This is a genomic window from Streptomyces sp. NPDC058231, from assembly GCF_042882275.1.
Classification (GTDB): domain Bacteria; phylum Actinomycetota; class Actinomycetes; order Streptomycetales; family Streptomycetaceae; genus Streptomyces.
In genome coordinates, this window is record NZ_JBHVWN010000056.1 from 1 (window position 1) to 48857 (window position 48857).

The window sequence follows — 48857 nt, forward strand, 5'->3', positions numbered from 1 at the left end:
GAGCGTAGAGAACTCCATGATCACTCAGGCCCGTGCCTGTACTCATGCCCAGAGTGACCGGCCGTCAGGCAGCGCCACCATTTGCCGGTCGGTCTAAGCCATCCTGCCGTGTGGGCGCTCAGTCAACGATCGCGAGGTGGTCGGCGGCGCCTCCGCGCCACTCGATCATGAAGAGGGTGGCGTCGTCGCTGGTGCGCCCGTTCCGTTCCCTCTTCAGCGTGTGGGATAGCCGGCACAGATCCGCGCGCAGCCCCTGCGCCGGCTCCTCCCCCAGGTGGTTCACGCAGCGGATGAGGCGTCTCTCGCCGAACTGCTCCCCGCCGTCGACATGTTCCTCGATGATGCCGTCGGTGTAGCACAGCACCCGGTCGCCTTGCCGGAGCGCGTGCTCTCTGATCCGGGGCTCCTCACCGCCGAAGCCGACGGGCAGCGTCGTCGCGCTCTCCAGCTGCTGCACGACCCGGCCGTCGCGGATCAGCAGCGGCGCGGGGTGACCGGCGTTGACCAGCTGCATCTCACCGGTGGCGATGTTCACATGCATCAGCTGCGCCGTGACGAAATGGTCGGGTCCGAACTGCCGCGAGATGGCATCGTCCATGATCGCGTACTTCTCGGCCAGGCTGATGCACACGCGCCGGGCATGCCGGTAGGCGCCGATGGCCACGGTCGCCATCGTGGCAGCGTCCAGGCCGTGGCCCATCGCGTCGATCACGGCCGCGTGCAGAATGTTGTCATTGAGGGCGTAGTCGAAGCTGTCGCCGGCGATGCGGTAGGCGGGCTCCAGGATGCCGGCCACCTCGACCTGCGGCACGGACATCGATGTCGGCGGCAACAGGCTCCACTGGATCTCCGCGGACACGCTCATCGGCTCACGGCGCCGGGCCTGGACGAACTGGTCGGTGTAGGCGTTCTTGGTGACCAGCAGGTCGGCGACCAGGCTGGAGAGCCGACTCAGCAGCCGCCGGTCGTCGCCGCCGACGGCGTCCAGGGTGAGGGCCATCACGCCCACCGTGTCGCTGCCGTCCAGCAGCGGCAGGTACATCCGGACGCCCGACGGGCTCTGCGGTACCTCGACGACGCCCCCGCGCAGGAACGCCCGGCCGGCGGGGGAATCAATGATGGACTCGGGCTGGCTGACGTGCAGTTTCCTGCTCGGCAGCGGCACCAGCAGCTCCTGTGCGTAGTCCTGGAGCAGGATGGAGACGTCACGTCCTCCGATTCTGGCCACCCCTTCCGCGACCAGCGGGGCGATCAGTTGTGGCGGCAGGAGCCGCGCCTTGTCCAGCAGCAGACCGAGCAGCCGCTCACCAAAGCCCTCCGACCGATCCACGTCCTCCTCGCCCATGGCCGGTATGCATCTCCTTCCTGCCACCGCCGCGGTCACCGCCTCCGCACAACGTGACCGGATACGCCCGCCTGATCGGCTCATTACGCCAAGCGCGGCGTGTCGGCCCATGTCGTCGGCGGTCCGCGGTTCACTCGGAGCTATGAGCGAGGCTGGGCAACCCCGAGGCTCCCGCACCAGGTAGGCGGCTGAGGGGGAAGCGCCATTGGTGCTTACCCCTCAGCTGTTCATCAACCGATGGTTTCCGGCGAGTCGCGTGCGCGGTCGGAGACATGAGCAGGGGTGTAACCAGGGCGGCGGCCAGGCGACGGTAGAGGCGAACACAGTGGGGGTAGCGGACCGCCGGTCACGGAGGACACGAGCGGTGTTCCATCCAGGTGTGGTGAACGAGAGGTTCCGGCATGTCGTTCGATTCGTCGGGGGTAGCTCGTATCCGCTCGTATCCGCAGGGCTACCGCACTCCGCCCGTTCAGGAAGGAAATTGCACGCCAGCGGAGCAGATCCTCATAAGCGTGGGCATCACCCCCGCATCATCGAGTTGATGCGGACATGGAAGCGGCCCCGTTGGTCTCGCCACCGGAGCCGGCCCTTCCAGGGCGCCACACGTGAGAGTGTGCGTCCTTGCTTCTATGATACACCGCAAATCGTTCTAAAGCGGATTCGCTCCCTGCCTATTCCGTACTGCCGTGCACTACCTGCCCTCCCCCCAGCAACCGCCCCCTCCGGCAGCGTCCCTCCGCCCGCGGAGTTACCGGCATGACTGTCGCCGACCGATTTCGCTGGGCACGGAACAGAAGGTGCACCTGACCGATCGATCCGTGCCTGACAGGGCGGGGAACCACGGTCAATCACGCAGCCAAGACGGGCCCAGGCACGCACCGCTGTCATGCGAGAACGGAACCTTGGAGACTCCTATGACCCGCTACGCGCCCGTGATCGCCGTCCCCGAGGCCGAGCTGAACGAGCTGCGCTCACGGCTGCTCAACACACGCTGGCCGACCCCCTGGCCCGCCACCGGCTGGGAGACCGGCACCGACTCCGGCGAACTACGACGCCTCGTCACCTACTGGGCCTCCGACTACGACTGGCGTACCCACGAAGCCACCATCAACGCCCTGCCGTCTCACCTGGCAGACCTCGACGGAACCCCCGTCCACTACCTGCGCTTCGACGGCGAACACCCCGGCTCCCTACCGATCGTCCTGACCAACGGGTGGCCCAGTTCCTTCCTCGAACTGACCGCCCTCGCCCGCCGGCTGGCCACGCCTTCACGGTACGGGGGTGACGCCGCCGACGCGTTCACCGTCATCGTCCCCTCGCTGCCCGGATTCGCCTTCTCACCTCAGCGGCCCTCGCTCGCGAAGCAGCCGCAGACACATGAGATCTGGCACCGGCTCATGCACGACGAACTCGGCTTCGCCCGCTACGCCGCGCACGGGGGCGACCTGGGCGCCGGCATCACCTCCCGGCTCGGCGAGGCTCACCCCGAGGCCGTGGTTGGCATCCATCTGATGGCGATCGCCAGTCCGGTCGCCTACGACGCGGCCGGTGTCACCCCAGAGGAGCAGGAGTACCTCGATTCCGTCGCTGGGTGGTCCGCGGAAGAAGGCGGGTACCTGCACGAACAGAGCACCCGCCCTCTCACGCTGAGCTATGGTCTGGCCGACTCGCCGACCGGGCTGCTTGCCTGGATCGTCGAGAAATACCGTGCATGGAGCGATTGCGGTGGTGACCTGTCGTCCCGGTTCAGCGACGACTTCCTCCTCACGCAGGCGTCGCTCTACTGGTTCACCCACACCATCTCGACCTCCTTCCGGCCCTACTACGAATACGCCCAGCGGCTGACGAGGCGGGTGGAGCGGGTAAACGTGCCCACGGCCCTCGCCCTGTTCCCGGCCGACCTCACCCAGCCGCCCCGCAGCTGGGCCGAGCGCACGTACAACATCACGAGGTACGTCCGCATGCCCCGTGGCGGACACTTCGCCGCCCACGAGGAACCCGAGCTCCTCGCGCACGACGTCACCGAGTTCTTCCGGGCACACCGATGAACACCGAAACCCGTGAGAGTTCTTGAGCCTCAGGTCCAACTCTGTTTTCACACACTGACGTTGGATGCCCTCGTCCCATACGCGCAGCCGATCCCTTGGAATCGATGACCTAAGTCCACGGTCGTAGGGGCTCCGGGCCGAATGGCATGGGCCCGCGACCGATGCTGCAAGAACGCCTCGTACCTACGCTGACCGAAACGGTCCGCCACGGAAGATGCCGTGACCATTGGCACGCCACCAAACGTGCCATTACGAAGGGGAAGCCCATGCCCGCCAACGGTCAGAGCCACATCCGCGTCGCCCGCCCGTCGCGCGACCTCGTTGCGGCGGAGGAATTCTGGATCCGGGGTCTCGGGCTGAGCGTGCTGTACCGGGCCGAGGGCAGCGACGCGCCCGGAGAGCACGACCTGCTGATGGTCGGCTGGCCCGACGCCTCCTGGCATCTCGAACTCGTCCACGAGGTGGCCGGGCTCGTCGAACCGCAGCCCACCGCGGAGGACCTGCTCGTGATCTATCTCGACGAGCAGGTACCCGAGGAACTGGTAACCCGCCTCGAGGCACACGGCGGCAAGCGCGTCCTGTCCCCCAACCCGTACTGGAACGCGTGGGGCATCACCGTCGAGGACCCGGACGGATACCGGCTCGTGCTCTGCACGCGCGCGTGGTCCAACGCCTGATCCGCACGCGGTCAGTCCGTCCTACGCTCGCTGACCGCTTGCGACCACTGAACCCCTTGGAATCGATCGTCTAGTGCCGGTGCCAGACCAGCGTGTAGCGCCAAAACTGTCGTCGGTGCAGTCGTGCACCGGGTAGCGCCTGGTGGGCGTCGCGAACGATGTCTGCAAAGGTCATAGTCGCCGGTCGGATCGGGGCGGTCATTGAGGCTGGTCGCGGCGCCTTGCGGCCCTTGTTCTTGATCCAGGCCATGGCGATGTTCGCCGGAATGGCCACGGCGTCGATCAGGTAGTCGCTCCGAGACTGCGGGCGATAGACGCCGACGACGACCAGGGTTCCACCGGGCGCCAGGTGCTGGCGGAAACAGGTGAGGGCGTCGCTGAACGGCATGTGGTGGATGGCGGCGACACATGTGATGACGTCGTAGAGGCCAGACGGCACCTCCTTCAATGCGTCTCCGACAGCGAAGGTCACCGGGGCGGCGGGGTCTGTGAGCTCCCGCGCGCGATCGACGATCGTGGGATCGACGTCGATACCGTGCACTGCTCCGGCCTGTGAGGCCAGGAGTCTGGCGAGGTCGCCGCTACCTGATCCGACGTCCAGAGCCCTGTTGATACGTCTGGGGAGCTGACGCAGGATCCATCGGCCTACGGTGGCGGGATCGGCGGAGTCGAGCACCACAGCGACTCCAGCGAGGCGTACTACGCCCACACCCCGGGGCTGAAGGTCGTCACCCCGGCGACCGTCGAGGACGCCTACTGGCTGCTGCGGGATGCGGTCCGGGATCCGGACCCGGTCGTGTTCCTGGAGCCCAAGAAGCTGTACTGGTCCAGGGCGGACGCCGATCCTGAGCGGCGGGACGCGGCGGAGTTCGGCCGTGCGGTGGTGCGGCGCGCGGGGCGCGACGCCACGCTGGTCGCCTACGGCCCCTCGGTCCCGATCGCCCTGGAGGCGGCGGCCGAGGCGGCGCGGGAGGGACTCGACCTGGAGGTCGTGGACCTGCGCACGCTCGTACCGTTCGACGACGAGACGGTGACCGCGTCGGTGCGGCGCACCGGCCGCTGCGTGGTCGTGCAGGAGGCGCAGGGGTTCGCGGGCGTCGGGGCCGAGATCGTCGCGCGGGTACAGGAGCGCTGCTTCCACTCGCTGGCCGCTCCTGTGCTGCGCGTCGCCGGCTTCGACATCCCGTACCCGCCACCCAAGTTGGAGCACGCCTATCTACCCGGGGTGGACCGGGTGCTGGACGCGGTGCACCGACTGCAGTACTCCGACGAGCCGGACACCCGCTTCCTCACCCGGGGGGCCGCATGACCACCGCGCCGGAGAGCCGGGTCTTCGCTCTGCCCGACCTCGGCGAGGGCCTCACCGAGGCGGAGGTCGTCGAGTGGCGGGTCGGTGTGGGTTCCACCGTGGAGATCGACCAGGTGGTGGTGGAGGTCGAGACGGTGAAGGCGGCCGTCGAAGTGCCCGTGCCGTACGCGGGGGCCGTGCTGGAGCTGCACGCCGAGGTGGGGGCGGTGGTCGCGGTGGGGCCCCATTGATCTCCGTCGCGGGCGGCGGGACGGGAACGGAGCCGGCGGCTGGGGAGCGTGGCGGTGCGCATTCCCCCGGTGGAAGCGGCCGTGTCCTCGTCGGCTACGGGACGGACCATGCGCCGGCCGGCCGTCGCCGACGCGGCCGGGGTGGCGCCGTCCCGTCCGGGGCGGCCGACGGTGCCGGCCCGGCAGCCCTACCCCTGGTCATCTCCCCGCTGGTCCGCTCGCTCGCACGCGAGCACGGTGTGGACGTCGCCCGGCTCTCGCCCAGCGGGCCGCACGGAGTCGTCCTGCGCCGCGACGTCGAGCAAGCGATGAGCCGGAACACCGCGGCGCGGGAGGCGATGTCCCGGGAGGCTGTGGCACAGGAGGCCCGGCCCGACACGGTACCCGCTCCCACTGCACCGGCGTCCGACGACATGCGGCGCATCCCCTTGCGAGGCCGGCTGCGGACGGCGGCCGAGAAGCTCTCCAGGAGTGGTGCGGTCCCCAGTGCCACCACATGGGTGGATGTGGACGCGACCGGGCTGCTGCAGGCACGGGAGGCGCTCCGCTCCACGGAACCCGGCCGCGACATAAGCCTGTTGGCGCTGCTTGCGCGCATCTGTGCGGTGGGACTCGGAAGGTTCCCGGAGCTGAACTCGACGGTGGACGAGGAACAGGGCGAGATCGTGCGCTTCTCCCACGTGCACCTGGGCTTCGCCGCTCAGACCGGAACCGGTCTGGTCGTCCCCGTGGCGCGCGACGCGCAGCGGCTGACGACCGCCGAACTGGCGGCCGAACTCGCCCGCCTGACCGCCCAAGCACGCTCCGGCGCCCTGCACCCCCGGTCTCTCACCGGGGGAACGTTCACACTCAACAACTACGGTGTCTTCGGTGTCGACGGCTCCACCCCGCTCCTCAACCACCCCGAAGCGGCCATGCTCGGCGTCGGCCGCATCACCGACAAGCCCTGGGTGGTCGACGGACAACTCGCCGTCCGCAAGGTGACCCAGCTCTCCCTCACGTTCGACCACCGCGTATGCGACGGAGGCACCGCGGGGGGCTTCCTGCGCTACGTCGCGGACCGCGTGGAGCGCCCGACGCTGCTCCTGGCGGACCTGTGACCTGGCACGGCATCGATGAAATGAACACAGAAGGAGTTGACCGGAGTTGACGAGGAGTGCCACACATCCGTCGGAGCGTTTCCCCCTGGCGCGCACGGCGCATCCGGTGCCCGAGGCCGAACGGGCGGCCATCCTGGCCGCACCGGGCTTCGGCAGACACTTCACCGACCACATGGCCTCGGCCGTCTGGACGCCGGAGGCCGACTGGCACAACCACTCGGTGGCCGCCCTGGAGCCGTTCTCCCTGCACCCGAGTGCGGCCGTACTGCACTACGCGCGCAGGAGATCTTCGAGGGCCTCAAAGCCTATCGGCACGCGGACGGGAGTGTCTGGCTCTTCCGTCCGGAACGCAACGCACGCCGCTTCGCACGCTCCGCGGAACGGATGGGGCTGCCCGCGCTCCCGGAGGACGACTTCCTCGCCGGCATCGAGGCTCTGATCCGTGCGGACGAGCCGTGGGTACCGGTGACCACGGGCGAGGAAAGCCTGTACATCAGGCCGTTCATGTTCGCCGCGGAGTCCTTCCTCGGAGTGCGCCCCGCCGAGCGCATCGTCCACTGCGTGATCGCGTGCCCCGCACAGCCCTACTTCGCGTCGGCGACCAGCGGGGTGACCCTGTGGGTGAGCAGGTCCTACACGCGCGCGGGCAGGGGCGGTACGGGTGCCGCGAAATGCGGAGGCAACTACGGTGCGAGCCTCGCCGCCCAGGTCGAGGCGGAAGCGAACGGCTGCGATCAGGTCCTGTACCTGGACAGCGCGGGTGAGGACGGCTGCGTGGAGGAGTCCGGGGCGATGAACCTGTTCCTGGTCACCTCCCGCGGTGAGCTGATCACCCCTGCGCTCGGCACCATCCTCGAAGGCATCACCCGTGACACGGTCCTGGCACTCGCCCCCGAGTTCGGCCTGACACCGGTCGAGCGGGCCGTCACCTTCAAGGAACTGAGCACCGGCATCACGGACGGCACGGTCACGGAGGTCTTCGCGGCGGGCACGGCGGCCGTGATCACCCCTGTGGCCGGGATCAAGGGCGAGGGGTACGCGCTCACGATCGGTGGCGGTGAGCCGGGTAAGCAGACGGCGGCGCTGCGCGAACGGGTGCTCGACATCCAGTACGGCCGGGTCGAGGACACACACGGCTGGCTGAGGCGCGTGTGCTGATGGTTCGTCATCAATACACGGAACATGAGGACTTCCTCAGGTGTGGCTTGGTCTCCACCGCACTGATCGGCTGATGACGGGAAGGGCGAGCGATCCACTTGACGTCATTCTGCGAGCTTGCGCTGCTCTCCGACGCGTACGACCACCCCGTCGCGGTCATGGCGGGCGGACACCGGCCTCCGGATGTACCCCGGCACCCCGTAGAAGCGGTCACGCTCGTGCTGCTCGGGCTACTGGCCCTGGGCATCGGCTCCCTGTGGGCCGCCGACTTCCGGGCGGTGGCCACCCGCCTGTACCACCGTCAGGTTCGGGAGCGGCAGGGTCTGCCGCCGCGGCTTCGCCGAGTGACGCCTCCCCCGACGCACCCGTCCGTTCAGCGCGGGCTGGGAGCGGTGCTCGCGATGGTCGGATGCGTCTTCGTCGTCGGCGGCGTGTGCGCTCTCATGCCGTGACGTCCACACTCCGCACCCTGAAGGTCGGGAATTCCTACCCCTTACCTCCTGTCTCCCGCCGAGCCCGTCGAAGCCTGCGTCCGCTCATCAAGAACGACGCCAGGCCGGGCGGCGTGATCGGTGTGGACACCACCACGCCGTGCCGTCCCCGCAGGAGACGGACCGACTCGAGTCCAGGTTCCTTCCCGGATCCGAGCACGCCGGCCACCTGTCCGTCATCGGGGCTGGGCCGGGCGGCACGGACCATGAGCACGCCTCCCAGAACTCCACGTGGGAACGGAAAACCCAGTCGCGGTTGGTCAAGGTTCCTGAAACCCTGACCGGCATGACCCCGGACCCCGTTGACCAGGCTCGACGTCTCGTGTGTGACCGTTTCCCCGATGCGCTCGCCGTGATCCTTGCCGGGTCGTCGGCTGCGGGGCGAGTCACTGCCAGCAGTGACCTGGACATCGCGGTGCTCATCGGGGACGGTGGCGAGACCTGCCGGGAGACGATCCGGTTCGAGGGACGTGTCGTGGAGCTCTTCATCCACACACGTGCCGGTCTCGTGGAGCTCTTCGCTGCGGACGTAGCTGCACGTCGCGCGGTCCTGCAGAGCATGTATGCCACCGGTCTCGTCCTGGTCGACACGAATGGTGAGGCCGGACGCGCCCGCGCCCTGGCCGAGGCGGACCTCTGCGCGGGTCCGCCGTCGCTGGCACCGGACACGGTCGAGACAAGGAGGTACGGGCTGACGGACGCTCTGGACGATCTCGCCGATGCGGACGACCACATCGAGCGTCTTGCGGTGGCGGGGTTCGTTCTGAACGCTGCGGCCGATCTGGTCTGCGACTACCAGCGTGCGTGGATCGGCGGCGGGAAATGGTTGCCGCGGCGGCTTCTGGAGGCGGACGCAGAGCTTGGGGCCGCCCTGCTCGAAGCGCATCTGCACCTGTGCAAGTCGGGAGACGCGGGGCCCATGATGGACGCGGCATCAGAGATCCTCGACCTGGTCGGCGGCCCTCTTCGCGAGGGCTATCGCAGGACCTGGCGCGGTGTCATCGAATCGGTTGCTGCCACCTCCGGGCGTTGACGAGCTGAGGCCGGTGACGGCGTCGATGGCCATCGAGTGCGGTCGCCGGGGGCGTAGTGCTCCCAGGTTCCGATACGCCCACCGGCAGTGGGAAACCCTTCCCCCACCCGAAGAGCTTCGTGAGCGCGGCCGCTCGCCGACTCCACTCCCTGCCACGGATCCGGTGCGGATGCTCCGGAGCCTCGCGGCGCCGGCGCCGAGCATGCCCAGCACCGCCCGTCGTCCCACCGATGCGCCCCCGGCCCTCGGCTTCGGCCGGCCTGCCGTGGTCGGTGTGCTCCTTCGCAGTGATCACGACCCCGGAGGTATGTGGTCGCGCGGGAAACGAGGCACCGGCCGGGCTGATGCACACGTGTGTACGCCGCCAAGCCACCACCGTCACCCTTTCAACTGGCGACGTGACATGGGGTTCTTCGACTGCCGACGACGCGCCGGCGACACACGCCTGCGAGGGAACTGAGCGTTCGCCGCGTCGCAGTCACCGCGACGGGCATAGGTGAGCTGCTAAGATGCTGGTGACGTAGATCGTCTATCGAGGAGTCACAGACATGGTGGGTGAAGACGACATCTCCGGATGAGATCCGGATCTGACGGCCACCGGCCCGCACGCACGAGCGCTGCCGCCGTGGTCCGTTCTGTCGCACCCCTTTCCCATGTCTGCCCAGGGCAGCGATCCGTAGTTCTGCCCTCAGTACCTTCGAGGTCACTTCCATGTCCGACGCCGCCATCGTCTGCTCGAACCTCTCCTTCTCCTGGCCCGACGACACCCCTGTCTTCCACGACCTGTCCTTCAGCGTGCCCCCCGGCCGTACCGGCCTGGTCGCCCCCAACGGCTCCGGCAAGAGCACCCTGCTCAAACTGATCGCCGGTGAACTGAAGCCCGCCACCGGCGCGGTGTCCGCCACGGGCACCATCGGCTACCTCCCGCAGAACCTTCCCCTGACCGGGAACCTCACGGTCGCCGAGGTACTCGGTGTCGCCGAGGTGATCCGCGCCCTGGACGCCGTGGAGTCCGGGGACGTAGGCGAAGAGCACTTCACCGTCATCGGCGACGACTGGGACGTGGAGGAGCGCACCCGCGCCCAACTCGACCGTCTGGGACTCGCCGACCTCACACTGGACCGCAGCCTCAGCACGCTCAGCGGCGGCCAGGTCGTGTCGCTCGGCCTCGCCGCCCAGCTGCTCAAGCGCCCCGACGTGCTCCTGCTCGACGAGCCCACCAACAACCTCGACCTGGAGGCCCGACACAAGCTGTACGACGTGCTGTCGGACTTCAACGGCTGTCTGCTTCTGGTCAGCCACGACCGCGCGCTGCTCGACCGTATGGAACGCATCGCCGAACTCGGCAGCGACGAACTGCGCCTGTACGGCGGGAATTTCACGGAGTACGAGGATGCCGTCCGCGCCGAGCAGGAGGTCGCCGAGAAGAACGTCCGCAACGCCGAGCAGGAACTCAAGCGGGAGAAGCGGGAGTTGCAGCAGGCCCGCGAACGCGCCGAGCGCCGCGCGAGCAACGCCGCCCGCAACCTCAAGAACGCCGGCCTGCCGCGCATCTTCGCCGGCAACATGAAGCGGGGCGCCCAGGAGTCCGCGGGCAGGTCCGGGCAGATGCACGCCTCCCGGGTCAGCGAGGCCAAGTCCCGCCTGGACGAGGCCGGGCGGGCGCTGCGCGAGGAACAGCGCCTCACCCTGGAACTGCCCGACACCCAGGTACCCGCCGGGCGCAATCTCTTCCTCGGCGAGGGGATGCAGGCACGTCTCGGGGACAAGACCGTGTTCGCTCCGAGCGGTGTCGACCTGACCGTCCGGGGTCCGGAGCGCATCGCACTGACCGGCCCCAACGGCGCAGGCAAGACCACCCTGATGCGTCTCATCACGGGCGACCTCGCCCCGGACTGCGGGGAGATCAAGCGCAACGACGGCCGGATCGCCTATCTCTCGCAGCGCCTGGACCTGCTGGACCCGGACCGTACGGTGGCGGAGAACTTCGCCGAGTTCGCCCCCGAGCGGCCCGAGGCGGAGCGGATGAACCTGCTCGCCCGCTTCCTCTTCCGGGGCGCGCGAGCGCACCTGCCTGTCAACGTGCTCTCCGGCGGAGAACGGCTGCGTGCCACCCTGGCCTGCGTGCTGTGCGCCGATCCCGCCCCCCATCTACTGCTGCTCGACGAGCCGACGAACAACCTCGACCTGGTCAGCGCGGGCCAGCTGGAGGGCGCGCTCAACTCCTACCAGGGGGCTTTCATGGTGGTCAGCCACGACGAGCGGTTCCTCGCCGCGATCGGGGTCGGCCGCTGGCTGCGGCTGGCCGACGGAGTGCTCACGGAGACAGGAGCCCCCGCGGTGTGACCCGTCGGCGCGTGCGGTGGCCCGCGTCCGAGGCCGAGTGCCCGGCGGGCCGACCACCGACCACACCCGAGGGACACCCATGCCCCAGCCCGCTCTGCTCGCCCACGACGTCGTCCGCTCCCTGGGCGGCCGACGCGTTCTCGACGGCATCAGCCTGACCGCCTCCGCCGGCCATCGCATCGGTCTGATCGGGGAGAACGGCGTCGGCAAGTCCACCCTGCTGCGGGTGCTCGCAGGCGTGGACGAACCCGACGCCGGAAGCGTCACCCGCCCCGGCGACCTCGGTTTCCTCCACCAGGAGATGCCGTTCGACGCAGCCTCGTCCCTGGCCTCGGTGCTGGACGAAGCGCTCCGCGAGGCCCGCGAGGACCTCGCGGAGCTCGACCGGCTCGGCGAGGAGCTGGCCCGACTCCCGGAGGACCACCGCGGCCACCGGGAACTCCTCGACGCCTACGGCAGGCGGCTGGAGCAGGCCCAGGACCGCGAGTCCTGGGACGCCGACCGCCGCGCCGCCCTCGTGCTGGACGGCCTGGGCCTCGGCCCGGTCGGGCACGAGCGCACGCTCGGCTCGCTCTCCGGCGGGCAGCGCGGCCGGCTGGCCCTGGCAGCGCTGCTCGTGCGGCGGCCGTCGGCACTGCTGCTGGACGAACCGACCAACCATCTCGACGACGACGCCGCAGCGTTCCTGGAGGAACAGATCCGCGGCCTGCCCGGGACCGTGGTGCTCGCCAGTCACGACCGGGCGTTCCTCGACGCCGTCTGCACCGACCTGATCGACCTCGACCCGGCAGTGGACGGCCCGGTGCGGTACGGCGGCAACTACAGCGCCTACCTGTCCGAGAAGCGCGCCGAGCGGGAGCGCTGGGAGCAGCGGTACGCCGAGGAGCAGGAGGAACTCGCAGGGCTGCGGCACTCGGCGGGGGTGACCGCACACCGGCTCGCTCCGGACAGGGAGCGGCGCGACAACGAGAAGATGGGGTACGGCCACCGGGCGGGCCGGGTGCAGAACCAGATCTCCCGCCGAGTGCGCAACGCCACCCGGCGGCTCGAGGATCTGGAGCGCACCCGGGTCGCCGAACCGTCTCGGCCGCTGCGGTTCGCAGCCGGGGATCTGGCCGCACAGGCGGAGGAGAGCCCGCAACCGCTGGTGTCCCTGCGGGGCGTTCGAGTACCCGGCCGGTTCGCGCTGGACGGTCTGGAGGTGACGGCAGCCGACCGCCTGCTGGTCACCGGCGGCAACGGGGCGGGCAAGTCGACGCTGCTCGCTGTGCTCGCCGGACGTCTCGCCGCCGACGGCGAAGTGCGAAGGAGGCACCGGCTGACGGTGGGGCTGCTCACCCAGGACACCGTCTTCGAACGGCCCGGACGCACGGTCCGGGACACCTACGAGCTGTCGGTGGGTTCGACGCGGGCCGAGAAGGTGCCGCTCGGCTCGCTCGGCCTGATGCACGAGGCGGACCTGGACAAGCCGGTCGGGCAGCTGTCCGTGGGACAGCGCCGGCGTCTCGCGCTGGCCCTCCTGGTGGCGCGTCCGCCACAACTGTTGCTGCTCGACGAGCCCACGAACCACCTCTCACCGCGCCTGTGCGACGAGCTGGAGGAGGCACTGGGCACCGGACCCGGTGCGATCGTGGTCGCCAGCCATGACCGGTGGCTGCGGCGGCGGTGGCAGGGCCGGGAGATCCGGCTGGTGCAGCTCCCGACGAACGTGACATCGAAGGACCAGAACTCGAAGATGGACCGAGGAACGCAGGCCGGTACCGGGTCGCCCGGACCTGCCAGCCGATACCTGGATCACATTCGACGCCTCGGCTGAGGTCCAGGGCTGACCTGAGCTCTTCGGTGCTGTCGAGCATGAATCGGCAGCACCGAAAACGGACCTCCGCACCAGAAGGCGTTCCGGTGGTGATCTCCCAGGTCGCGGGGGATGGACGACCGATGCGAGCGGTATGCGCGGTGCGGACCAGGCGCTCGGCCAGCGGACAGGTCTACGACTGCATACTCCCGGCGCGCGGGCCCCCGATCGTGATCGAGGGGCCCGCGCGGTCTCCTCCGCCTGCTGTTTACCCCCGACGCAGTGCGGAGCGGCCCGCGAAGCGCGCCGAGTCGCCCAACTCCTCTTCGATCCGGATGAGTTGGTTGTACTTCGCCGTGCGGTCGGAGCGGGAGAGCGAACCGGTCTTGATCTGACCGCAGCCGGTCGCCACAGCCAGATCCGCGATGGTGGTGTCCTCCGTCTCGCCCGAGCGGTGCGACATGACAGCCGTCCAGCCCGCCTGGTGGGCCGTGGCCACCGCGGCCAGCGCCTCGGTCAGGGTGCCGATCTGATTGACCTTGACCAGGACCGAGTTGCCGACGCCGGTGCGGATGCCCTCGCGCAGCAGTGTCTCGTTGGTGCAGAACACGTCGTCGCCGGTGAGCTGACAGCGGTCGCCGACGCGGGCGGTCAGCTCGCGCCAGCCGTCGAGGTCGTTCTCCGCCATCGGGTCCTCGATGGAGACGACCGGGTAGGTGTCGATGAGCTCGGCCAGGTAGTCGGCGTGCTCGGAGGGGGTGCGGCGCACCCCCTCGCCCGCATAGTCGTACACCCCGTCGCGGTAGAACTCCGACGTCGCAGGGTCCATGACCAGGCCGATGTCCGCGCCGGGGCGGTAGCCGGTGCGCTCGATGGCGGCCATCACGAAGTCGAGTGCCTCCTCAGCGGTACGCAGCGCGGGCGCGAAGCCACCCTCGTCGCCGACGCCCGTGGAGTGCCCGGCAGCCAGCAGATCGCGGCGCAGGGTGTGGAAGACCTCGCTGCCCATGCGGACAGCTTCGGCGAAGGTGTCCGCGCCCACCGGCGCGATCATGAACTCCTGGAAATCCAGCGGATTGTCGGCGTGGGCGCCGCCGTTGACGATGTTCATCATCGGTAGCGGCAGGAGGTGGGCGTCGGCGCCGCCGAGGTAGCGGTAGAGAGGCTGGCGGTGGGCCGCCGCGGTTGCCTTGGCTACGGCGAGGGAGACGCCGAGGATCGCGTTGGCGCCGAGCCGAGACTTCGTGGCGGTGCCGTCGAGGGCGACGAGCGCGGCGTCGAGAGCCGCCTGGTCGGCCGCGTCCCGGCCGCGCACGGAGGCCGCGATCTCCCCGTTGACGTGGGCCACCGCGCGGTCGACTCCCTTGCCGTGCCAGCGCGTGGAGTCTCCGTCGCGCAGTTCCACGGCCTCCCGGGCACCGGTGGAGGCGCCGGAGGGGACAGCCGCGCGCCCCAGGGACCCGTCCGCCAGGACGACGTCGACCTCGACCGTGGGGTTGCCCCGACTGTCGATGATGCGGCGGGCGGTGACGGTCTCGATGGCGGCGTTGACGGTTCCGACTGTCTTTGCGGACATCGGAGTTCCTTCCCGTGGTCGTGTGCCGTGGCCCCGGCTGCGACAACGCTGGCGCTGAGCCCGACATCACAAACTGTACAGCAATGCTGCTCAGTTTTGCTGTACAGCAATGCTGATCAGTGTCGCTGTACAGCATTGCTGTGCAGGTCAGGTGCACAGCTTTGCTGCCCAACGGGGTAAAGTGCCCTATGCCCACCTCGGAAGCCGCCGCCATCGCCGCCGAACTGCGCACCGCGATGGGCAAGCTCACCCGACGCGTCAAACACGAGGACCACATCCCGCTGGGTCAGGTCGCCGTGCTCGGTGCACTCGACCGCGACGGCGCCATGACCACCAGCGACCTCGCCGCCGATCAGCGCGTACGCCCCCAGTCGATGGCCCGGGTGGTGGGGCTGCTCATGGACCAGAACCTGATCACGCGCCGGGCACACCCCACGGACGGCCGCAAGTCGCTGGTCGAACTGTCGGATGCGGGCCGGGCCGCGCTCGAAGCGGAGCGCGGCCGCAGGGCGGGTTGGCTCACGCAGGCCATCGAGGCCGAACTCACCGATGAGGAACGGGCATTGCTGGCGCGGAGCGCCGCCCTGCTGAAGCGGCTCGCCTCACGCTAGTGTCCGGAGTCAGCGTCGCCCGCTCGGACACCGCCCGGAACTTCACCGCACCCACGAGCCGGTCCGCCACCCCTACAGCTCCGGAGTCGACGAGGGCCGCACCACCGACGTCAAACTCCAGAAACGCGTCATGGGCGGCCGGGCCGGCGTCCCACTCCTCCGCCACCGAGTCGTACTGATCGCCCACTCATGCCACTGCTCGTTCCTAAGCGACCGTGAGCACGATCTTGCCCTGGATGTGTCCTCGGGCGGCGCGTTCGTGCGCGGCTCGGGCATCCGCGAGCGCAAACGTACTGTCGATCGCAACTCGGACCGTGCCCGCGTCGAGCAGGCGTCCCAGTTCGGCAAGCTGCGCGCCGTTCGAGCGGACCTGGGTGCCCGTGACTGTGACGCCCAGCTTCATGGTCTCTTCTTCGTCGAAATCGCCGAAGAACACGGGGAACTGAGAGCCGCCGCGCTTGAGCGTACGCAGGAATCGCTTGCTGTCGGGGCCGCCGACGGCGTCGAGAACAAGGTCGACGTCGTGCACGAGTTCCTCGGGCCGGCTCTTGGTGTAGTCGATGAACTCGTCGGCGCCAAGCTCACTCAGGAACAATTCATGCGCGCCCGACGCCACCGCGATGACACGTGCACCCTTCCATTTCGCCAGCTGTAGCGCGAAGTGCCCCACGCCGCCCGCGGCGCCGTTGACGAGCACCGTCATGTTGGCGTCGAGTGGCACCGGACGATGCTGCGCCGCCTGGAAGGGCGACGGGTGATCGTGTCCGAGCTCGATCAGGAACTGCCACGCGGTGAGCCCGGCCATAGGCGCCCCGGCGGCATGCACGTGATCGATCCCGGCCGGCTTGAGTGCGAGGTCCGACGCAGGCGCGGCCACGTACTCGGCATATGTGCTGCCATCGAAGCTGGGGAAGCGAAGGAGACCGAAGACTTCATCACCCACGGAGAGGCCGTCGACACCCGGGGCAACGGCCTCGACGACGCCCGACAGGTCTGTCCCCGGAACCACGGGCAGGCTGAACTTCGGCCTCACCTCCGGAGGCAGGTTGGACATCCCGTCGCGCAGGTACCAGTCGGGAGGGTTGACACCGACCGCATGCACGCGGACGAGCACCTCACCCGGCCCCAGCTCGGGAATCGGCACCTCGTCGTAACGCAGGACTTCAGGGCCGCCGTGCTCATGGAGCCGGACCGCCCTCATCGTGTGTGTCGGCATTGTTTTCTCCTGCCCGTACTGCGGGATAGGCTTATTCGGATCAGCGATCCACATAAACGGACCACTGATCCGAATATATGGACCACTGATCCGAATAGTCAAGAGGGACGGATGCGCGCCGACGCCAGGAAGAACCGCGACCACCTACTCGCAGTAGCGAGCACCGCCATCACCGAGCAAGGCGTCGACGTGTCACTGCGCGACATCGCACGCAGGGCCGACGTCGGACTCGCGACGCTGTTGCGTCACTTCCCGACGCGCGAAGCGTTGCTCGACGCCCTGCTCCGCACGAGCTTCGACGAGCTGACCGCCAAGGCAGGCGCCCTCGAAACGTCCAGCTCGCCCGCCGATGCTCTCGTTTCGTGGCTACGCGACTGCGTCGCGTGGACAACCGAGTACCGGGGTGCGATCGTCCTGATGACAGCCGCCATCGAAGACACCGAGTCCGCACTCCACGCTTCGTGCGTCACTCTGCGCGCGGCCGGTGCGCAGCTCCTCACCCGCGCCCAGACCGCGGGCATGGCACGGACCGACATCGATGGCGCCGATTTGTTCGCGCTGGTAGCGGCGCTCGCTTGGCTCGGTGATCAACGCTCGCTCGCGCCACGCGCCGATCACCTCTTCGACGTTGTCGCAAGCGCGATCCTGACCAGCGCAGCCAGCAGCGACGCGGAGGGGGAACGCCCGCCCTCGCGCCCGTAGCCGAAGTCGTCGCACATGCGGGTCCGGTGAACTCGGCGGTGAGCAAGGGTTACCCCGCCGGGGCCTTGGGCTCTGAACGACCTCAGCTTCGAGGCCGGGTCAGGAGAGATCACGCCCCTGGTGAGGCCCTCCGGATGCGGCAAGACCCCGTTGCTGTGCATGACCAACCGCATGGTCGGGCCCGACTCGGCCGGCGCCGCCGAACGGTCGGGAGACCGCCACCATCGCCGCGCACGAATTGCGCCGAGGCATCGGTTCCGTCATCCAGCAGGCAGGGCCGTTCCCGCACAAGACGGTCCCGGACCACATCGCCACGATTCCGCTGCCGACCGGCATTACTTACTGTGCCTCGCTGCTCACACCCGGCGACCCGCACTTCCTCGCCCGGCGCTGTGCGTCGTCGGTCGTCTCAGGAGACTATGGAAGCACCAGAGCAGAAAGGCACGAAAAACATCCCAGCGCTGCAGCTTTAGGGCCTGCGCTGGGGGCACGTCGCCCTGGCAGGTGGAAGGAGCACCTGGGATGAGTGAAGCGGGAACTTTCAGCGCCGACAGCGACTCGTCCGACCTCCGGCTGGAGCTGCCGAGCGGGGTGCTGGATACGCTCGGCGTGGCGGTGGTGGCGCTGGATGCGGCCGGGCGGTTCGTGTTGTGGGGCCCGCAGGCCGAGGAGCTGTTCGGCTACTCCGCGCAGGAAGTACTGGGCCGGCACGCGGCTCAACTGTTGGTCCATGACCCGTACATGGACCTGGTGGCCGGTAAGTGCGAGCAGATGATGGAGACCGGCCAGAGCTGGGCCGGGCTCATTCCCGTCCGGAACAAGGACGGCAGTACGCGGCTGGTGGAATTCCGCTACAACCGTCTGCCGGACAAGCAGGGCGACTTCTACGCTCTGGGCATCGCCACCGATGCGTCGACGCTGCGTAAGGTGGAGCAGGACTTGGCGTTGTCCACGCAGCTGATCGCCCAGTCGCCGGTCGCGCTGGAGGTTCTGGACACCGATCTGCGTTATGTGGCCGTCAATCCGGCGATGGAACGGATACACGGCCTGTCTGCCGAGGACCACCTCGGCCGGGGCTTCCGCGAGGTCCTGCCCTCCGCCAGTGTCGACGCGTCCGAGGCGGCAGTCAGAGAAGTGCTCGAGACCGGCCGCCCTCAGGTTGACAGGTACACCATCGGCCGCACCCCGGCCGACCCTGACAACGATCATGCCTGGTCTGTCTCCGTCTACCGATTGGAGGATCCAGGCGGTCAGGTTCTTGGTGTCGCCACATCGGTGGTGGATGTCACCGATCGGCACGGCGCAATCACAGCGGCGGCCCAGGCCCGGCAGCGCCTGGCCCAGATCGCCGAGGGCTCCGCCCGTATCGGTACCACCTTGGACATGAACCAGACCGCCCGCGAGCTTGCTGACGTCGCAGTCCCCGAGCTCGCCGACATCGCGGTCGTCGACGTACTCGACTCCGCCCTGGACGATCGCCGCCCCGCGACACCCGACAGCGGCCCGGCGCTCTTTCGCACCCTCGCCGTGAAGGCCGCCTACCTCGCCGAGGCGACCGGAGCCGCCGGCACGGCCGACCAACGGGTCAGCTACGACGCCGACCAACTGCCCACCCAGTGCGTACGGACCGGTCAGCCGATCATGGTGACTCGCGTGGACGAGTGGGATCTGGCGCGCATCGCCCGTGACGCCGGAGCCGCCGCTGTCCTGGCCAGTGTCGGCATCCATTCATATCTCGCGATACCGCTGGCCGCCCAGGGCCGGGCACTCGGCGTCCTGGGGCTGATGCGCGGCCGTAATCAGCTGCCCTTCAACGCGGACGACGTCACCCTGGCCGGTGAGCTCGCCGGCCGAACTGCAGTGTCCCTCGACAACGCGCGCCTGTACCAAAGCGTCCGCAACACTGCGGTGACGCTCCAGCGCAGCCTGCTGCCCCAGCCGACGCCACCCGAGAGTCTGGAGGTCGCCACCCGCTACCAACCCGCCGGAACCTCTACCGAGGTCGGTGGCGACTGGTTCGACGTCATCCCCCTCGCGGAGGACAAGACCGCGCTCGTGGTGGGTGACGTGATGGGCAGCGGCATCGATGCGGCCGCCACGATGGGGCGCCTGCGCACCGCCACCGCGACCCTGGCCGACCTCGACCTCCCGCCCGCCCAGGTGCTGCAACGCCTCGACAAGATCACCGCCGGTCTGGACCCCTACATCGCCACCTGCATCTACGCCGAATACGACCCGCACAGCGACCGGTGCCGAATCGCCGTAGCCGGACACCTGCCCCCCGCACTGACGCCTGCAGGTGGTCCCCCCGCACTGCTCGACCTACCATCTGGTGCACCGCTCGGGGTCGGCGGCGTCCCCTTCGAAACGACCACCGTTCCCTTGCACCCCGGCGATCAACTGGTCCTCTACACCGACGGCTTGGTCGAAACACGCCGCGACGCCATAGACGAACGCCTCGGCCTCCTCCTCCGCGTACTCGACGCCCACGACCTTTCCCTGGAGGAAACCTGCGACCGGCTCCTGGAAACGCTGTGTGATCCGGACGACCACGACGACGTGTCCGTACTCATCGCCCGACCGAGACCGCGGCCCTGACTCACTGCGTACGTCGGTCGGCCGGGGACAACACTTGCTGTGCTCCAGCGCTCACTTGACGGCGTGAACCGAACCGTTGCTCGGGTCGGCAGTGTCGCCTCAGATCAACTTCCTTTCCCTCTATCACTGTTCCTCCGGTCTCCTGTCTCCCAGGTCCTCCCGGACCTGGTCCATCTCCCCAGGTGTCACACACCGTCAACGCACCCGCGGCACGCCACCAGCGCGTACACCTGGCCAAGCCCTACCAGGGTGTGCTCGCCCCCGGTATTCAGTCCGCCGACTGGCTCTCGCGGGTCCGAGGGGCAACGAAACTTTCCACAACCCGTGCGTGGCACCCGAGCACTTCCGAGCCACCACGCCCACCACCTGCCGTCGTAGCCCCCGGGCACCGGCACCACTCCCCTGCTCACAAGCACTTCCGCCGGCTGCCCCATGCAGCCACCGTCGCCATGGCGCAGCTTCCTCGGGCGTGTGGCAGCCGGCAGGGGCAGCTCAGCCTGCATCGGGGGTGCGTGTCCCGCGACGTGTGTCACGGCGCGGCCGGACCGGGGTGTCCGTGTCGCTGAAGAGTTCCGGGTGCTGTGCCCGGATGGTCTCCACGTCGGTGAAGACCTGACGCAGATGGCCCCGCAGGGCCTGGTCGGCCCCGTGCGGATCGTGCTGTTCGAGCTGATCAACCACGGCGGTGTGCTGGCTGATCAGTAGGGAGAGTTGCTGAGTGAGCGGCAGGGACAGGCGTCGCGCCCGGTCGAGCTGGGCCTTGGCCTGGCTCACGACCGGCCAAGCCTCGGCGTGTCCGCCGGCGGCCATGAGCCGGGCGTGGAACTGCTCGTCCAGTCGGAAGAACGCCTCAGGGTCCTCTCGCTGCTCGGCCTCGGTCTGGGCGACCAGCAGGGCTCTGAGTTCAGCCACGTCATGCGCGGTCGCCTTGGTCACACCGTCGCGCAGGGCCGCGCATTCGAGTGCCTCGCGAATGAACTGTGCGGAGGCGATGTCGCGTTCGCGGATGCGGGAGACGAAGGTCCCCAGCTGCGGGTAGACGTCGACGAGTCCCTCCTCCCCGAGCAGGATCAGGCTCTCCCGCACGGGGGTCCGGCTGACGCCGAGTTCGGCCGCGAGGTCGTTCTCCGACAGGGCGGCCCCGGGCTCCAGGTCGAGACTGATGATCCGCGAGCGCAGCAGCTCATGGACCAGTTGCCGGGTGTTGCGGCCCCGGGCACGCGCGGCGTGCAGTCCTTGGGCGGATGTCATCCGGGCTCTCCTCTACCTTGACGAGCTCAACTGAAGTACTTGTATGGTAGTCGACACCCAGGGGACTTGGGTAGCGTTTGGACTGCAAGGAGGCAGCCTTATGAGCGGACACGACAGCGCCGCGCCGGTGGCGTCGACACCACCGAAGGAGCTGCGGCGCACCGTCGGAGCATCCGTCGTCGGCACCGTTGCCGAGTACTACGACTTCTTCATCTACGGCACCGCGTCCGCTCTCGCCTTCAACGAGGTCTTCTTTCCGGAGGTCGATTCGGCGGTGGGCACGCTCGCCGCCTTCTCGACCTACGCCGTCGGGTTCTTCGCCCGCCCGCTGGGCGGTCTGGTCTGGGGCCACATCGGCGACCGGATCGGCCGCAAGAAGGCCCTGGTCTTCACCCTGCTGCTCACCGGCCTCGGCACCTTCGCCGTCGGACTTCTGCCGACGTACAACCAGATAGGCATCTGGGCCGCGGTCATCCTGGTGCTGGTGCGCCTCATCCAGGGCTTCGGCGTCGGCGGCGAGCAGGGCGGCGCCGTTCTGCTCACCGCGGAGGCCGCCCCGCCCGCCAGGCGGGGCTTCTACGCCAGCTTCGTCCAGCTCGGCTCCCCGGCGGCCTACCTCATCCCCACAGGGCTGTTCGCCCTGCTCACCACCCGGCTGTCCGACGAGGCGTTCCTGGCGTGGGGCTGGCGGATCCCCTTCCTGCTCAGCGCACTGGTCGTGATCATCGGTCTGATCATCCGCCTGCGGATCAACGAGTCCGACACCTTCAAGGCCGCGAAGGACACGCAGGCGGCCCAGACCGCGCCGGTGAAGCTACTGCTGCGGAACAACCGCCGCGAGGTGTTCGGCGGGCTGTTCACCAAGTTCGTCGAGGCCGCGGTCTTCCCCTTCTACACCGTCTTCCTCGTCGCCTATGCCAAGGACCAGGGCGTCGACTCCGGCATGGTGCTCAATTCGGTCCTGATCGCGGTCGGCGCCGAGCTGGTCATGATCCCGCTGCTCGGCCGGCTCACCGACCGTGTCGGCAGGCGCCCGGTCTACCTGGCCGCAGCCGTGCTCAACCTGCTGCTGGTCGTACCCGCCTTCAAGGCGATCCAGACCGGCAACATGGCCGTGATCGTGCTGCTGCTGACCGCCGGCCTCGCCCTCGGCCATGCGGGCACCTACGCCCCGCAGGCCTCGTACTTCCCCGAACTCTTCCCCTCCGTCGCCCGCTACAGCGGCATCTCGATCGTCTGGCAGTTCGGCTCGATGCTCGCCAGCGGCCCCTTCACGGTGGTGGCCACCGCGCTGCTGCTGGCCGGCGACGGCTCGTTCACCTGGGTCGCCGTGTACGTCGCTGCCCTCATCGCGGTCAGCATCGTGGCCCTGTGCTTCATGCCGGAGACCGCGCCCGGCCGCCGCGGCGGCCAGGAGTACGCGCACTGGCCGATGGCCGCTCACGAAACCACGGCGAGCGAGGCGACCGCGCCGATCGGCGCCGGGCGTCCCTGACCGACAGTTCAGCACCACGCCGCGCCGCCGGCACCCCGCAGGAAGTCGGCGGCGCGGCACAGCAGAGGAGCAGCACCCATGGCCACCATCACCGCGGCAAAGGTCATCATCACCTCGCCGGGCCGCAACTTCGTCACCCTGAAGATCACCACATCGGACGGCGTGACCGGTCTCGGCGACGCCACCTTGAACGGCCGCGAACTCGCCGTCGCCTCATACCTCCAGGACCATCTGGTCCCGCTGCTCATAGGCCGCGATGCCGACCGCATCGAGGACATGTGGCAGTACCTCTACAAGGGGGCTTACTGGCGCCGCGGCCCCGTGACGATGACCGCGATCGCAGCCGTGGACATCGCGCTCTGGGACATCAAGGGCAAAGTTGCCGGTATGCCGGTGTACGACCTGCTGGGGGGTCGCGCTCGTGACGCCGCCATGGTCTACGGCCATGCGAGCGGCGGAAGCGTCGCCGAACTGCTCGATGACGTGGCCCGCTTCCGCGAGCTCGGCTACCAGGCGATCCGGGCGCAGGCCGCCGTCCCCGGCTCCCCGGGCAGCTACGGCGTGCGCCACGGCGCGATCTACGAACCCGCGGCCACCTCCCTGCCCGAGGAACAGCTGTGGTCGACCGAGGCGTACCTCGACTTCGCTCCGGGCTACCTCACCGAGGTTCGGGAGAAGTTCGGCTTCGACTTCCATCTGCTGCACGATGTGCACCACCGGCTGACCCCCACCGAAGCCGGTCGGCTGGGCCGTCGGCTCGAGGACCTTCGGATGTTCTGGATGGAGGATCCGACGCCCGCCGAACTGCAGGAGTCGTTCCGCCAGATCCGCCAGGCCACCACCACACCGATCGCCGTCGGTGAGGTCTTCAACTCCATCTGGGACTGCCAGCAGCTCATCACCGAGCGCCTCATCGACTACATCCGCGTCTCGGTGTCCCATGCCGGTGGCATCACCCACCTGCGGCGCATCTTCAACCTCGCCGAGCTGTACCAGGTGCGCACCGGCTCGCACGGCGCCACCGACCTCTCGCCGGTGAGCCTCTCCGCCGCCGTGCACCTCGACGTGACCGTGCCGAACTTCGGCATCCAGGAGTACATGGAGCACTCCCCGCTCACCCACGAGGTCTTCCACACCTCGTACGAGTTCCACGAGGGTGCCCTCCACCCCTCCCCCGTCCCGGGCCTCGGCGTCGAACTCGACGAGGAGGCGGCCGCCCGCTTCCCGTACAACCCCAAGTACCTGCCGGTGGGCCGCAGGACGGACGGATCGGTGCACGACTGGTGACCAGCCACGAGCGACTCTCCCGCAAGACCCTTGGCGTCCTCCCGCCCAAGGGCCGACCGGCAATCGACCCGGACACACTGCGCCCGCGGATCGTGCACCTGGGCATCGGCGCATTCCACCGCGCCCACCAGGCCGTCTACACCGAAACGGCCGAGGCCCGGCACAGCGCCGGGTGGGGCATCGTCGGAGTCTCGCAGCGCAGCCGCACCGTCGTGGACGCGCTGCGTCCCCAGGACGGGCTCTACTCGCTGACGCTGCGCGAGCCCGACGGCCCGCGGACCCGTGTGGTCGGCTCGGTCACCGGCGTACTCCACGCGACCGACGACGGCGAGCGACTCAAGGGACTGATCGCCTCGCCTGACGTCACCGTCATCACCACCACGGTGACCGAGAAGGGCTACCGGCGGGACCCTGTCGGCGGCGGGCTGGCCCTGACGGACCCCCAGGTGCTCAGCGACCTGGCCGGCGCGCCGGTCCCGGCCACCGTGGTCGGACAGCTGGCCACCGGACTGCGCGCGCGCCGTCACACGGGCACCCCACTCTCCATCGCTCCCTGCGACAACATGGCCGACAACGGCCAGGTCGTACGGCGTCTGGTGCTCGACTTCGTCGCCGCGACCTCGTGGAGCGACCGCGACCGCCTCCTGGAGTGGATCGACTCCTCGATCGCCTTCCCCTCCACCGTCGTCGACCGCATCGTGCCCGCAACCACCGCGGCGGACCTGCACGCCGCCGAAGCCGCGCTCGGCCTGCGGGACGAAGGGGCAGTGGTCGGTGAGCCCTTCACCCAGTGGGTGCTCCAGGACGCCTTCGCCGCCGACCGGCCACGTTGGGAGTCCGCCGGCGCACAGCTGGTCGCCGACGTCGCCCCGTACCAGTTGATGAAGCTCCGGCTACTCAACGGCTCACACTCGCTCCTCGCCTATCTGGGCCTGGCCCAGGGGTGCCGGACCGTGGCCGACGTCATGGACACCCCGTGGGGAGAGCCGATCGTGCGGGCATACGCCACAGAGGTCGCCCAGAGCCTGACCTCGGCAGCGGACCTCGACGTCCCCATGTACGTCGACAGCCTGCTGGTCCGTTTTCGCAACCACGCGATGCACCACCGGACCGAGCAGATCGCGATGGACGGTTCGCTCAAGATCCCGGAGCGATGGCTGGCACCCTTGCGGGACTTGCGGACCGCGGGTCACGACACCCCCGTACTGGCGACGGCCCTCGCCGCGTGGGCCCGATACACCCGGGACGAGCGGATCGATGATCCGGCAGCCGACAGACTGCGGCAGGCCTGGCAGGGCCATCGGGCCGACGCAGTACGCGAGTTGCTCCACATCCTCGGCGCCCCGGAGCTCGCGGACGACACACCGTTGGTGGCGGAGATCGACGCTCGGCTCCACGCCCAGGACCAGGGGAGCGAGGCAGGGCTCAGCTACTGACCCTGGCGCAGTCCACAACCTGAGCGGTCCGGCTGATCCTGCGCCGGCGGCCGGGCCACTCCCCCGCAAGGCCCCGGACGATGAACAACCCCCAGACCACTGGCCTGGGGGTTGTTCAGTAAGGACTGCGTCCGCATTCGCGAGGGAAATTCACCCGGCCGGGCATCGTCCCCGCCCCACTACCGGCAATTACAATGCGCACGCCCGACACTGCAACACGTGGACCTGCAATACGCCTGTGTGGCCCTCAATGGCAGGCCTGTCGTTGTGAGTCGATGCATTCGCCGAGCAATAGTGCAGCAACCGCCTCCGGGGCCTCATGCATTGCGTCGTGGCCGGTCGGGAGGTCGTGGACCTGCCACTCGGGATCGGCCTGGAGTCGGGTGCGGAGTTCAGCGAACGGCGTCCGGTCCTCCCACCCCGAGCAGTAGATGAACTCCCGACGAGGGACCTGGGCGAGCGCGCCGGTGAGCCGGATCTTTTGCAAGAACGAGGCGAGCGGATGGGGGCGGCGGCGGGGATCGCCACCGTCCGGCGGTCGGACGGCGTAGCCGGTGGCCGCAGCGCCAGCAGCAGCCACTTCCCGGAAGTACTCGTTTGTTGACGACCACCACGACTCGCCATCGCGTGGTACGAAGGCGTCGAGATGCACCAGTCGCGAGATCCGGCCGTCAGCGCGATCGGCGGCGGCGGCGATCACCATCCCGGCGTAGCTGTGGCCGACCAGCGTCGCGCTGTTGGTGTGGGTGCGATCGAGGAGCCGCAGTACGTCGTCGGCGTGCGTGTCGAGGTTGGCGGTCGCGACCGTCGCCTTGTCGTCGTCCGGCCGCAGACCGGTCAGGGTCAGGGCCTGAACGGCATGACCGGCACGCTCCAGCAGCGGAACCACCGCCTCATACGACCAGGAGCCCTTCCAACCGCCAGGTACGAGGACGAACGTCTCCATACGCTTCTCCTTCTCTCTCAAGCCGCGGCATCGAGGTACGCCGCCTCGACGACATGTGGTTCGGTCGGGCACTCCGCGCGACTGAAGACCAGTCCACATGGAGGGAGTCTCGCCAGTTCACGGTGCGGCTTGCTACCGCTACGATGCCAACTGATGCCTGCTCGCCGCCAACCTCGCCAGACCACCGGTGTGACCTCACATATGTGGCCGTCCGGCGGGCGCCACCTGTGGCCGTCCGGCGAAACGAGCGCGGTGCAGTCACACGCACGGGGACACCTGGTATACGCGGCCAGCGGCGTCCTGGCAGTTCACACCGAGCGCGGCACGTCGATCGTTCCCGCCAACCGGGTCGCCTGGACCCCCGCCGGGTTCACGCACTACCACCGCGCCCACGGCGACACCGATATGCGGATCGTCTTTCTCGTGCCATCTCTCGCCCGGCTCATGCCGGACCGCCCCGCGGTGTTCCTGGCCTCCGACCTCGCCCGCGAGGTCCTGCTCGCCCTGACCGGTCCCCGCAACTACGATGACGCCGCGCCTGGTTACAGCCGCTCCGCGCGCTCTCGTCTCCTTCGAGTCCTCGTCGATGAACTCCGCGAAGCACGCGAACAGCCACTGCACCTGCCGGAGCCACGGGACGACCGGCTGCAAGCCATTGCCCGGATGCTGTACGAGACACCGGCAGACAGCACCACGCTGGCCGAACTCGGGAAGACGGTCGGAGCCAGCACCCGCACCCTCAGCCGCCTGTTCCGCGACGAACTCGGCATGACCTTCTATGAGTGGCGCACGCAGCTACGCGTCTACCACGCGCTCGTGCTCCTCGCCGACGGCCACGACACCACCCAAACCGCCTACGCCTGCGGATGGGCCAACCCCAGCAGCTTCATCGCAGCATTCACCAACATCATCGGAACGACCCCGGGCCGCTACCGAACCAGTCGCCAGACCACCGCCCACGCATCTCCACTCCCGACAGTGGTCAACTCCTCGGAGTGATTCGTACTCGCACCCGGGCCGATGTGGTCCGCGATCGAACAGGAGATGCCCCCCGCTTGGCTCCCGATTCCCGCACAAATACCGCGGCGGGACCTCAGCGGCTCGGCAGACCACCGCGACGCACAACTGCGCCACACATTGAGCCAGTTGCCGCACTGGGCCACCCGGACCGGCGTGACCGCGATCGCGGTCGCTCGAGATGGGGCGCCGAGGCAACGGGCCTCACTCACGCTCAGTTCTCAGCAATGGGCGAGATGACCCGCGCCGCTGGGATCCGGACGGACTCTCCGCGCGAGGTCCTCCAGGCCGACGTTCCTGTTCACGTTCGCCCGCGACACCGCGGCCAGTGACCTGGTCCCCGAGAAGACGGACTCGCGCTACGGAGCCTCCGCCGTCCCGTTCGCTCTCGCGATCGCCGTGTTCGCAGTGGGCCGCTTAGGGCCTTTCGTTTGGATCAGGCTGGGCTCGCGGGATCTGGCACCGCACCTCGCCGCGTTGTCGTCGGTCGTCAGGGCTCCGCCATGACTCCCTCCTCCGCCTTGCGATGCACGGCACCAGACCCCGCTCCCTGATCCAGCCTGATCCAAACGAAAGGCCCTAGCGCTCGACCTGGATTGCCATGTGAATCTTCTTGGTTGCGTACATCCCTCACCCGTTCGCCGGGCGCCTCGACGGGTGACTGACTCTCCCAACTGACCGGCGACGGCGACGGCCTGGGAACCGGGGTGACCCACCACCCTTGCCCTGGGCATCTGGCCTGCCGGTGACCCGTACGGATGACAGACAGCCGGAACGGACCGCATAACACAGAGCGCGAGTCCGTTCACGCCCTCAGGATGGATTCAGGTCACCGTAGGCAGGGTCGGACACCGACGCGGCCGCCGTACGCGGCCACCCCACCGTCTTCACGGAATGCTCGCCTCCTGGCAAGCACCCCGTGGCATTGCAGGAACAGGAGCGTCCGCACCGTGGAGAAATCCGAACTCCTCACCCGCCTCGAGGTCACCGAGGCCGGGAAAAACCTGGTGAAGAAACTGCCGGAGGTCACCCTGGCCTTCTGGATCACGAAGATCGCGGCGACCACCCTGGGTGAGACAGCGGGTGACCTGTTCGCCCAGACGCTGAAGCTGGGCTACTTCCTCACCACGATCGCGCTGTTCCTGATCTTCGTAGTGACGCTGGTCGTCCAGCTCCGCTCGCGGCGCTACAACCCCTTCTTCTACTGGACCGTCATCCTGTCGACCAGCATGGCCGGCACGACGATGTCCGACTTCATGAACCGTGACGCCAGCGCCAAATTCCTCTCGAACGGCGCCAAATCGCTCGGTTGGGGCCCGCAGGGGCTGGGCCTCGGCTACCCCGAGGGTGCCGCGATCCTCATCTCGATCCTGGTTGCCGTCTTCATCGTGTGGAAGCTGACCGGAATGACCTTCGTGATCCGCGACATCGTCACCTTCCGCGGCGAAGCCCTGTTCTGGTCGGCGATCCTTGTCTCCAACACCCTCGGCACCTCGATGGGCGACTTCCTCTCCGACAGCTCCGGTCTCGGCTACGCAGGCGGCGCCGCCCTCGTGACCGGCGCCCTGTTGGTACTCCTCATCCTCATGCCGGTCCCCGCGGTACCCAACGTGCTGTTGTTCTGGATCGCGTTCGTCCTCACCCGCCCCCTCGGAGCCACCGCCGGTGACTTTCTCACCAAGCCGGTCGCCAAGGGCGGCCTGAACCTGGGCACCGTGGGTTCATCGGGCGTCCTGCTCGCGACCCTGCTCGGGCTGATGGCGTACGCCCACATCCAGGAGAACAAGGAGCGCGCCGCGCTACCCGACCTCGTAGCCGAGCCGAAGCAGATCACCCACCGAGCAGGCTGACCAAGAAGAGAGCACCCCGCCTCTTTTCCAGAACGACGACTGCACCTGGCCCTTCGGGTGGTCACCGAGGTCGACGCAGCCGCCACCGACCCGTCCGACAAGGGCTCCGCCCGGGATCACCGCAGCACAACGGACGAGGACGAGACCCACATCCGGGCCGCCGTGGACCGGCTCCTGTACTGCGAGATCTCGCCCGGCGGCACCTGCAACCCATGGTCATCAGACCAGATCCGTTCGTGGATCCATGACCCAGTGGTTGGTCTTCAGGACCTGGCCGGCGAAGGTCACGCTCGCCTCTGACACGAACCGGAACCCGACCGAGCGACAGATGCCGTTCGACGCTGCGTTGCTCGTTGCCGGAAAGGCATGCACGATGTCCCAACGGTCTTCGTCTCGGGCCTGCTGCAGAAGGGTGCGGACCGCACGTTTGCCCAGCCCCTGCCCTTGGAAGTCAGGCAGAACCATCCAGCCGATCTCAGAGATCGGTCCGTCGTCGGTGTCGTGGGACCAGATGGTCACCGTCCCTGCCACCAGGTCGGGGGTGGCCGGATCCGGAACGATCATTTTCAACCATGCAAGGTCAGCTGCTGCCTGCCGGGCATCCCGCCGGACTTTGTCCGCCATCCCCTCACGCGGCAGCGGTCCGCCGAGGTCGGCCATCATCGCGGGATCGCATCGCATCCGGACATAGGCATCGACATCGCCCGGCGAGACGTTGCGCAGCTGCATCGACTCCTCCTCGTTCCATCGGGGATGGTCCCACGGACCAAGAAGAGGATCACCAGCGTAATGGGGTTGATGGGGCGCTTGGGGGCCGGCTCTGACCGAGGTTCCACGAATCCGCAGGTGGTGAGGGAACTCCGACCTGCGTCCGGGGGCGGCAGGAAGGGGCCGGGCTATGGGCTGCCCCGCAAATGATCTTCAGGGTGTGACGCCTGGTTCAGACGCGCGGCCTCGTCGGGCGTCTGCTCGTGTGCTGCACTGCTTCAGGTCCGGGCGGGGAAGTCAGGGTGGTCGGCGTAGGGCAGAGCAAGGTCACGCAAGTCGTGGCACGGCCAGGGGTCTCGGGCGTGACGTGCCAGAATGCGCCGCTTGGCTTCGATCTCGCGCAGGGCGCGGGCCGGGTCGTGCAGGGCCACATGCAGAGCGATCGTGGGGTGGAAACCGGAGAGGTCCACCTGACAGAAGTCGACCGTGTCCCCGCGGGCAGACCACTCCCCGCATCCGTCACCGTCGCAGCGCCGGGCCAAGTCGGCCTCCTCGCCCAGCCGCGCCTCGAGGAACCTCACTAGTTCTTTCGTCATAGGGGCATTCTCAATGTTGCGCAGGGCACCATGAAACGTTCTTGCGGTGGCTGATGTGATCACGGCGTCGGAACCGTCCCGCATAGCCCCATTCAGCGGGCTGAGCCCGCGTTCCTTCGGGAAGCTGGTGACCGCACTGCGCCGCGAAGGCGCAGACCCGGTTCGCAAGGGTTGCCCGTGGTCACTTCCGCTGGAGGACCGGGTGCTGCTCGTGGTGGCCCACTGGCGAACGAACTTGACGATGCGCCAACTCGCCACGTGAACAAGCGTATCGGGTCGTATCCGCCTGTCCACGTCCCGAGGGACGGGGTTCGAGTTACAGGCTCGGAACGTTCGACGGTTCCATATTCGTCAAGCGCCGACGATGGGAGTGCGATTCTTGTGATCGGCATGTGAGGAGCTATTGGTTGTAGAGGTGGCGTCCGGCAGGTATTTGGCGCCGATGTCGAGGGGGGCGTCGTCTGCGCAGAGGTGGGGGTCGGCATCGAACCTCATGGCCTTCCTGGTGTCGCCGTAGCTGGGCCAGCCCGGAGCGCCGTGGGTTGCGAAATCGACCCAGGCTTCGCGCATCGCATGGGTCAGGGCGTCTGGTGCGGCGTCACCGATGAGAACACGGCAGGCGTCGGTGGTATCGAAGACGAAGGGGATGTCGAGGCCGTGTGCAGCGCCGTGCCGGGGCGCTCGCCATGCGAATTCATAGACGTAGCTGTGGCCCGGGTGGCGCAGCGCGGTGCGACGGCTCGGTGATCGGAACAGCAGGTCCGTGTAGGCGGAGGTGAGGGCCTGCGCGGCGGTGACCGCCGGGTCGTGGAGGCCGTGGCGGTCGAGGAGAGCTTCAGCGTCGGGGTAGGTGGCTGCCAGCTCGGCGACGGCGCGGCAGGCGTCGAAGCCGGCGAACTCGTCGGCACCGAGTCCGAGGTTGGCTTCCTCGCGTGTGGTGCCGATCATCAGGTCGACGCCGTGGGAGTACGTGCTCGGGACTCCGATCGGGTCGGGCAGGACGTCGTCGCCGGTGGTGGGGAGGAACAGCGCGCGGCGGTGTCCCGGGTCAACACCGTTGTCATCGCGTAGATCTGGGCGGGGCTCGTTTCTGAGCAGTGCTGCTTGGGCGCGGAACATCTCGGATTCCGGCTTTGCTCGGAATGCGACTGCTGTGGTGGGAATCGCGAGCCGCTGAGCGAGTGCGTGCGTCAGCTTCTCGGTGAGTGCGAGTGGGCGGGCCATCTCGTCGTGTCCGCTCTGGACGATCGCTCGTCGGAACAGTCCGGCAGCCTTTGGGGAGTGCAGCAGGAATGCGACTGAGGTGCCACCGGCGGATTCTCCGAAGACGGTGACGTTGTCGGGGTTCCCACCGAACCCGGCGATATGGTCGCGAACCCAATGCAGCGCTGCGATCTGATCGCGCAGCCCGATGTTCGTGCCTCCACCGGGCAGGGCGAGGAAGCCCTCCGCCCCGAGTCGGTAGTTGACGGTGACCAGGACGACGCCGTCGCGCGCGAACGCGGTGCCGTCGAGGGCAGGCGCGCTGCCCGAGCCGATCATGAACCCGCCGCCGTGGATGTAGACCATCACCGGCAGCCCGCTGGTGCCCGGGTCGGGTGTCCAGACGTTGAGGTTGAGGTAGTGGCCGTCTCCGGTGACCCACCCGGGCCCGACGAGGGGCGCCAGATGCGTGTGGGCGGGGTGCAATCCCGGTTGTGGCGCGGTGGCGCCGAACTCGGTGGCGTCCCGGGTCCCTTCCCATCGCTCGGCGGGGTCGGGGGGTGTGAATCGGCTGTCGCCCACAGGAGCCGCAGCGTACGGGACTCCGAGGAAGCGGGTGACCCCGTCGGTATGGGCACCGGAGAGTTTCCCTGCGCCGGTGCTGACGGTGTGAACAGTCATCGGGGCCCTTTCGTGTACGCACAGTGCGCAGGACGGTCGGTCCGAGGGCGGTCATGCGAGTCGGTGACTACGCCTGCCTTTTAGCCTCGCGCTGTCACGAGCGGACTCGTCCGGGTCTTGATCAAATAAGTGGAGAGTACCGCTGACCTGCAACGATGTGACTTGCCTAGGGGCCTGTCCGCTGCAAGGAAAGACCTACTCTCCAGGTGAACAAGGGTATCGGGTCGTCTCCGCCTGTCCGCGTCGAGGGGGACGAGGTGCAGTGGGCTCGCAGGCTGAAGGGGTCCTGCTGGTGGAGACCGCCCGCAAGGCCGGTCTGGACACGGCGATGTCGGCGGCGCCGGCACCGTGGCGCAAGCCGGGTGCGGTGCACGATCCGGGCAAGGTCCTGCTGGATCTCGCGTCGGCGGTGACGCTGGGGGCAAGGCAGGCAGCAACGCCGCGGCCGACCCCATCACCACCACGAGGATGGCCCTGGCCCAGTTGCCGAAGCAGTACCGGCGCGGCCGTCGGACCCCTGATCCGCACGGACTCCGCCGGAGGTACCCATGGCTTCCTGAACTAGCTTACCGCACGGGGCAGGTGGCTGTCCTACTCGGTCGGGATAACGATCACCGATGCCGTCCACCACGCCGTCCTGCGGGTCCCGGCGCCGGCCTGGACCCCGGCGGTCGAACCCGGCGTCCCGGTCCGCGACGGCGCCTGGGTGGCCGAACTGGCCGGCGACGTGCCCAACGGCTGGCTGCGGTCGTGCGGTGCGAGGCCCGCGCCGGCCTCGGTCGCGATCTCCGGCGGCTCCGCACGAGGATGTCGAGCAGATCGCCGTCCTGGTCGACGGCCCGCCGCAGGCATTTCCGCTCCCCGTTGGCCTTGATGAACACCTGACTCGCGCCGCATCGCACTACGTTTCGCCCTGCCGCTCACGGCTCGTAGTGTCCGATCGTCAGCGTGCCGATTTCGTCAGATGACGTAGGCGGTCGTGCCGCCCTGGCGCGTACGCTCGGTGAAGGACGGTCGGCGATCAGGAGGTGGGCGGTGCGGCGGATGTATCTGCTGTGGACGATTGCGGCGGCAGGACTCGCTGTGGACCAGATCACGAAGGCGATCGCCGCGGTTGTCGTCGAGGGTCATGAACCCAGGCACTCGCTGGGCGGTGCGGTCACCTTCACCGCTTTCCGCAACTCCGGGGCGGCCGGCTCCTTTGCGCCCCGCGCAACCCTGGTCTTCACCTTCCTGGCGGTCGCCGTGCTCATCCTCATCGCCCGGGTCTCCCCCTCCATCCGCTCCACCGGCTGGGCGGTCGGTCTCGGACTGATCTTCGCGGGCGCCGGCGGCAACCTCGCCGACCGCATATTCCGCAGCCCCGGATTCGGTCGTGGCGCTGTGCTGGACTTCATCCAGCTCGGCGAGTCAGGAATATTCAACCTCGCCGACCAGTGCGTGACCGCCGGCGCCGCGGTCGTCCTCATCCAGACCTTCCGCGGAGTTCCCATGCGCACCGTCGTCACGAGCCGCCTGGCCAGTCGTGCGCTGGAGCGGTGACAACACAGGGCGGACCGCAGCACCGGGATCGTCCTCGTGGGGCAGCGGGTCTGGGTGTCGAGGGTGCGGGAAGCACACGTCACCGACGTCGCGGAGCGTGTGGGGCTGCCTCAAGGAAGGCTGGTAACCCCCAGGTTGCGGTCGGGATCAGTCGCGGGTCGTTCACCGGGTTCTGCGGGCATCACGGCCGGCTTCGGCGCATCCGTAGGCGCCGTCCACGCCTACGTCACCGGGTGGCGGTGAGTTCCCCGCCGCCGGGTGCTACAAGTCGTTCGGTGCCACTCCCGATCATGGAAGAGGCCTCGATGTCCACGAGAACGTGACGTGCGGCATAAGCCCTTGACCGAGTTGCGTGATCACAGAGAGAAAGATAACGTGACGAACAGTAATAAGCCTGTCGCGTCGGATGAGCTTCTAGGTGCCCGGAGTCTCCACGCCTGATTCGGTTCACCTGCGGTGCAGCAACCCGGTTTGCGCAGAATTCATGAACGCGCCAGTGAGTGGAAAGCTCATCGAGGAAGCGCCCCCTCTGACACTCCGCGACTCCGGACCACAGGAATAATTCAGGGAGATCCGCCATGCCCGAATTTCTCCGTTCGTACTCCCGCCGGAAGTTCATCTTCACATCGGCCACCACTGTGACCGTGGCGGCAACGGGGGCTCTCAGCCTACGAACCTGGGAAGACACCGTTAAGCCGGTTCCGGCAAGCGAGAGGGAACGCATCCGCCCCTTCCGCGTGAACATTCCGGAGCAGGTTCTGACCGATCTGCGCCGACGCATCAAGGCGACACGATGGCCCGACCGGGAAACGGTCCCCGATCAGTCCCAGGGTGTCCAGTTGGCCACGATGAAGGAACTCGCCCATTACTGGGGAACAGCGTACAACTGGCGGAACATCGAGGAGAAACTCAACTCCCTGCCGCAATACATAACAGAGATCGACGGACTCGACATACATTTCATCCACGTCCGCTCCCGCCACGCGGACGCCTTGCCGATAATCTTGACCCATGGCTGGCCCGGCTCCATTCTGGAGTTTTTGAAGGTCATCGATCCGCTCAGCAATCCCACGGCCCACGGAGGCCGCGCCGAGGAAGCCTTTCACCTCGTCATACCGTCGATGCCCGGCTACGGCTTCTCGGAGCGACCGACTACTACCGGGTGGGGTCCCGACCGCATCGCGCGCGCTTGGGCCGTGCTGATGGAGCGTCTGGGATACAAGCATTACGTTTCCCAGGGCGGCGACTGGGGTGCTGTGATTTCAGACAAGATGGCCGTACAGAAACCCGCAGGGCTGCTCGGGATCCACGTAAACTTCCCTGCCACCGTCCCGCCGGACATCGCGAAGAAACTCGCCTGCGGCGACCCGGTGCCGACCGATCTCAGCCTCGACGAGAAGGCCGCCTACAACAAGCTGGCCACCTTCTACAAGACTGGATCCGGCTACTCGGCCATGATGGTCACCCGTCCGCAGACCGAGGGATACGGACTGACGGACTCGCCCGTCGGACTGGCCGCCTGGATGTACGACAAGTTCGCGGCATGGACGTACAGCGGCGGCCACCCCGAGCGCGTACTCACCAAGGACGAGATGCTCAACGACATCACCCTCTACTGGGTGACGAACACCGCGGTCTCCTCGTCGCGTCTTTACTGGGAGAACAACGCCAACAACTTCAACGCCGTGTCGGTGTCCATCCCAACCGCCATCACGGTGTTCCCCGGCGAGATCTACCAGGCCCCGCGCAGCTGGGCGTCACGCGCTTACCACGACCTCTTCTACTACCACAAGGTCCGCAACGGCGGCCACTTCGCAGCCTGGGAAGTCCCGGACATCTTCACGAACGAACTCCGGTCCGCATTCACGTCACTGCGCAACTCCCGGAGACGTGCAGGAAAGTAGGCTGTCGACCAGAAGTCGCCTTCCAACACCACCGACGTCTCGATCGCCGTATTGGAACTGCGGCATCGCCGGCGGGCCCGGGACGAGGACCGCATCCCGAAACAGCCCGCCGGACAAACCGACGGACCGTCACGCGAGATCGAGGTCAAATCCCGGCCCGTCGGCAGGCTTCCGTTGCATGCGCGCCACTGACATTCAAGCCCTCAAGCTTGACGATGCATTTTGGGAGACCGAAGTTTTTCCAATTTGCGTTCTGACCGAGTATGCATGCAGCGCGCGCGCCAGAACCGACCGTCGCGCCAATGCTGTTGAGATAGGCTACGCAGCCGACTTCGTCAGCGCTTGCCGGCGAGGCCAGGGCTGCGGAGCCGCCAATAGTGGCGGCAATCACGGAACCGGCAACAAGCAGGCCACGGAGATTTTTCATTCGGACTCCTTTAGATTCGAGATTCACGATCGGAATGATTACGCGCGGGAAGTGCGGCCGAGAGCCAGGAATAGGTCGCTCCGGGATTTGGTTCCGCCCTCCCCGGCGCGACGTCGGCCGCCGCCAGACGCGGAGCACGTTGCCGCACTTCGAGGCCGTGAACGGCCGCACAGCGTCGGGCTATGACGCGGACACAGTCGCGGCATCCAGGACCGCCTCGGTGTGGAAGTTGTCCGGGGCCACCTCGGTGTAGATGTTGTGCGGGGACACGCCGTCGTGGAAGTTGGCCGGGCCGGACGCGGCCACTGCGGCCGGTGCCACAGACGCCCCCACCGCAAGCACGGCAGCCGCGGCCACCCCGGTAAGGGAATGTCGGATCTTCATCAGGTTCCCTCTCATAACTCCAGTTTCCGGACCCGCCGGTCCGGTGATGCCGGAGATCCGGCATGTAGAGCGTGGCAGTGCACGGTGGGCCGCGTCTTTGACGCTCAGAGACCAGTGATTTGACGATCCATGCCCAGGTTGGACGAGACTTCACCCAACGGCCGGCCGCACCCCGCGGCAGCGCACTTCTTGATGGCCTACCGCGATGGCGGCCCGGCGTGACGGTGTGACGGAACCGGCGCCGCCGCGCCACGGCCGCGATCCACGCCCGGAAGCCGAACGCCCCTCACCGCACCTGAGCTCAGGCCCCATAACCGGCTGATGCGCCGTGGATGCTAGGCCCGGGGAACCGTACGCGGGGCGCTGTGGCGGTAGTCCCGGGGTGACATGCCATAGGCGGCGCGGAAGTTCCGGGTGAAGGTGGAGTGGTCTTTGAAGCCCCAGTGCGCCGCGATCCGGTGGACGGGCACCTCGCGCAACTCCGGATCGCGGAGGTCACGACGGGCGCCTTCGAGGCGCAGGCGGCGGATCCAGGCGGCGACGGTGGTATCGCGGGCGCTGAAGAGGCGGTGCAAGTAGCCCAAGGAAAGATGGTGAGCGCCGGCGATGACGCGCGGGGACAGATCCGGATCGTGAAGGTGCTGCTGGACGAATGCTTCGATGCTCAACAGAAGCGTCCGCTTGCGGGACTCCTCGGAGAGCGCGGTTTCCGCGTCGAGGTGGTGGGCCACGAAGGCCATCAGCAGATCGCCGGCGATGCGGGCCAGCCGGGAGAGGTCGTCGGGCCGATAGGCCGCGGAGCCGGTGGTCAGGCTCCTGAGGAAGTGGACAAGCATTCCTGCGAACCCGGCCTGTCCCGACAGGGGCCGGGCCAGCAGCCGCTCGATCCTGTCGTCAGGCAGTCCCAGCAATGCCTTCGGGATGTGCGCGCGCAACATTGTGGCGGCTTCCCCGCCCGCGCCGAGCTGGAGGCCGAAAGGACGCGAGCTGTCGTAGAGGGCGATGTCCGTCGCCTCCAGGACCGCCTCCCGGCCGGCCTGGCTCATCACGAGCTTCCCCGTGGACGCCACGGCCACGCAGATCAGTTCGGGATCCGCCTGCCGGATCATCCTCGGAGTGCGCAGGACATGAGATGACGAGACTTTCAACTCGACCACGTTCACCGCCGCAAGGTCCACAGTCCGGACCGAGGCACGGAAGCCCTCCGCCTCCCGGCTGAGGATGCCCATCGGGTGCTCACTGGTGACAAACAACTCGTTCAGGGCCGCCAGACGATCCAGCGGCGGCAGATCATCGCGATCGAACAGTGTCCGCATCATGGTTCCCCCTCGGACCACGATAGTCATCTCCAGGAGCCCCTGGCCACAGGCCACAACAGGCCACAACAGGCCACAACAGGCCACAACAGGCCAAGCATCCCCCCTCCCACCACATACCGTTCCGCCGCGGGCACCCGACACCCACCACGGTGCTGCCGCACAGCCGCCGAAGGATCAGAAGAGTGCCGCTCCCATGACAGCAGAGCCAGGCCCACCCTGGGCGAGCTCAGCGTCGGATACCTGACGGAGGCTCAATTCGGTCGCACTTGCTCCCGGCGTCCACGAGGGTCATCGGGCAGGCGGCGCTCCTTCGTTGCGCCTGGGAGAGATGCGGGTGGCGAGCAGTTCCCGCAGGAGTTCCACGATGAGATCGGGCTGTCCCACGAACGGGGAGTGGCCTGTCTTCCATTCGCGCACGTCGGTGCAGCGCGAGGCCATCCTCCGCTGGAGACCGGGGTCGATGGCGCGGTCCTGTGCACAGACGACGTAGGTGGAGGGAGTCCTCTTCCAACTGTGGCGTTGCGGGACTCCTCGTCCGCAGCCCGGGGCTTGCGCACGCAGTAGGCCAACCGCCCACGCGGCGAGGGGCTCGGGACAGTCGCCGTAGAGAGTGTCGAGAGCCCGGCCGGGGCGCAGGCTTGTCGAGCCGTCGGGCTCATGCATGATCGCGCCCTGGAGCTGCCGGGACGTACCGCCCAGACTGGCCGCGCTCTCGTCGGCATCCAGTACGAAGGCCGCCAGATAGACCAGGTGCCCCGCGCCGCGCACACCGGTTATCACAGACCCTCCGTAGGAGTGACCGAGGACGATCGGGGGCTCCGGCAGCGCATTGATGACGGCCTGGACGGCGGCCGTGTCTGCAGGCAATGAGCCCCGGTGGAGTTCAGGCACGACAACCTCGGTTCCGGCGGTCCGCAATCGTTCCGCCACCACGGCAAAGTGCTCGGGACGGTGGTACAGACCGTGAACAAGCACTACAGCAGCCAACTCGCCCGTCTCCTCGGATCGACGCCGGACCGGTCAGCCTAGCTCCGAACGACGGCCAACCCCTCACCTTGATCCACTTTCGACACACGGCCCAGCAGGGAGGGATCAGTCGCGAGCATCGAGGGCGGTCTCGGCGACCGACATGAGCGACGCGCGGTCGGGGCTCATGGCACCCATGACCCGCAGGCCGTGCATCGTCATGATGAGGAACCAGGCCCTAGCCGACCTGAGCGGAGGACAGATTCCGAACGGTGACACCGATATGCTCCCCGTCCCCGCGGAACCGTCGAAATGCCTCTACAGCGATGCCGCCGTGGAAGACGCCGATCGCGCCACGGAGCGGCTGGTCCCCCAGACCGTGAAGTCATTCAGCGAGCCGCTCACAGCGACGGCGTGGAAGACAGTGCCCTCCACCTACATCATCTGCGAGCAGGACGAGATTCTCCCACCCGCGTTCCAGGAAGCCATGTCGGCCCGTTCCGACCGTTCGTACCGGCTGTCCAGCAGCCACTCCCCCTTCCTGTCCATGCCGCCGCCGCTCGTCGGGATGCGGGTCGGGCGATCTGGTGGATCGGGAACGACCTTGCGGCGGGCGCGCCCCGGGGTCGGCGGTCGGACGCGGTGGCGGCGTCAGCTCTTGAGGAAGTCGAGCAGGTCTTTGTTGAAGGTGTCGTTGTAGGGGGCGACCATGGCCAGTCCGTGTGGAGCCCCCGGGTAGACCTTGAGGGTGGCGCCCTTGACGATCTTCGAGGACTTTTCGGCGGAGGCCACGAACGGCACGATCCGGTCGTCATCCCCGTGCACGATCAGCGTAGGGATGTCGAACTTCCGCAGGTCCTCGGTCGTATCGGTCTCTGAGAACGCCTTGACGCAGTCGTGTGCGCCCTTGATCCCCACCGACATGCTCCACAGCCAGAACGCGTCACGGATCCCCTGGGATACCTGGTTGTCCGGGCGGTTGGCGCCGTAGAAGCTCTCGCTCAGGTCCTGGTAGAACTGCGAACGGTCGCCCGCGACACCGGCGCGGATCCGGTCGAACACGTCGATCGGGAGGCCCTCCGGGTTCGCGGCCGTCTTCAGCATCAGTGGTGGGATCGCACTCTGCAGGACGGCCTTGGCCACCCGGCCCGTCCCGTGGCGGCCGATGTAGCGGGCCACCTCGCCGCCTCCCGTCGAGTGGCCGACCAGGACCACGTCGTGCAGGTCCAGGGACTCGATCACCGCGGCCAGGTCGTCCGCATAGGTGTCCAGGTTGTTGCCGTCCCACGTCTGCCCCGAGCGCCCGCCGCCACGCCGGTCGTGGGCGATCGCCCGGAACCCGTGGTCCGCCACCAGCTGCAGCTGCGGGTCCCAGGCGTCGGCGGTCAGCGGCCAGCCATGACTGAAGACGACGGGCTGCCCCGCCCCCCAATCCTTGTAGAAGATCTGAGTCCCGTCTTTCGCGGTGACGAACGGCATGCTATTCATCCTTTTGCGCTCGAGGGAGGGGTGAATGCGGCAAAGCCTGTGGAAGAACGGGCCGGGCACGTCACCTTCAAGCCAGGCGATGGCCCATCAGGCCAATTGCTACCAGGTCAACGGCTTACTTCCGGGACGACTCGCTGTCCGTTTCAAGCCGCTCCCTCGGTCCGCCGGGGGCGCCCCTCCCCTCTTCGGCCTCTCCCCGTCACAACCCGCCCCGCCCCGGGCCGGCCAGGTCACTCGCTCCTGATGCCGGGACTACGACGGACGTCTTTCCCATGCTCGGAACCTACCCACCCCCACCGACACAACAGCAAGACCATTGACGGGTGCGATCCCTGCACCCCACAACGATCCAGATCCAGACCCGCCCGTCAACACCACCCCCGCCGTCGTGCTCTGCGTGGGCCCGCATAAGCCCACCCGCAACACCGCCGCGGTCCCTTCGGGCGAATCGCGGGGGCGTCTGCGCGGCGCTCGTCTCCGTGGAGCGCCGAAGCAGGACAGGGTCGGCGATTACGGATTCCGGCTTTATCGTGACATCTACGACGAAGGAAGCAGGATATGAAGGCAATCGTGTACCGGAGCACCGGCGGCCCCGAAGTAATGGCGCTGGTCGAGCGTCCGATGCCCGAGCCGGGGCCGGGCGAGGTTCGGGTCAGAGTGCGGGTGTCAGGCGTCAATCCCACCGACTGGAAGGCACGCAGGGGGTCGCGTGGGCACACCGAGGGCGTCGAGCAAGTGCCCAACCAGGACGGCTCCGGCGTGGTCGACGCTCTGGGAGAGGGCGTCGACCCGACCTGGGCCGGGCGGCGGGTCTGGATCTGGGAGGCCGCCTGGCAGCGCGCCGACGGCACCGCGCAGGAGTACGTCGTCCTACCGTTGCGGCAGGCGGTTCCGCTGCCCGACAACGCCTCGTTCGAGCTCGGAGCCAGCCTCGGCATCCCGGCGCTGACCGCGCACCGCACTCTCACCGTCGCCGAGGGGGCTCCTGAGCGGCTCGGCCCCGGCGGTCTGGCCGGCCGTACGGTGCTGGTGGCCGGCGGCGCCGGAGCGGTGGGCAACGCGGCGATCCAGCTGGCCCGCTGGGCCGGGGCCACCGTGATCACCACCGTCAGCAGTCCCGAGAAGGCGGCCCTGGCTCGGGCTGCCGGCGCCCAGCACGTGGTGAACTACCGCGCAGGGGACACCGCGGCGGCCATCCGGGCGGTGGCCCCGGACGGTGTCGACGTGGTCGTCGAGGTCGCCCCGGCCCCCAACGCCGAGCTGGACGTCGCCGTGCTCGCCCCCAACGGGACGGTGGCCCTGTACGCCAACGACGGCGGTGACGCGCTCGGGCTTCCGGTGCTGCCGTTGATGTTCGGCAACCTGCGCTGGCAGGCCGTGATGATCTACACCGTCCCGGCGTCGGCCAAGGACCATGCGGTGGCGGCCGTCTCCGCCGCGATCGCGGATGGCGCGCTGCAAGTCGGCGAGCAAGCGGGTCTGCCGCTGCACCGCTTCCCGGTGGAGCGGATCGCCGACGCCCACGCGGCCGTGGAGCAGAGCGCCGTCGGCAAGGTTCTGATCGAACTGCCCTGATCGTGCCGGACCGGTCCAACTGGACCTGGGAGCGCGCCGAGTATTGCGATCAGTCTGCGAAAACCGCTCTCATTGTGGGCCCTGGTCCGATAGATCGTCCTGCCTTGCGCCGCGTAGTGGTGGGCACACTCTGGAGCTGCACCCACGGGCCGACGGTGAAACGCAATCAGTAGCCGCCCCACGCGAGGTTGTGGACATGCTCGCCGGACAGGGCCTGGATTTCGAGGACATGGCAGCCGAACACCAGGTCGCGGTCGTCGCCCGCAGCCGGCTCGGGACAAGTCGGCCTACGCGGCTTTCTGAAGGGCCTTCAGAAATTCATCCGCAGTGAAGATGGCATGGGCATACGCGGGTGCATTGATGTCGAACGTCGCCCTCATCTCGTCCCAGGAGAAAGAGGCGATGGCATCGCGTATGAGCGTCACGTGATACCCCAGCTCCTGCCCGAAGCGGGCGGTGGTGTCGACACACGTGTTGGCCTTCATACCGATGATCACGATCTTCTGAACTCGGTGCTGCTTCAGCATCATGTCCAGGTCCGTGTTGGCGAAGCCACTCGATGCCCAGTGCTGGCGCATGACCAGCTCGTGCTCCTGAGGCACGAAGTCCGGGTGCCATTCGGCCCCCCAGCTGCCGGCCGCGAAGGTCTGCCGCTCAAGGACATGCTGCTGGGTCGGAGACAGGTGGTCCCAGGTCTCGTAATCTCCCGGCGCCGTCTGGTGGTGAGGCACGATGAAGACGTGGAAGCCCTGTTCGCGGGCTGCAGACAGCACTGCTCGCATGTGGTCGAGGAGTCCTATCTCCTCCGCGACCTCCTTGACCTGGGGCCACAGTTTTCCGCCCTCCGACAGGAAGTCGTTGTACGGATCTATGATCAACAGGGCGGTGTCTTCGGGGAGGTATGTCACTTCCTGGGCGTTCATCGCACCTCGGTTCTTCCGCTTGCGGACTTCCGGTACAGCGGGAAGCCCTCTGGTCGGCGCACCCGCCGCCCTTCGACGATGGACCCCGACGTGCATGCGGAAAACGCCGCCGACCATCCGCGGCATCGGGTGACCGCAGGCTCACTCCAACTCACACCGAAACGTGGCCGCCGGAGGGCCCCCTCGTTCCACAGTCTCCAACCAACACGCTCTCACGCTCCCGATGCGGGTGCATCTTGGCCGCTATGGCCTTCTCCTCCCGCGCACTGAGGTCCGAACGGCGACCGGCAGCAGCGCTTCGGCCTGGGTGAACAGCGCACTCTCACCGGCCTGCCTCGCCGTGACAGTTCGTCAGCTCGTATGCGGACGGCGATCCGGACAGACGTCTCCGCCGTTTTCTTCCGGGCACGTGCGACCAGCAGGCTCGGACAGTGCTGTGCGAGCCCGCCGGTCACACTCGCGTGGCGTGTGACCGCCACGCGCTTCGCGGCCGCTGCGGGCAGGCCGCTGATGTACCTGCGTTACGCGGCGCGCAGCGGGGCGAGCGCCTTGCTCCAGGCCAGGACCTGGTCCAGCGTGGTGTTCAGCGCCTCGATCTGGAAGTCGCCGGGCTTGAACACGCTGAAGTTCTCGAAGTCGTGGAACAGCGACAGCGAGACCTGCGAACGCACGTCCGCCATCTGCAGCTCGCCCACGATCAGACGCAGGTGCTCCACCGCGCGGGCGCCGCCCTGGCCGCCGTAGCTGACGAATGCGACTGCCTTGTTGTTCCACTCCGCGTAGAGGTAGTCGATGGCGTTCTTCAGCACGCCGGACGTCGAGTGGTTGTACTCGGGCGTCACCATGATGAAGCCGTCGAACGAGGCGATTTTGCTCGCCCACTCCTGCGTGTGCGGCTGGGCGTACTGGCCGAGCGACGGCGGAAGCGCCTCGTCGAGGTGCGGAAGCTTGTAGTCGAGGAGATCGACCAGCTCGAACTCCGCATCGCTCCGCTTCGAGGCGACGTCCAGCACCCAGTGGGCGACAGCCTCGCCGTTACGTCCTGGACGGGTGCTGCCGAGGATGATTCCGATCTTGGTCACGCTGAACCCTTCATGGAGGTGGCGCCGGGACCCGTCCGGGCCTGGATGCAGCCCTGGCAACCGGTCCTGGATATACTTGCTTCGACAAGCAACTTAACACAAGTGATTGTCTCGTCAAGTAAATAATCGGTTGACGGCAGGTCCGCGGAGTGACACATCGCGCCCACAGTCCGGCCAGACCCTTATCGGCCGACACGCCCGTCGGGCAGGCCCAGCGCGAGGCGAAGACTGCCATCGCCGTTCGGCCGGCCAACCCCCGTCACACGGAAGGGAAATGCAGGGCTCGAACGAGAACTGACGCGGAAATCGAAGCCAGGCCACCAGGTCGGCCGATGCACCTTCTAGCGCACACATGTGAGGCATGCCGCCATGACACCGAAGCCCACCCCACGTACAGACGCGTTGCAACCACTCACCGCCGACGAAGAGGCCGTCGTCCGGGCCCTTCCCGCTCTCATCTACGCCCTGCCACGCGCCATCGACGCAGAGATGACGCGGATAGAGGGCTTGTCGAACACGGAGTACCTGTCCCTGATGCACCTGTCGGAGGCACCCGGTCGGCAACTACGCATGAGCGAGCTCGCCCGTGCCGTTGAGATGTCGCTCAGCGGCACGACTCGCATCGTGCACCGACTGGAGAGCGAGGGTTACATCGAGCGGGTGCAGTGCGCGGAGGACGGCCGCGGCTGGCACGCCTCCCTGACCGACGCCGGCCTCACGCGCCTCGAAGAGGCCTGGCCCACCAATCTCGCCGCGACACGCCGGTACTTCCTCGACCATCTCAAGGAACTGGACCTCAAGAAACTCGCGGCCGCCCTGCGGAATGTCGCCACCTGAGCGCCGTACGCCGCTACCGCACCTTCGCACCTTCCCCTGGTTCGTCGACCAGGACATCCGCGACAACATCGCGATGACGGTGAGAACCACGTCCTACTGCGCCGTTGCGAGGCCGACGGCGCCGAGCGGCGACATGCGCGCAGGAGGGGCTCCCCCCTCGCAACACACCGCGACCGTCCGGACACGCCGAGACGATGCGACTCACCTCACCACCTGGACCTCGCGCTCATTAGACAGATCTGTCTAGTATGAGGGTGTCCGCTTCGCCCTATTCGGAAAGTGATCCATGAGTCGCGCCTCCACCATGCGCCAACCCGTCTCTCCGGGTGTCCCGGTCAAGCCCTCTCCCGCGCACACAGCCCCGCGACGCCGGGCCTCGGGCCTGGGGCCCAAGGCCTCCATCGGCCTGTTGGCCTCGATCCTCATATCGCTCCTGGCGGCGTCCAGCGCGCCGACTCCTCTCTACGCGCTCTACCAGCAGCACTGGGGCTTCTCCCCCATCACCATCACTGTCGTCTTCGGCGTGTACGCGCTGGCCGTGCTGGTCTCGCTCCTGATTTTCGGGAGAATCTCCGACCACGTGGGCCGACGCCCGGTGCTCCTGATGGCCCTGGTCGTGCAGGCGCTGGCGATGGTCGTGTTCGTCACCGCGGGTGATGTGGGTGCGTTGCTGACCGCCCGCGTCCTCCAGGGACTGAGTACCGGAGCGGCGGTCGGTGCGCTCGGCGCCGGAATGCTCGACATCGACGCACGCAAGGGCGGCTTCCTGAACTCCTTCGCACCCACACTGGGGACCGCGAGCGGCGCCATCGCCTCCGGACTGATCGTGCAGTACCTGCCGGCCCCCACCCACCTGGTCTATGTGGTGCTGCTCGGTGTCTTCGTTCTGCAGGCGCTGGCCGTGCTCACCCTGAACGAGACGGTGAGCCGCAAGGCGGGCGCGCCGGCCAGCATGGTCCCCGAGTTCAAGCTCCCCAGGTCGGCCCGCGCATCGATGGCGATCGCCGCACCCGTGATGTTCGCGGTGTGGGCGCTGACCGGCCTGTACGGCGCACTGGGACCGGCCATCACGCGGACCCTGGTGCACTCCACCTCCGTGGTGTGGGGAGGACTGCCCCTGTTCGTACTCGCGGGCTCCGCCGGTCTGGCCGTCGTGATCCTGCGAGGTGCCGGGACACGGACCATGATGCTGATCAGCGTCGGCACGCTGGTCGTCGGTGTGGTGATCACCTTGGGGTCCATCGCCTCGGGCAACGGCGGTACGCCCTCGGTGATCGGATTCTTCTTGGGCGGGGCCATATCCGGCTTCGGCTTCGGCAGCGGGTTCCAGGGCGGCATCAGGCTGGTCGTACCGCAGGTGAAGCCGCATGAGCGAGCGGGGGTCCTCTCCCTGCTGTACGTCGTGTGCTACGTGGGTCTGGGTGTACCGGCCGTGATCGCCGGCCTCCTGGTCGTGCACGGCGGCGGCCTGATCCAGACGTCCAGGGAGTACGGCGCCGCTGTCATCGTGCTGGCCCTCGCGGCCGCGGTCGGGCTGCTGCTCAGCGGCCGCCGTGTGGAGCGGGTGGCGGTGGTCCGGTCGGAGGCCGTCCTCTCCGAGGCAGCGCCCGCGGCTCAGGCCTCAGAGGTATGACGGAATTCTCCGGCGTTAGAATGAACAGGTCTGTCTGAGAGGGTGGTGACCATGGCGATCAAGTCCGCGACCAAGGCGTCCGCACGCGAGCGACTGCTCGAAGCAGCCAACGAGCTCTTCTACAGCGAAGGCGTACAGACCGTCGGCATCGACCGTGTCATCGAACACGCCGGGGTGGCCAAGGCGTCGCTCTACAACACCTTCGGGAGCAAGGAAGGCCTTGTCTGCGCCTACCTCGACCTCCGCTACGTGCGCATGAAGGACAGGATCACCCGGACCCTGACTCGCTTCCGCACCCCGCGCGAGCAACTGCTCGGCGTCTTCGACGCGCTGGGCGAGGCGTTCACCGATCCCGAGTACAACGGCTGCGCCTTCGTGCGGGCCACCGCCGAAACGGCCGAGGACAGCGCGATCCGCCAGGTCGCCGACAATTACCGTGTCTGGGTGCGTGGCCTGTTGACAGAACTGGCCACCGCGTCCGGATACGCCGCCCCCGAGGCGCTGGCCCGGCAGCTCCACCTGTTGTACGACGGCGCGGGGCAGTCCGCGCGCATGGACCGTGACCCCTCCGCCGCCACGACCGCCCGCATCGCCGCGGCCACCTTGCTCGACGCGGCGCCACTCACGGGGGGCGTGAACACCTCGTAAGGGCACGGCGTCGCGCTCGCCCTTTTGGCATTCTCCAGTACCGCCGGATCAGCGGCCGGAGCCCCCGACAGCCTCCTGCAGCACCCCTGGGGTGCCCCAGGTACGCACCCTCCACCGGCCTGGGCCGTGCGCTGGCGGCGGCGGCCGACACATCACCGAGCGGGCACGGCGAGCGATCGCACGGGCGGCCGACCCCCGCATGCGCGGCGGACCGCTCGCCCGCGTGGCTTTGTCCACGAGATCGGGCTCTGGCCCAACTTCCGTGATGCCGTACCTTTCTGTCATGCGTGCGCTTCCAAGCCGAGCGGGAGAGCGACTGATGGCCGATGGAGCCGTTCTCAAGGGAGTGCTGACCCGTCTTGTCCCGACGACCGAGGATGATTTGGACCTGCTGGCCCAGTGGTTCGCCTCCCCGGACTTCGTCGAGCACTGGGGCGGTCTACCGATTTCGCGTGCCGAGGTGGCTGAGAAGTACGTGGGGAGGCGCCGGCCGCGTGTCGAGTCCTTCCTTGTGCTGGCGAAGAGCATGCCGGTGGGTTACGCGCAGTACTGGCGGGCCGGAGCGGCTGAAGGCGGCATCGACATGGTGTTGGGACCGGAAGCAAGAGGACGGGGCTTGGGACCGGATGCCGCTCGCGTGCTCCTTGCGCACTTGGGCGGGAACCTTGGGTGGCGGCGGGTGACAGTCGATCCTGCGAGAGGGAACCTGCGGGCAGTACGCGCCTGGGAGAAGGCCGGCTTCCAGCAGGTGTCAAGCGGGGCTGAGGACCTCCTCATGGAGTTCAGGTTTCCCAAGGGACGCCTGGGCTGACCTCTGTCATTCATCACTCACCGTGCACTCTTCACAGAAATTGAGCCAGAACCCGAGATTGGGCAGCAGTTGTTCAGCACTTCGGACAGCGCCCAGCTCTGTCGCCGTTCGATTTCAGGGGCACGGCAGCCGGGGACGGCCGATGGGAGGGAGCGCGTAGTGAGAAAGGCCTTGGCTCGGCGGGGGTGGTGGGGGCTAGCGTCAGGTCATGCGGATTTTGCATCTCTCCGACACTCATCTCGATCGGTCCGGCGGCCCTGACGCCGACGGCGCGGACGGCACTGCGGCGCTGCGCCGGCTGCTGGCCGAACTGGGCCATCTGCGCGATCTCGGCGCGGTGGTGGTCACCGGCGATGTCGCGGACGACGGTTCGCGCGAGGCATACGCACGGGCGCGTGAACTCTTGGCCGACTACGCCGGCCGACGAGGGGCGAACGTCTTCTACACGACCGGTAACCACGACGACCGCACCGCATTCGCCGACGTGCTCGGCATCGGCCACATCCAGCCCGAGACGACATACGAGGGAGCGGCCGGTGAGCGGGCGGGGGCAAGCACAGTGGACGGATGGCGGCTGATCACGCTGGACACACTCGTGCCGGGCAAGGGCTAC

Annotated in this window: 40 protein-coding genes and 6 pseudogenes; 30 read left to right on the forward strand and 16 right to left on the reverse strand. The window is 68.0% G+C overall.

Going from position 1 to position 48857, the window contains the following annotated elements:
* Positions 1-118: 118 nt before the first annotated feature.
* A complete protein-coding gene (locus ACFVXE_RS28825) occupies positions 119-1345 on the reverse strand; it encodes a PP2C family protein-serine/threonine phosphatase (protein ID WP_389675496.1) in 1227 nt (408 codons plus the stop codon).
* Between the two features lie 914 nt (positions 1346-2259).
* Between ACFVXE_RS28825 and ACFVXE_RS28830 the strand changes: the two genes are divergently transcribed.
* Positions 2260-3393: an epoxide hydrolase family protein gene (locus tag ACFVXE_RS28830; RefSeq protein WP_389675498.1), complete on the forward strand. Its 1134-nt coding sequence runs from the start codon at positions 2260-2262 to the stop codon at positions 3391-3393.
* Positions 3394-3659: 266 nt separating this feature from the next.
* The gene (locus tag ACFVXE_RS28835) at positions 3660-4070 is read left to right on the forward strand and encodes a VOC family protein (protein WP_389675499.1); all 411 of its coding nucleotides are present in this window, start codon (positions 3660-3662) and stop codon (positions 4068-4070) included.
* Positions 4071-4140: 70 nt separating this feature from the next.
* On the opposite strand, the gene ACFVXE_RS28840 is transcribed toward ACFVXE_RS28835, so the two are convergent.
* Positions 4141-4749: a class I SAM-dependent methyltransferase gene (locus tag ACFVXE_RS28840; RefSeq protein WP_389675501.1), complete on the reverse strand. Its 609-nt coding sequence runs from the start codon at positions 4747-4749 to the stop codon at positions 4141-4143.
* Between ACFVXE_RS28840 and ACFVXE_RS28845 the strand changes: the two are divergent.
* From ACFVXE_RS28845 to ACFVXE_RS28875, 7 genes and pseudogenes are all read left to right on the forward strand, one after another.
* A pseudogene (locus tag ACFVXE_RS28845) lies at positions 4717-5379 on the forward strand (alpha-ketoacid dehydrogenase subunit beta); the annotation flags it as partial. The gene ACFVXE_RS28840 and the pseudogene ACFVXE_RS28845 sit on opposite strands and share 33 nt — an antisense overlap.
* A pseudogene (locus ACFVXE_RS28850) lies at positions 5376-6709 on the forward strand (dihydrolipoamide acetyltransferase family protein). The pseudogenes ACFVXE_RS28845 and ACFVXE_RS28850, both read left to right, overlap by 4 nt.
* Before the next feature lie 172 nt (positions 6710-6881).
* Positions 6882-7867 (forward strand): annotated as a pseudogene (locus tag ACFVXE_RS28855) (branched-chain amino acid aminotransferase).
* A gap of 98 nt (positions 7868-7965) precedes the next feature.
* Positions 7966-8319, forward strand: a complete 354-nt coding sequence (locus ACFVXE_RS28860) for a hypothetical protein (protein ID WP_389675503.1) — start codon at positions 7966-7968, stop codon at positions 8317-8319.
* Positions 8320-8644: 325 nt separating this feature from the next.
* A complete protein-coding gene (locus tag ACFVXE_RS28865; RefSeq protein WP_389675505.1) occupies positions 8645-9391 on the forward strand; it encodes a nucleotidyltransferase domain-containing protein in 747 nt (248 codons plus the stop codon).
* Positions 9392-10102: 711 nt separating this feature from the next.
* The gene (gene abc-f / locus ACFVXE_RS28870; protein WP_389675506.1) at positions 10103-11737 is read left to right on the forward strand and encodes a ribosomal protection-like ABC-F family protein; all 1635 of its coding nucleotides are present in this window, start codon (positions 10103-10105) and stop codon (positions 11735-11737) included.
* Positions 11738-11816: 79 nt separating this feature from the next.
* Positions 11817-13553, forward strand: a complete 1737-nt coding sequence (locus tag ACFVXE_RS28875) for an ABC-F family ATP-binding cassette domain-containing protein (RefSeq protein ID WP_389675508.1) — start codon at positions 11817-11819, stop codon at positions 13551-13553.
* A 247-nt stretch (positions 13554-13800) separates the two neighbouring features.
* Here the strand turns inward: ACFVXE_RS28875 and eno are convergent, their stop codons facing one another.
* Positions 13801-15108, reverse strand: a complete 1308-nt coding sequence (gene eno, locus ACFVXE_RS28880; protein WP_389675510.1) for a phosphopyruvate hydratase — start codon at positions 15106-15108, stop codon at positions 13801-13803.
* Positions 15109-15296: 188 nt separating this feature from the next.
* Between eno and ACFVXE_RS28885 the strand changes: the two genes are divergently transcribed.
* On the forward strand, positions 15297-15719 hold the full coding sequence (locus ACFVXE_RS28885; protein ID WP_389675512.1) for a MarR family winged helix-turn-helix transcriptional regulator: 423 nt from the start codon (positions 15297-15299) through the stop codon (positions 15717-15719).
* A 205-nt stretch (positions 15720-15924) separates the two neighbouring features.
* On the opposite strand, the gene ACFVXE_RS28890 is transcribed toward ACFVXE_RS28885, so the two are convergent.
* Complete coding sequence (locus tag ACFVXE_RS28890; RefSeq protein WP_389675514.1) at positions 15925-16935, reverse strand: NADP-dependent oxidoreductase; 1011 nt, start codon at positions 16933-16935, stop codon at positions 15925-15927.
* A 111-nt stretch (positions 16936-17046) separates the two neighbouring features.
* Between ACFVXE_RS28890 and ACFVXE_RS28895 the strand changes: the two genes are divergently transcribed.
* Positions 17047-17637 (forward strand): TetR/AcrR family transcriptional regulator, encoded by a 591-nt coding sequence (locus ACFVXE_RS28895; protein ID WP_389675516.1) that lies wholly within the window; start codon positions 17047-17049, stop codon positions 17635-17637.
* Between the two features lie 522 nt (positions 17638-18159).
* Positions 18160-20235 carry a SpoIIE family protein phosphatase gene (locus tag ACFVXE_RS28900; protein ID WP_389675518.1) on the forward strand — a complete coding sequence of 692 codons (2076 nt, stop codon included), beginning with the start codon at positions 18160-18162 and terminating at the stop codon, positions 20233-20235.
* Between the two features lie 492 nt (positions 20236-20727).
* Here the strand turns inward: ACFVXE_RS28900 and ACFVXE_RS28905 are convergent, their stop codons facing one another.
* The gene (locus ACFVXE_RS28905) at positions 20728-21486 is read right to left on the reverse strand and encodes a GntR family transcriptional regulator (RefSeq protein WP_389675520.1); all 759 of its coding nucleotides are present in this window, start codon (positions 21484-21486) and stop codon (positions 20728-20730) included.
* 100 nt (positions 21487-21586) lie between these two features.
* Between ACFVXE_RS28905 and ACFVXE_RS28910 the strand changes: the two genes are divergently transcribed.
* The 3 genes from ACFVXE_RS28910 to ACFVXE_RS28920 all read left to right on the forward strand — a co-directional run bounded on the left by ACFVXE_RS28910 (position 21587) and on the right by ACFVXE_RS28920 (position 25704).
* Positions 21587-22981, forward strand: a complete 1395-nt coding sequence (locus ACFVXE_RS28910; protein ID WP_389675521.1) for an MFS transporter — start codon at positions 21587-21589, stop codon at positions 22979-22981.
* A 78-nt stretch (positions 22982-23059) separates the two neighbouring features.
* Positions 23060-24268 (forward strand): D-mannonate dehydratase ManD, encoded by a 1209-nt coding sequence (gene manD / locus ACFVXE_RS28915; protein ID WP_389675523.1) that lies wholly within the window; start codon positions 23060-23062, stop codon positions 24266-24268.
* Positions 24265-25704 carry a mannitol dehydrogenase family protein gene (locus ACFVXE_RS28920; RefSeq protein ID WP_389675525.1) on the forward strand — a complete coding sequence of 480 codons (1440 nt, stop codon included), beginning with the start codon at positions 24265-24267 and terminating at the stop codon, positions 25702-25704. The genes manD and ACFVXE_RS28920 overlap by 4 nt, the downstream gene beginning before the upstream one ends.
* Before the next feature lie 247 nt (positions 25705-25951).
* Here the strand turns inward: ACFVXE_RS28920 and ACFVXE_RS28925 are convergent, their stop codons facing one another.
* Positions 25952-26650 (reverse strand): alpha/beta fold hydrolase, encoded by a 699-nt coding sequence (locus tag ACFVXE_RS28925; RefSeq protein WP_389675526.1) that lies wholly within the window; start codon positions 26648-26650, stop codon positions 25952-25954.
* A gap of 252 nt (positions 26651-26902) precedes the next feature.
* Between ACFVXE_RS28925 and ACFVXE_RS28930 the strand changes: the two genes are divergently transcribed.
* The 3 genes and pseudogenes from ACFVXE_RS28930 to ACFVXE_RS28940 all read left to right on the forward strand — a co-directional run bounded on the left by ACFVXE_RS28930 (position 26903) and on the right by ACFVXE_RS28940 (position 29517).
* Positions 26903-27649, forward strand: a complete 747-nt coding sequence (locus ACFVXE_RS28930) for an AraC family transcriptional regulator (RefSeq protein ID WP_389675528.1) — start codon at positions 26903-26905, stop codon at positions 27647-27649.
* Between the two features lie 69 nt (positions 27650-27718).
* Positions 27719-27841, forward strand: a pseudogene (locus ACFVXE_RS28935) (IS200/IS605 family accessory protein TnpB-related protein); the annotation flags it as partial.
* A 776-nt stretch (positions 27842-28617) separates the two neighbouring features.
* Entirely contained in the window at positions 28618-29517 is a 900-nt protein-coding gene (locus tag ACFVXE_RS28940; protein ID WP_389675530.1) for a hypothetical protein, read from the forward strand.
* 219 nt (positions 29518-29736) lie between these two features.
* On the opposite strand, the gene ACFVXE_RS28945 is transcribed toward ACFVXE_RS28940, so the two are convergent.
* The gene (locus tag ACFVXE_RS28945; protein WP_389675532.1) at positions 29737-30246 is read right to left on the reverse strand and encodes a GNAT family N-acetyltransferase; all 510 of its coding nucleotides are present in this window, start codon (positions 30244-30246) and stop codon (positions 29737-29739) included.
* Between the two features lie 257 nt (positions 30247-30503).
* Positions 30504-30821 (reverse strand): DUF6221 family protein, encoded by a 318-nt coding sequence (locus ACFVXE_RS28950; RefSeq protein WP_389675534.1) that lies wholly within the window; start codon positions 30819-30821, stop codon positions 30504-30506.
* Positions 30822-30867: 46 nt separating this feature from the next.
* On the opposite strand from ACFVXE_RS28950, the pseudogene ACFVXE_RS28955 reads away from it, so the two are divergent.
* Positions 30868-31077, forward strand: a pseudogene (locus ACFVXE_RS28955) (transposase family protein); the annotation flags it as partial.
* Positions 31078-31172: 95 nt separating this feature from the next.
* Here the strand turns inward: ACFVXE_RS28955 and ACFVXE_RS28960 are convergent.
* Positions 31173-32705, reverse strand: coding sequence for a carboxylesterase/lipase family protein (locus tag ACFVXE_RS28960; protein WP_389675536.1), 1533 nt, complete (start codon positions 32703-32705; stop codon positions 31173-31175).
* A 206-nt stretch (positions 32706-32911) separates the two neighbouring features.
* On the opposite strand from ACFVXE_RS28960, the pseudogene ACFVXE_RS28965 reads away from it, so the two are divergent.
* The 3 genes and pseudogenes from ACFVXE_RS28965 to ACFVXE_RS28975 form a co-directional block, all read left to right on the forward strand.
* Positions 32912-33447, forward strand: a pseudogene (locus ACFVXE_RS28965) (hypothetical protein); the annotation flags it as partial.
* Between the two features lie 302 nt (positions 33448-33749).
* Positions 33750-34247 carry a signal peptidase II gene (locus ACFVXE_RS28970; protein WP_389675556.1) on the forward strand — a complete coding sequence of 166 codons (498 nt, stop codon included), beginning with the start codon at positions 33750-33752 and terminating at the stop codon, positions 34245-34247.
* A 578-nt stretch (positions 34248-34825) separates the two neighbouring features.
* Complete coding sequence (locus tag ACFVXE_RS28975) at positions 34826-36151, forward strand: epoxide hydrolase family protein (RefSeq protein WP_389675537.1); 1326 nt, start codon at positions 34826-34828, stop codon at positions 36149-36151.
* A gap of 145 nt (positions 36152-36296) precedes the next feature.
* On the opposite strand, the gene ACFVXE_RS28980 is transcribed toward ACFVXE_RS28975, so the two are convergent.
* The 4 genes from ACFVXE_RS28980 to ACFVXE_RS28995 form a co-directional block, all read right to left on the reverse strand.
* Positions 36297-36605, reverse strand: a complete 309-nt coding sequence (locus ACFVXE_RS28980) for a hypothetical protein (RefSeq protein WP_389675538.1) — start codon at positions 36603-36605, stop codon at positions 36297-36299.
* A gap of 153 nt (positions 36606-36758) precedes the next feature.
* The gene (locus ACFVXE_RS28985) at positions 36759-36962 is read right to left on the reverse strand and encodes a hypothetical protein (protein WP_389675539.1); all 204 of its coding nucleotides are present in this window, start codon (positions 36960-36962) and stop codon (positions 36759-36761) included.
* 335 nt (positions 36963-37297) lie between these two features.
* Positions 37298-38281: a helix-turn-helix domain-containing protein gene (locus tag ACFVXE_RS28990; protein WP_389675541.1), complete on the reverse strand. Its 984-nt coding sequence runs from the start codon at positions 38279-38281 to the stop codon at positions 37298-37300.
* Between the two features lie 288 nt (positions 38282-38569).
* Complete coding sequence (locus tag ACFVXE_RS28995) at positions 38570-39211, reverse strand: alpha/beta hydrolase (RefSeq protein WP_389675558.1); 642 nt, start codon at positions 39209-39211, stop codon at positions 38570-38572.
* Between ACFVXE_RS28995 and ACFVXE_RS29000 the strand changes: the two genes are divergently transcribed.
* Both ACFVXE_RS29000 and ACFVXE_RS29005 read left to right on the forward strand, forming a co-directional pair.
* A complete protein-coding gene (locus tag ACFVXE_RS29000) occupies positions 39158-39310 on the forward strand; it encodes a hypothetical protein (RefSeq protein ID WP_389675561.1) in 153 nt (50 codons plus the stop codon). The two genes, ACFVXE_RS28995 and ACFVXE_RS29000, sit on opposite strands and share 54 nt — an antisense overlap.
* Positions 39311-39470: 160 nt before the next feature.
* The gene (locus ACFVXE_RS29005) at positions 39471-39947 is read left to right on the forward strand and encodes an alpha/beta fold hydrolase (protein ID WP_389675560.1); all 477 of its coding nucleotides are present in this window, start codon (positions 39471-39473) and stop codon (positions 39945-39947) included.
* On the opposite strand, the gene ACFVXE_RS29010 is transcribed toward ACFVXE_RS29005, so the two are convergent.
* A complete protein-coding gene (locus tag ACFVXE_RS29010; RefSeq protein ID WP_389675543.1) occupies positions 39899-40726 on the reverse strand; it encodes an alpha/beta fold hydrolase in 828 nt (275 codons plus the stop codon). The genes ACFVXE_RS29005 and ACFVXE_RS29010 overlap by 49 nt on opposite strands.
* A 567-nt stretch (positions 40727-41293) precedes the next feature.
* Between ACFVXE_RS29010 and ACFVXE_RS29015 the strand changes: the two genes are divergently transcribed.
* On the forward strand, positions 41294-42310 hold the full coding sequence (locus ACFVXE_RS29015; RefSeq protein ID WP_389675545.1) for an NADPH:quinone reductase: 1017 nt from the start codon (positions 41294-41296) through the stop codon (positions 42308-42310).
* Between the two features lie 287 nt (positions 42311-42597).
* On the opposite strand, the gene ACFVXE_RS29020 is transcribed toward ACFVXE_RS29015, so the two are convergent.
* Complete coding sequence (locus ACFVXE_RS29020) at positions 42598-43233, reverse strand: isochorismatase family cysteine hydrolase (protein ID WP_389675546.1); 636 nt, start codon at positions 43231-43233, stop codon at positions 42598-42600.
* A 521-nt stretch (positions 43234-43754) separates the two neighbouring features.
* Entirely contained in the window at positions 43755-44315 is a 561-nt protein-coding gene (locus tag ACFVXE_RS29025; protein WP_389675548.1) for an NADPH-dependent FMN reductase, read from the reverse strand.
* A 369-nt stretch (positions 44316-44684) separates the two neighbouring features.
* Between ACFVXE_RS29025 and ACFVXE_RS29030 the strand changes: the two genes are divergently transcribed.
* From ACFVXE_RS29030 to ACFVXE_RS29050, 5 genes are all read left to right on the forward strand, one after another.
* Positions 44685-45152: a MarR family winged helix-turn-helix transcriptional regulator gene (locus ACFVXE_RS29030; RefSeq protein WP_389675549.1), complete on the forward strand. Its 468-nt coding sequence runs from the start codon at positions 44685-44687 to the stop codon at positions 45150-45152.
* A gap of 409 nt (positions 45153-45561) precedes the next feature.
* The gene (locus tag ACFVXE_RS29035; protein ID WP_389675551.1) at positions 45562-46785 is read left to right on the forward strand and encodes an MFS transporter; all 1224 of its coding nucleotides are present in this window, start codon (positions 45562-45564) and stop codon (positions 46783-46785) included.
* Positions 46786-46836: 51 nt separating this feature from the next.
* The gene (locus tag ACFVXE_RS29040) at positions 46837-47433 is read left to right on the forward strand and encodes a TetR/AcrR family transcriptional regulator (protein ID WP_389675552.1); all 597 of its coding nucleotides are present in this window, start codon (positions 46837-46839) and stop codon (positions 47431-47433) included.
* Positions 47434-47752: 319 nt separating this feature from the next.
* Positions 47753-48244 (forward strand): GNAT family N-acetyltransferase, encoded by a 492-nt coding sequence (locus ACFVXE_RS29045; RefSeq protein WP_389675553.1) that lies wholly within the window; start codon positions 47753-47755, stop codon positions 48242-48244.
* A 208-nt stretch (positions 48245-48452) separates the two neighbouring features.
* Positions 48453-48857, forward strand: a 405-nt coding sequence (locus ACFVXE_RS29050; RefSeq protein WP_389675555.1) for a metallophosphoesterase, incomplete at its 3' end; no start/stop codon positions are given.

What these genes read in the sequence shown, in the direction of transcription:
- ACFVXE_RS29015 (WP_389675545.1), top strand. Translation starts at nt 41,294, where the DNA reads ATGAAGGCAATCGTGTACCGGAGCACCGGCGGCCCCGAAGTAATGGCG.
- ACFVXE_RS28865 (WP_389675505.1), top strand. Translation starts at nt 8,645, where the DNA reads ATGACCCCGGACCCCGTTGACCAGGCTCGACGTCTCGTGTGTGACCGT.
- ACFVXE_RS28825 (WP_389675496.1), bottom strand. Translation starts at nt 1,345, where the DNA reads ATGGGCGAGGAGGACGTGGATCGGTCGGAGGGCTTTGGTGAGCGGCTG.
- ACFVXE_RS29010 (WP_389675543.1), bottom strand. Translation starts at nt 40,726, where the DNA reads ATGCCGTTCGTCACCGCGAAAGACGGGACTCAGATCTTCTACAAGGAT.
- ACFVXE_RS28960 (WP_389675536.1), bottom strand. Translation starts at nt 32,705, where the DNA reads ATGACTGTTCACACCGTCAGCACCGGCGCAGGGAAACTCTCCGGTGCC.
- ACFVXE_RS29020 (WP_389675546.1), bottom strand. Translation starts at nt 43,233, where the DNA reads ATGAACGCCCAGGAAGTGACATACCTCCCCGAAGACACCGCCCTGTTG.
- ACFVXE_RS28875 (WP_389675508.1), top strand. Translation starts at nt 11,817, where the DNA reads ATGCCCCAGCCCGCTCTGCTCGCCCACGACGTCGTCCGCTCCCTGGGC.
- ACFVXE_RS28895 (WP_389675516.1), top strand. Translation starts at nt 17,047, where the DNA reads ATGCGCGCCGACGCCAGGAAGAACCGCGACCACCTACTCGCAGTAGCG.
- ACFVXE_RS28905 (WP_389675520.1), bottom strand. Translation starts at nt 21,486, where the DNA reads ATGACATCCGCCCAAGGACTGCACGCCGCGCGTGCCCGGGGCCGCAAC.
- ACFVXE_RS28900 (WP_389675518.1), top strand. Translation starts at nt 18,160, where the DNA reads ATGAGTGAAGCGGGAACTTTCAGCGCCGACAGCGACTCGTCCGACCTC.
- ACFVXE_RS29030 (WP_389675549.1), top strand. Translation starts at nt 44,685, where the DNA reads ATGACACCGAAGCCCACCCCACGTACAGACGCGTTGCAACCACTCACC.
- ACFVXE_RS28945 (WP_389675532.1), bottom strand. Translation starts at nt 30,246, where the DNA reads ATGCAGCTGCGCAACGTCTCGCCGGGCGATGTCGATGCCTATGTCCGG.
- ACFVXE_RS28925 (WP_389675526.1), bottom strand. Translation starts at nt 26,650, where the DNA reads ATGGAGACGTTCGTCCTCGTACCTGGCGGTTGGAAGGGCTCCTGGTCG.
- ACFVXE_RS28990 (WP_389675541.1), bottom strand. Translation starts at nt 38,281, where the DNA reads ATGATGCGGACACTGTTCGATCGCGATGATCTGCCGCCGCTGGATCGT.
- manD (WP_389675523.1), top strand. Translation starts at nt 23,060, where the DNA reads ATGGCCACCATCACCGCGGCAAAGGTCATCATCACCTCGCCGGGCCGC.
- ACFVXE_RS28975 (WP_389675537.1), top strand. Translation starts at nt 34,826, where the DNA reads ATGCCCGAATTTCTCCGTTCGTACTCCCGCCGGAAGTTCATCTTCACA.
- ACFVXE_RS29005 (WP_389675560.1), top strand. Translation starts at nt 39,471, where the DNA reads ATGAGGAACCAGGCCCTAGCCGACCTGAGCGGAGGACAGATTCCGAAC.
- ACFVXE_RS29045 (WP_389675553.1), top strand. Translation starts at nt 47,753, where the DNA reads ATGGCCGATGGAGCCGTTCTCAAGGGAGTGCTGACCCGTCTTGTCCCG.
- ACFVXE_RS29040 (WP_389675552.1), top strand. Translation starts at nt 46,837, where the DNA reads ATGGCGATCAAGTCCGCGACCAAGGCGTCCGCACGCGAGCGACTGCTC.
- ACFVXE_RS28985 (WP_389675539.1), bottom strand. Translation starts at nt 36,962, where the DNA reads ATGAAGATCCGACATTCCCTTACCGGGGTGGCCGCGGCTGCCGTGCTT.
- abc-f (WP_389675506.1), top strand. Translation starts at nt 10,103, where the DNA reads ATGTCCGACGCCGCCATCGTCTGCTCGAACCTCTCCTTCTCCTGGCCC.
- ACFVXE_RS28970 (WP_389675556.1), top strand. Translation starts at nt 33,750, where the DNA reads ATGTATCTGCTGTGGACGATTGCGGCGGCAGGACTCGCTGTGGACCAG.
- eno (WP_389675510.1), bottom strand. Translation starts at nt 15,108, where the DNA reads ATGTCCGCAAAGACAGTCGGAACCGTCAACGCCGCCATCGAGACCGTC.
- ACFVXE_RS28835 (WP_389675499.1), top strand. Translation starts at nt 3,660, where the DNA reads ATGCCCGCCAACGGTCAGAGCCACATCCGCGTCGCCCGCCCGTCGCGC.
- ACFVXE_RS28885 (WP_389675512.1), top strand. Translation starts at nt 15,297, where the DNA reads ATGCCCACCTCGGAAGCCGCCGCCATCGCCGCCGAACTGCGCACCGCG.
- ACFVXE_RS28910 (WP_389675521.1), top strand. Translation starts at nt 21,587, where the DNA reads ATGAGCGGACACGACAGCGCCGCGCCGGTGGCGTCGACACCACCGAAG.
- ACFVXE_RS28890 (WP_389675514.1), bottom strand. Translation starts at nt 16,935, where the DNA reads ATGCCGACACACACGATGAGGGCGGTCCGGCTCCATGAGCACGGCGGC.
- ACFVXE_RS28950 (WP_389675534.1), bottom strand. Translation starts at nt 30,821, where the DNA reads ATGACGAAAGAACTAGTGAGGTTCCTCGAGGCGCGGCTGGGCGAGGAG.
- ACFVXE_RS28830 (WP_389675498.1), top strand. Translation starts at nt 2,260, where the DNA reads ATGACCCGCTACGCGCCCGTGATCGCCGTCCCCGAGGCCGAGCTGAAC.